The following is a 55,809-nucleotide window of genomic DNA, read 5'->3' as shown; positions in this document are numbered from 1 at the left end:
CCCGCATAGGTCACCTCGAAGGCGAACAGCACGTCGTTCTGGACCTTGGCGTCGCCGTCGAGCTTCAGCTCGACCTCGAAGTCGGTGTCGGACAGCTGCGCCGCGTTGACGTTGACCTGAATGTTGATCTGCGGCCCCTGGCCCTCCTTGGGCTGCAGCGAGCGCGGCGCGTTCGGGTTCTCGAAGGAGAGATCCTTCGTGTACTGCGCCAGGGCGTTGATCATCGGCATATCGCCCTGCGGCATGCCGCCGCCGTTGCCGTTCGCTGCCGGTGAATCGGCCATGCGGGTCATCCTTCTCGATCGGCCGGCGGGGCCGGCGCGCGTTGTCACAGCGGGAGCCGCTGGATTGCGCCGCGGAACCGTCCCGAACGGGAGGGCCGCTAACACGCGCGCCCTGCGTGGACAAGCGAGCTGGCGCGACGCTGGCGGCGGGCACCGCGGCGACCCATATCGCGTGCGACACGGAGCCGGCTTCGCGTGCGGTTACAACCGGCTCGCCCCCGGCGCGTTGGTCGGATATGAGTCGCAAGGACGATGCGCGCCTTGACGGCGCCGCACCGCGCATGACCTGAGCAAGGGGCACAGGGTCTCGTCGCGGCCACCATCGGATCGATGATGCAGGATAGTTTCGACGTTACGACGATCATCTTCCTCGCGCTCGCAGTCTTCGTGATCTGGCGTCTGCGCTCGGTGCTCGGCCAGAAGACCGGCGCGGAACGCTCGCCGTTCAAGCCGATCGACCGCAGCCGCACCGAGCCCCAGGCGCGCAGCGAGGGCGACAACGTCGTGCGCCTGCCCGGGGCCGACCGGGTTCAAGCGGCCGCGCCGCCCGCCCCGGCGTCGCGGGACTGGCGCGGGATCGCCGAGCCCGGATCCGAGGTCGCCCGCGGGCTCGAAGCCTGCGTCCAGGCGGAGCCCGGCTTCGAGCCGCGCGCCTTCCTGGAGGGCGCGAAATCGGCCTACGAGGCGATCATGATCGCGTTTGCCAAGGGCGACCGGAAGACCCTGCGCGGGCTCCTCTCCAAGGAGGTCGGCGAGGCGTTCGAGCGGGCGATCACCGAGCGCGAGCGCAACAAGCAGACTCTGGAAACCACCTTCGTCTCCATCGACAAGGCCGAGATCGTCGCGGTCGATGTGCGCAACCGCGTGGCGCAGGTCACCGTGCGCTTCCTGTCGAACCTCATCACCGCCACCCGCAACGCGGAGAGCAAGGTGGTGGACGGCAGCGCCGAGACCGTGGTCGAGGTGCCCGATGTCTGGACCTTCGCGCGCACCCTGGGCTCGCGCGACCCGAACTGGCAGCTCGTGGCCACCGAGGCCGGCGCCTGACGTTCGTGACACCCTTGCCGTGCCGCTCCCGCGCGCCTGGTCCGGTTCTGCCCCGGCCGCCCTCCTCGCATTCCTCCTGACCGGCGCGTCGGCCCTTTCACCGGAGACGGTCGGCGGCGCGGCCCTGATCCCCGTCGCCTTCGCGGCCGTGCCGGGTTTCCCCGGTCGGGACCCGAACGCGGCCCTGGACGCGTTCCGCCGGGTCTGCGCCGCCCCGGCCCCCGCCCCGCCGCAGGCCGCGGGGGTCGCGGGCGATCCGGCCGCCCTGGAAGGGGCCTGCGCGGCCGCCGCGGGGGACGTGCCCGACGCCGCCGCGTTCTTCCGGGCGCATTTCGACGCCTTCCGGGTCGAGCGGCCGGATGCGGGGCGGACCGGCTTCCTGACCGGCTATTTCGAGCCCGAACTGACGGGCTCCCTCGAACCGGGGCCGGACTTCACGACGCCGGTTCTCGCCCGCCCCGACGATCTCGTCTCCCTCGGCCCCGGTGAGACCCGTCCGGGCCTCGATCCCATCCTGCGCGCCGCCCGTGCGACCGCGGAGGGGTTCGCGCCCTATCCCGACCGCGCGGCCATCGAGGACGGGGCGCTGGGCAACCATGCCCGGCCGATCCTGTGGCTGCGCGACGCGGTCGATCTGCTGGTCCTCCAAGTCCAGGGCTCCGGCCGCGTCCGGCTGCCCGACGGGTCAGCGGTGCGGGTGCTCTACGACGGGCGCAACGGGCGGCCCTATACGGCGGTGGCCAAGCTGATCGTCCAGGCGGGGCACCTGCCCCTCGAAGGCCTGACCCTCGCCCGCTGGACCGGGTGGCTGCGCGACCATCCCGAGGCGGCCAAGCCGCTGATCCGGGGGAACGCCGCCTACATCTTCTTCCGCCTCGCCGCCGTGGCGGATCCGGCCCTCGGTCCGCCGGGGGCGGCGAACGCCCCGCTGAGCCCGGGCCGCAGCCTCGCGGTCGATGCCGCCCTGTGGCGCTACGGGCTGCCGTTCTGGCTGGCCGGCCCGCTCCCGGGCGGAGCGCCCGACGAGGCCGGGCGCCTGGTGATCGCCGCCGATACGGGATCGGCGATCGTCGGCCCGGCCCGGGGTGATCTCTTCCTCGGAACCGGCGCGCCGGCCGGCGTGGCGGCGGGAAACCTCCGCGATGCGGTCGGCTTCGTGGTCCTCCTGCCGAAGCCCGCCGCTTCGGCCGGGGGGGGCCTATGAGGCCGCCGCGCCGCGGGCGCCGCCTCACCGCCGGGGAGGCCCGGCTCTGGGACGCGATCGCCCAGCTGGTGACGCCGCTGCCGAGCCGGGCGGCCCCGCCGCCCGAGGCCGCCCCCAACTCGACGGCGCCCGCCGCGACCATGCCGCCGCTCACGGACCCGATCCTGACGCCGGGCGCGCCGCCGGTCACCAAGAGGCCGCGCCCGAAGCGTCCGCCGAAGCCGGCCGTGGAGCCGCCCCACGCGCCGACCGCCGCACCCTATCAGGCCCCGCCGCAGCGCCACGGGCCGAGCCCGGGCCTGGACCGGACCGCCAAGGTCGGCCTGCGCCGCGGCCGTCTGGGGATCGACGCGCGGATCGACCTGCACGGGATGGTGCAGGCGCAGGCCCATGCCGCGCTCACGGGCTTCCTGCTCCGGGCCCGGGCCGCCGGGCATGCCTACGTGCTGGTCGTGACCGGCAAGGGCGGTCCGGATTATTCCGAGGCTTTTGCCGAGCGCGGCGTGCTCCGACGCAGCGTGCCGCACTGGCTCCGGGGACCGGAGCTGCGCGGGATCGTCCTCGGTTTCGAGGAGGCCAGCCGCCACCATGGCGGGGGCGGGGCACTCTACGTCCGGCTGCGGCGGCGCTGAGGAGCCGCTGCGCGGCAAACCGCACCGGGCCCGCGCGGTTGCGGCCCGGCCCGATCCCGCCGATATCCAAAGCTGGCGCATCTGGCGCCCTGCCTGCACACAGCCGCGAGACAGATGCCGGAGCTTCCCGAGGTCGAGACGGTGCGGCGGGGCCTGGCGCCGGCCCTGGTCGGTGCCCGGTTCAGCCGGGTCACCCTGCGCCGGGCGAACCTGCGCTTCCCGTTCCCGGAGCGCTTCGCCGCCCGGCTGGAGGGCCGTACCGTGACCGGCCTCGCGCGCCGGGCGAAGTACCTCACCGCGGCCCTCGATTCCGGCGAGACGCTGATCATGCATCTCGGCATGAGCGGCCGGTTCGACGTGGCGCTGGCGGACGGCAGCAACCTCTCGCCCGGGGATTTCTACCTCGAGGGCGCGCTGGGCACCCCCAAGCACGACCACGTGGTCATGGCGATGAATACCGGCGCCACGGTGACCTACAACGACGCCCGCCGCTTCGGATTCATGGATCTGGTCCCGAGCGCCGATCTCGCCGCCTGCCGCCACTTCGCCCGGATGGGGATCGAGCCCCTCGACGGGCAGCTTTCGGGCGCGGTGATCGCGGGGCTCTTCCGCCACAGGATCGCGCCGCTGAAGGCCGCGCTCCTGGACCAGCGCCTCATCGCGGGGCTCGGCAACATCTACGTCTGCGAGGCCCTGCACCGGGCGCGCCTGCATCCGGAGGCGCCGGCCGGGAGCCTCGCCCGGCCCGATGGCCGGCCGACGCCCAAGGCCAACGCCCTGGCCAAGGCGATCGTGCAGGTGCTGGAGGAGGCCGTGAAGGCCGGCGGCTCGACCCTGCGCGACTACGCCCATACGGACGGGAGCGCCGGCGCCTTCCAGCACGCCTTCCGGGTCTACGACCGGGTCGGCCTGGCCTGCAGCCGGCCGGGCTGCGGCGGCGCGGTCACTCGGATCGTCCAGGCCAACCGCTCGACCTTCTTCTGCGCCGCCTGCCAGCCCCTCGGCTGACCGCGACGATCCGCGCATCCCGGCGGGGCCGGACGGCATTTTCGCCACAAACCCGGCTAGGGTCGCAGCCCTCGACGTGCGCACCCGGCTGCGGGCAGCCGATCCCGGCCCGCGGCGCGTGGCGGGTCGCACGGCCCCAGACAGGATCCCGATGTTCTTCCGCCGCCCAAAGACGCCCGCGCCCGAGGTCATCACGCGGGATCCGACGGACGAGCCCGCCCTGCCGCAGCGGCTCTCGCCGCGCTCGCCCGGCGAGGCGATCAAGCCGACCGTCGCGCCCCCGCCCCCGGAGCGTCCCGAGCGCGAGCGGAGCGGCTTCATCGGCATCATCAGCGGTGCGCTGACCTTCGCGGTGATCATCGCCATCGCGGCGATGATCGGAATCACCCTGTTCCAGCGGCAGGTGCGCGAGCCGGGACCGCTCGCGGCCGACAAGGTCGTGGTGATCCCGACCCACAGCGGCACGGGCGAGATCGCCGACACGCTGAAGCGCGAGGGCGTGATCGATCATACCGGCCTGTTCGAATTCGCCGCCCGCTTCGGCGGCCGTCCGGCGTTGCGGGCCGGCGAGTACGTGTTCAAGGCCCATACCAGCATCGCCGAGACGCTCGACACGATCGCCACCGGCCGGCAGGTCCAGCACGCGATCACCTTCCCGGAGGGCCTGACCTCCGAGCAGATTGTGGGCCGGCTCAACGACAACGACGTGCTCACCGGCGAGATTAACGAGATCCCCGCGGAGGGCACGCTCCTGCCCGACACCTACAAGTTCGAGCGCGGCGCCACCCGCCAGCAGATCGTCAACCTGATGAAGGCCAAGCAGCGCGAGGTCCTGAACCAGATCTGGCTCCGGCGCAGCGCCGACGTGCCGGTGCGGACCCCGGCCGAGATGGTCACCCTCGCCTCCATCGTCGAGAAGGAGACCGGTCGCGCCGACGAGCGGCCGCGGGTGGCCGGCGTCTTCATCAACCGCCTGAACAAGCGGATGAAGCTGCAATCCGACCCGACGATCGTCTACGGGCTCGTGGGCGGCCGGGGCACCCTCGGCCGCGGGATCCTGCGCTCCGAGATCGACCGGCCGACGCCCTACAACACCTACGTGATCGAGGGGCTGCCGCCGGGCCCGATCGCCAATCCCGGCAAGGCCGCCCTGGAGGCGGTCGCCAACCCGTCCCGGACCAAGGACCTCTACTTCGTGGCGGACGGGACCGGCGGCCACGCCTTCGCCGATTCCCTGGAGGCGCATCAGCGCAACGTCGCCCGCTGGCGGGCGGTGGAGAAGGGCCGTCAGGCGCCGCCGGACGCGGTCGACAAGGTCGAGCCGGGCCCCGATCCGGCGACCCCGGGGCGCGCCTCGGCCTACGCGCCGGGCGGCGTCCCCGCGGGCGCGGACGGCACCAACACGAACGCGGCCTTCGCCCTCGACACCGGCGCGCCGGCCGGCACGCGGGCCTTCGATGCCTCCGAGGGCACGCGCCTCGATCCGCTGAAGAACCGCAGCTACGACCTGGGCTCGCCCAAGACCGTGCCGTCCCTGGCCGATCCGGCGGCCCCCGCCCCGCGCAAGCGGCGGTAAGCGGCAGCGGCCGAGCTTCGCCCGGGTTGTCGGACGGCAGCAGTTGCCGACGCCGACCGTTGCGTTGTTCGGCCGGGTCAGTCGAGCTATGTTCGCGGAATCGAGATTCTGTTAATCGACACGGCGGGGCGATGGCCAGGATCACCACAGATCCTCCGGTTGGGAAACCCGATCGAAGGACCGGGATCGTGCCCCGAACCAGTATGCCCGAAACCCGACTCGCGACGCGGCATCGGACGCAGAAGGGGCCCACCGCCTTGGTGGCGCGCGAGGCGGATCCGGGCCTCGCTCAGATGGTCGATAACCTGCGCGCCCATCTTGTGCAGGCTGGCCTCGATCAGGGCGAGATGCAGCAAGTCAGCGCCCGCCTCCCGGCTAACCTCGTTCGGCAAGCCAAGAAGCGGACCGGTCTGAGTTCCAACACGGATCTCCTGACCGTCGCGCTCGCCAATCTGGCCGCTGAAGACGGCTTCGCGGATGCGTTCGAGGCCGCGCACGGTAAACTCGATTCCGAGCTCGATATCGGTTTCTGAGGCGTGTTCCCGATCTCACGGACGACGTCGAAACTCAGTCTCCGTCGCGACCTGAAGGGAATTCGGCCGCGTTCCGTCCAGGATCTTCCGTTCATCGGCGTGGCTTCACCATCGGGGGGCCCGCTGATGCTCGATACCGGCGTCTACATTCACGGCCTGACAGGAAAGACGCCCGCCACCCTGCGGTCGCTGCTGAGAACGCGGACAGTCCATCACAGCGTGGTCGCCATTCAGGAAAGCCTGCATGCCATCGACGTTCTTGATCCCATACATCCCCATACCGCTAAGAACGTCGCAGCAATCCGCGCGCTGCTAGACAATATTCCCCAGCACCGTCTCTACGCACCCGATCGGGACGTGCTGATAGACGCGGCGATCATCGCGGGCATCCTTTGCCGGCTTCGGGCCTACGCGCGCGATCAACGCATGAAGGCACTGCACGACTGCACGCTCTTGTTACACGCTGCCAAAACCGGTTGCACGCTCCTCACCGCCAACGTCGTGGACTTCGACCTGCTTCAACAGCTGAAGCCTGAAAGCCGCATTCTTTTCTACGAAGCGACCGGACGGTGAGGCTGTCGGCGCGACCATCCGATCATACGCCGATGCACAGCCAGGCATGATCGGCTCCCAGGCCTCGCCCGCCCCGGACCGCCCCATCACCGCTTCCCACCGAGGCGATCCGTGCTACAGGCCCCGATCTTCTTGAGGACGGGGGGTCGGCATGGCCCAGATCGCGAGCATGACCGGCTTCGCCCGGTCGGCCGGCACGACAGGATCGGTCCAGTGGGCCTGGGAGGTCCGCAGCGTCAACGGGCGTGGCCTCGACGTGCGCGTCCGGGTGCCGGCGGCCCAGGACGGGGCCGGTGAGATCGCCCGCGCGGCCCTTCAGAAGGCCCTCGCCCGGGGCCAGTGCCAGCTGACCCTGACGGTGACGAAGCCGGAGACATCGACGCGGGTCCGGATCAACGAGACCCTGCTGGCGAGCCTCGCCCAGGCCGTCGCGCGGGTGCCGATCCCCGCGGGCGTGGCCCCCGCCACCCTGGACGGGCTGCTCGGCGTGCGCGGCGTCGTCGAGATCGAGGACGAGGCACCGGAGACCGGGGCGCTGGCCCAGGACCTCGCCGCGGGTGCGGTCCGGCTGGTGGCGGATCTCGTCGCGGCCCGCCGCGCCGAGGGGCGCCAGCTGGAGCAGGTCGTCACCGCCCAGGTCGACCGGATCGCGGCGCTGGCCCAGGCCGCGGAGGACAACCCGGCCCGGCAGCCCGCGGCGGTGCGCGCCCGGCTGGAGGCGGCCGTGGCGGCGCTCGGCGGCAGCGGCCTCGATCCGGACCGGCTCCATCAGGAAGCGATGCTGCTCGCCGGCAAGGCGGATGTGCGCGAGGAACTCGACCGGCTCCGCGCCCACATCGCCGGCGCCCGCGAACTCCTGGCGGCCGGCGGCGCCATCGGCCGCCGCCTCGATTTCCTGGCCCAGGAATTCGGCCGCGAGGCCAACACCCTGGGCGCCAAGGCCAACGACATCAGCCTGTCGCGGATCGGCCTCGATCTGAAGGCCGTGGTCGAGCAGTTCCGCGAGCAGGTCCAGAATATCGAATGACGCGTCGAGACGGGAAGCTACGGATGCGCAACGCCGCGGAGCCACGCCGATGACCCAACCGGTGGGAAGCGCCCCGGAAACCATCGCCCGGCGCGGGTTGATCCTGATCCTGTCCTCGCCCTCCGGGGCGGGGAAGACCACCCTGACGCGGGCGATCGCGCAGGATCCCGCCTGGGCGCTCGACCTGTCGATCTCGGTCACCACCCGGGCCCGCCGCCCCTCCGAGATCGACGGGCGGCACTACCACTTCATCGACCGCGAGGCCTTCGAGGACCTGCGCAGCCGCGACGACCTGCTCGAATGGGCCGAGGTCCACGGCAACTATTACGGGACGCCCCGCCGGCCGGTGGAGAAGGTGCTCGGGGCCGGCCGCGACATGATCTTCGACATCGACTACCAGGGCACCCGGCAGGTGCGCGCCAAGCTCGCCGAGGACGTGGTGACGGTCTTCATCCTGCCGCCCAGCCTGGCGGAGCTCCGCCAGCGCCTGGAGCGCCGGGCCGAGGATTCGGCCGACACGATCGAGAAGCGCCTCGCCAACGCCCGCACCGAGATCCAACGCTGGGTCGAGTACGATTACGTCATCGTCAACGACGACCTGCAGAACGCCTTCCGGGCCCTCCAGGGGATCCTGGCGGCCGAGCGGCTGCGGCGCGAGCGCCGGACCGGCCTCGCAACCTTCGTGGATGGGCTGCTGGCCGAGACGCCGTAGGGTCCGCCGGCGCTCGATCGCTCATCGTCCCCCGCCCAAGGGCATCAGGCTCTTGGGATCGATCTCCGGCATCTTCGCCATCTGGTCGAAGGGCACGACCGCCATCACGAGGCCGTCCGGCATCTTGATGAGGTTGAATCGCTTGCCGGTGGCCTTGTCGGTCGCCATCGCGACCATGAGCTGCATCGGCTCGAACGGCGTGACGACGAAGTCATGCCCCCAGGCGCCGACGAGGCTCGACAGGGACGCCGTGGCCACGCCCGTGCCGGCGAGGAGCGCGACAGCGGGCAGAAGTGCGCGCATCATGATGGATCTCTCCCGGTTCGACCGGGGGGACTTCGCCGTCCTGGGCGGGGCGGTTACCGGGACCGGATCACCGTCGCCTGCCGCGTAACGGGGGGCCGACGGCGAACGAAGGGCGGCAGGGCGGAGGGAGATTGCGATGACGCCGTCTGCGGTCCGACTGGAGCGGCGACCTGCGGTGCCCGCGATCAGGATACGGCCGCGATGAGCGTGGGACGGGTGACCGCGCCGGGCGCGCGGCGGCGCCCGGTGCGTCGGGCAGCCTTCAGGCTCCTTCGCGGGGTCTCGTACACGGTGCGCATCACCGCCCGGATGGCCGGCGCGCTCGTCCTCTCGGCGCTCGGGATCCTGTTCCTGAACTACGTCGTGCTCTCGACCGACAAGGCGCACGCCTATCGCAACCTCGACCCGAGCCTCGCCGAATGCCGCGACGGGCTCGCGAAGGGCTGGACGATCCTGGCCGATACCGGGCGCGAGACCCTGCGGGCGACGATGCCGTCCGACGGGGACGGCTGGGTCGATGCCAGCAACGACGAGGACGCGGTGATCGCGGCGGATGCGGGTTGGGCCACGCGGCTGCGCTGCGCCCTGCAGCGCCACGTCGTCCGGGCCCGCGATCCCGGCGGGCGGGACCTCGCCTACCACCTCGGCTTCATCGAGTTCCAGGAAGACGGCGAACCCTACGCGCTGGTCTCGCGCGAGGGGGCGAGCGACACGGCCATCGACAGCGCGATGCTGCGCCACGCCATGGACAACGAGATGCGCGCCAAGGGCGTGCCGGCCACGATGGTCAAGCCGGTCATCACCCAGCTCGACGCCCTGAAGACGCATCTCTCGACCGGTTCGCACTACGTGATCGCCTTCGTTCACGGCTGGCGGCACGACGCGCGGATCGGCGACGGCAACGTGGCGGACCTGCGCCTTTACGCGGCCCACGCCGCCCGTTTCCTCGCGCAGCGCTGCCCGAGCGACCCGAGCGTCTGCGACATGGACGTGACGGCGATCTATATCGGCTGGCGCGGGGCGCGGGTCGACGAGCGCGGCCTGCGGCTCCGGTTCGGCGACGCGATCGGCGGCTTCTTCGGCAACCTGTCGGCCGGCGCCACCCTGTTCGACCGGAAGCCCGTGAGCGAGGCGATCGCGCCCGCGGCGATCTCGGCGCTCCGCACGATCGAGACCACGCTCAGTGCGCCGGGCGCGCACAACAAGCTGATCGTCGCCGGACACAGCCTCGGCGGCAACATGCTCGCGAGCGGGCTCAAGGACGACCTGGTCAAGGCGGTGCGCCGCCATCGGTTCGGCGACACGCTCCCGCCGGTGCTCGGCAATCTCGTGGTCCTGATCAACCCGGCCTCCGAGGCGAGCAAGTGGACCGCGATCCAGCGCGAGGTCTGGATGAAGCTCGCCGACCATGCCGACGCGCATACGCCGGCCTCCGAAGTCGTGCGCGACGACGGGTACTTCCCGGCCGACCAGCGGCCGGTCCTGATGTCGGTGACCGCGGCTCTCGCCTTCCCGGCCGGCGGGCTGAGGCCCGGGGATTGCGCGTGGATCGGCCTCGATGCCGAGGATCGCTTCGCCGCGGCCCGTCGAAAGATCCGGAGCCGGCTCGCCGCCACCGACAGCATGTTCGATGCGGGCGTCGACTACGATTGGGCGACGCACGACCTGTTTCCGACCTTCAAGTTCGATTTCCGGCCGGCCGCCGGCTTCCTCGACCGAGTGGCGGCGCGGTTCGAGGGCCGTCAGCCCCGCGGCGAGAGCTGCACCCCGCCGCCGCCCGTCGACCTGCTGGCGGGATTGCTGACGCTGCCGCTCCGCACCCTGTCGCTGCTGGCCGCGACCTTCCCGTTCCAGAACAGCGCCCGGGAGGATTCGCACACCATCGGCAACCTCGACCCGCCGCGGCCGGCGGCCGGCGTGCTCGCCGATGCCCAGCCGTCGGCCGCCCCCTTCGGCACGACCCACGAGTTGCTCGGGCTCGATGCTCCAGGCCTCGAACGGCACCACCCCTACGCGACGCTGGCCGACGCCGCCATCGACTGCCCGCGCTCCGATCACTGGCTGACCCGGGCCCGGCTGGCGCGTGCCGACCGGCGCGGCAACTTCTGGGACAGCACCGACCTCGTGCCCGGCGGGTCCGGGGAGAACGGACCGGCCGCCCGCTTCCTGCACGGCCTGCAACTGACCGGCCTCGCACCGATCACCCGCCCCAACGACCCGTTCTGGAACGTCCGGGCTTTCGACAACGCCCTCTCGCGCCACGACGGCTACCGGCTGTCGTCGTTCATCTGCGCCCTGAATCAGCTCGTCATGGACGACATCACCGATGCACCGTCGTCGATGAGCGATCACCGGGATACGCAGATCCCGTAGGGCTTCCGTTGAACGGCCGGATTTCCAGCCTGGGCCCCGAAGCGGACGGCCGCCTTGGGGGACGGTGCGCCGAGAGCAGATCCCGGATTCACCATACGATATCCACACATCGCTGGCCGGGACGCTCTCTCCCCCCCTGGCGATCCTGGGCTTGCCCGGGATCGTTCGAGCTTGCGGGGAGAAGCCGGAGGATGGCGTGGTGCCTTCTACACCACCCCCACCCCTGGCCCCGCCCCGCAAGGGGGAGGGGAAAAGCGCTCCGTTGTCATGATGTTGGTGTCAGGACGCCATGGCGCATCGGGGCGCGGGTGGGATCATCGCAACGCCGTTGACCATTTGCCGGAAACCGCCGTCCGGACCCTCCCCTACCGCCGGATCAGCACGACGCCGCCGATCAGCAGCCCGATCCCGGCGAGGCGCGGCAGGTCGATGGGCCGCTGCGCGAGGCCGAGCAGGCCGACGTGGTCGAACACCACCGAGGCGAGCATCTGGCCCGTCACCAGAAGGGCGAAGAAGGTCGCGGCCCCGAGCTTCGGGACGAGCAGGATGGCGAGCCCGATGAACAGGGCGCCGAACAGGCCGCCGCTCCAGGTCCACCACGGGATGCGCCCCGCCGCGCTCGCCGCCGGCAGGGGGTCGCGCAGGGCGGCGGCCAGGAGCGTCATGCAGGCGAGGCCGACGAAGTAGCTGGCAAACCCCGCCCAGGCCGTCGAGGCGAGCCCCGCGCGCAGGTTCGCATTCAGGATCTGCTGCACCACGAGGCCGGCGCCCGCCAGCACGGCGAGGAGGGCGGAGAGCGCGAGGACGAGGACGAGCATGGGCGGGCCTGTTGTCGGAGTGAAACCGGGCTGTGATTGACAGCGCCTCCGCGTCATGCCGTCAAATGCCGCCTTTTCCTGACTCCATGCAGGATCGGCATGATCAACCCGGCCCATCTCGATCTGTTTCGCGCCGTGATCCGCCATGGCGGCATGACGCGGGCCGCGGAGGCGCTGGGCGTCGGGCAGCCGCATGTCAGCCGCGCCATCGCGCAGTTGGAGGCCGATCTCGGTTTCCCGCTCTTCGTCCGCGGCCACGGCAGCGCGGTCCCGACCCAGGAGGGCGAGGCCTTCGCCCACGAGGTCGCGCAGACCTTCGCCGGCCTCGACCATCTGCGCCACGCCGCCCGCCGGATCCGGGACCGGGGCACCGGCGTCCTGCGCGTGGCCTGCCAGCCGTCCCTGGCCGCCCGGCTCCTGCCCCGGGCGCTCCGGCGGCTCGATGCGGAATGCCCGGGCCTGCGGGTCTCGGTCCATGTGCCGAGCCCCGACACGATCTGGTCCTGGGCAGCGTCGGGCCAGTGCGACCTCGGCCTGGCGCGGCCGCGATCCGGCTATACGGGGGTGACCGCGGAGCCGTTCCTGACCGTGGCGGCCGTCTGCGCGCTGCCGCGGCGCCATCCCCTCGCCCGCAGGCGGGTCGTCACCGCGGCGGATCTCGCCGAAATCCCGCTGATCTCGGCGGGATCGAGCCCCGTCCAGGCGGCCACGGAGGCGGCCTTCGCGGAGGCCGGCGTGAGCCCGCGCTTCGTCCTCATGGCGGAATACACCGCCGCGCGCTGCGGGCTCGTGGCCGAGGGTCTCGGCGCCGCCCTGGTCGATCCCGTCCCGGCGCGCGACCTGACCGGTCTGGCGATCGTCCTGCGCCCGTTCCAGCCCGGCATCCCGATCGAGACGCACCTGCTGTACCCGGGCGGGCGGCCGCCGGGCCGCCTCGCCGGGCGGCTGATCGCCCATCTGAGGGCGGAGCGGGACGCGCTGGGCTGAGCCCGCGCGGGTCAGTCCGCTGCCGGCGCGGTGCAGAGCCAGTCCCGCATGGCCGCGAAGGTCGCCACCGCCGCCGCGGTGAGGGTGGCTTCCGCGACGGGATCCGCGGCGAAATCCTCCAGCCGCAGCCGGAAGGCGCCCCACATCGCGCCGGCCCGGGGGCCGTGGGCCCGGTAATAGGCGAGCCCCGTCTCGCCGAAGCCGTGAAGCCCCGCGATGTGCCGGCCGATCAGCTGTCCGCCCAGCGTCGAGCCCTCGAGCACGTAGAGTGCCCCCATCGCCGCCGCAGGACCGTCGAGGATGACGGGCGCGGGCCGCGGCAGCGCCGCGACCGTCGCCGGCGTGAGGCCGAGATGGTCGAGATCCGCGACCAGCAGGGCGAGGCGCCGCCGGGGCCCGAGGAACGGCTCGTCGGAGAGCTGCGCCCCGATCGCCGCCTCCCAGACGGCATGGAAGCCGTGGAGCCGGGCCAGAAGATCGCGGTAGCCCGCGCGGCTCGCGACCCGCGCCCGCCAGTCGAGCCCCGCCTCCAGCGCTTGGTGCGCCGGATCGGTGGCCATGCGCAGGCGGGCATGCAGGCCGTCGCGGTGCGTCGGAGTGACGGCGCTCACGCGGTGATCGTGAAACAGGCGCCGGGCGTGTTGGCGACGTCGAGCCGGGCGTTGATCTGGTCGAGCATCGCCCGGATCAGCTTCATGCCGAGGCCGGTACCCCGGCTGCCGCGGGCCTTGGCGTCGGCCCAGTCGTCGGGCAGGCCGGCGCCGTCGTCGCAGACCCGGAGCTGCACCTCGCCGGGGCCGGAGGCCGAGACGGTGACCTCGACGCGGCCGCCGCCGGCCGGGTTGGCGGCGTATTTGAAGGCGTTGGTGACGAGTTCCGTGGCGATCAGCGAGAGCGCCACAGCCTTGCGGTAGGGCACCATCAGGCCGGGCTCGGCGGTGAGGTCGACGGCGTGGCCCTCCCCGGCCAGCTCGGCCAGATCGTTGCACAGGCTCTCGAGGGTCTGTCCGAGATCGACCTCGTCCACGCGTTCGGCCTGGTAGAGGCTGTCGTGGACCCGCGCGACGCTCATCACCCGGGCCGAGGTGTCGGCGAAGGCCTGCCGGGCTTCGCCGTCGGCGATCTGCCGACGCTGCATCTGCAGGAAGGCCGAGACGATCTGCAGGGAGTTCTTGACCCGGTGGTCGATCTCCCGCGTGAGCAGGTCCTTCTGCTCCAGCAGGCGCTCCTTCTCGGCGAGCAGGCTCGTCAACTCGTCGATCTTGCGGCGCTGGCGCAGCACGACGCCCTCCACCGCCTCCGCCAGGGAGGCGGCGAGCTGGGTCTGCCATTCGGCCCAGGGGGTGGCGAAGCCGGTGCGCTCCTCGACCCAGCGCTCGAAGGAGCGCCGCGGCAGCACCGCCACGGGGCCGCTGCCGGCCAGCACGGGCTTGCGCGGATCGCCGCCCCAGGTGACCGTGCTGGGCACCTCCGGGCGGAACCACAGGAGCAGGGTCTCGCGCGACTGGTCCACGAAGGCGGCGAGCACCCCGCTGGCGCTCTCGCGGTGCGGGGCGGCCTCCGGGTACTCGGCGGTGAAGCAATTGCTGCTGTAGCCGAATTCGCCCTCCGGGATGCGGGCCCGCAGCCAGGCGGCAATCGCCGTCACCCTGTCCGGCGGAGGCGTGCGGCCGATCAGCGTGACCCGCTCCCCCGCGACGATGCCGGCGCCGGTGGCGCTGAACAGGTCGAGCAGCGTGGTGTCCCCGGCGGTCAGCGCCGCCACGAAATCGTCGGAGCGGGTCAGCCCGCGCACGAGCCGGCCCTCGACGTCGAGATGCGCCTGCCGCTCGGCCCAGAGCCTGCGGGATTCGATCTCCTGCACCCGCATGGCGAAGGCGTCCGTCAGCACGGTCGCGGCCGAGCGGGTCTCCGGGGTGACGTAGTGCGGGCGGCGATGGTGGCCGATCATCAGGCCCCAGAGGCGGTCCTCGACCATGATCGAGATCGACATGGAGCCGTTCACGCCGAGATTGCGCTGGTACTCCAGGTGGATCGGCGACAGCGTCCGGTGCTGGGCGAAGGTCAGGTCGATCGGGCCGTTGCCGGCGCCCGGCGCGGCCACCAGCCCCACCGGGACGCTGTCGCGATCGATCACGAAGCGGCTCTTGGCCTTGGTGTAGAGCGCGCGCGCCTGGGCGGGGATGTCGGAGGCCGGGAAGCGCAGGCCGAGCAGGCTGCGCGACCAGTCGACCGCCTTGTCCTCGGCCACCGCCTCGCCGTTCCAATCCGCATCGAAGCGGTAGACCAGCACCGCCTCGAACCCGGTCAGCGCGCGGATCTCCAGGGCCGCGATCCGGGCCGCATCCGCCAGCGTTTCGGCCTCCCGCAGGCGCCCGACCGCGAGTTCGGTATCGACCTGGCTGGCGGTGGCGAAATCGTCGGGCGAATCGGGCTCCTGTTCCAGCTCGACGATCAGCCGTCCGGCATGGGCGTGGGCGACGGCGTAATAGCGCGCGTCGCTGCCCGGGACGGTGAGCCGGGCGCGGACCGAGCGCCCGTCGCTCAGCGTTCCCTCGGCCAACCGGCTCCTGATCCGCTCGACGAAGGCGATCGGCAGCACCTCCGCCAGGGGGCGGCCCGCCAGCGGCGGCTCGGCCGGGTCGACGATCTCGGCGATGTTGGCCGAGTGGGCGAACACCAGGAGGGTGCCGATATCGGCCGCGATCATCACCGCATTGGGCTGGATCGAGCCCGGGATGTGGATCGGCTCGCGCGCGCACAGGCTGGCATCCACCGGCTCGGCCCGGACCCGGTGCCCGATCGCCGCGAGCACCGCCTCCCGGGGGAGGCCGGCGCCCAGAGTTTCCTGTGGATCGATCGTCAGCCACGTGACCGGAGGCCCACCCGCGATCGTCCCGTGGCGCATGTGAACCCGGGCCCGCAGGGGCTGCGGCACGCGGCCGAACACGTAGTCGAAGCGCTCGTCCAGAGCGCCGCGGCGGGCGCCGGCGAGGAAGCGCCCCCGGAAACCCGGGACGTTGGCCCCCGGCATCACGTCGCGGAAGTAGTCGCGTCCGAGCACCGCCTCACGGGCAAGTCCTGAGATCGTGCTCGCGCCCTCGCTGAAGGCCACGACCGCGCCCGCCGCATCCAGACCGATGACCCCCTGATCCAGGCGGTCGATCGCGTCGGGCGCGAGCGCGTCGAGGTCGATATCGCTATCGAGCACCGGACCCGGCATCATCAGGAACCAAACCAGCTCATGCTTCGGGTATGGCGGTGAGATCGGGGAAGCGCAATGCTGGGGATCCCGACACGATCAGCACTTGCTTGTCGACTGAACGATCTTCGACATCGCCGTTTTTAATCCCTCTTCAACTGTAGGATGATAAATCGGTCGCTCGACCGCATCCCGGACCGTGAGTCCGTCCGCGACCGCGTCGGCGAGGCGGTGGGCCAGATGCTCCACGCCGGGCCCGAGCATCTCGCCGCCCAGCAACCGCCCTTCCCGATCGGCCCAGACCCGGATGCCACCCCGGTTGTGTCCCTCGACCCGGGCGCGGCCCTGGTCGGAGAAGTCCATGGCGCCGATGAGGCGATCGCCGGCCTCCGGGGCGTAGGGCGCGCCGATCGCGGCGGCCTGCGGATGGGTGAACACCATGGCGAGGCGCGTCCAGGGCGTGACCGCCTGGACCGGACGCTCCGCGGCCAGGGCGGCGGCGTTGGCCCCGGCAATCCTGCCCTGGCGGCTGGCCTCGTGGAGCACCGGCCGCCAGGCATCGGCGTCCCCCGCGATCAGGATCGGCGCCCCCGGACAGACCAGGGTGCGGTGGTCGAAATCGGGCACGCCGTCCTCGCCGGGGCGCAGGCCCGCGGCGGCGAGATCGAGGTCATCAAGATTCGGTGAGCGTCCCGCGGCGGCCAGCACCCGGCTCGCCCGCGTCACCTGTGCGCGCCCGTGGCGATCGGTCCAGTCGAGGCGCACGCCGTCGTCCTCCGGTACGGCGGCCCGCAACCGGGCACCGAGATGCAAGTCGAGTTCGGCGCCGAAAATCGCGGCGGCCTGGCGGGCGAGATCCGGCTCGCGCAGGCCAGCCACGGTCTTACCGGCGTCGATCACCGTCACGGCGACGCCCAGCCGCGCCATCGCCTGGGCGATCTCGATCCCGACCGCGCCAGCTCCCAGAACGGCCAGGGAGGGCGGCAGATCGGGCATCTCGAACAGGCTGTCGGTGGTCAGGACGCGGGCGCCCAGACCGCGCAACGGGTCCGGCACGATCGGGCTCGACCCCGTGGCGATGATTGCGGCGCGGAACCGGATGCGCGCGTCCTCCCCGACCAGGAGCGTGCCGCCGTCCGCGAACCGGGCGCTGCCGGCGATCCGGCCGTCCTCGGGCAGCGCGTCCACGCCCTCGAGGACGCCGCCGACGAAACGGTCGCGTTCGGCCCGGACGCGCGCCAGCACGGCGGGTCCATCCACCGAGACCCCCGACACCCGGATCCCGAACAGGTCGGTGTTGCGCGCGGCATGGGCGGCGGCCCCGGCCGCGATCAGCAGCTTGGAGGGCATGCACCCGACCCGGGCGCAGGTGGTACCGCCGGGGCCGCGCTCGATCAGGACGGTGCGCGCCCCGGCCGCGGCGGCGGCGCGACGCGCGGCGAGACCGGCCGTCCCGGCCCCGATCACCGCCACGTCGCACGCGAGTTCGCGCATCATTCACCCCGGACCATCCGCCGGGCAAAGCGGCACGGCTCAGGTTCGGTTCCCCCTGCGCGCACGCGTCTCAGACCGGTGGGACCCCGGGGGCCCCGCGCCTCAGGCCCCGCGGCCCGGCGCCGTACCGCCGAGGTGGAACACCCGGTGCGGCACCAGTTCGCCGCGCTCCACGTCGCCGACGGCGACCAGGATCCCCGCACAGGTGGCGAAGGCCTTCCCCTCCACGGGGGCGTCCCGGCCGCGCAGGATCACCGGCTGGCCACGCATCAGGCGCAGGCCGAGGTCGCGGGAGACCGCGACCTCCGGGATCGCGTCGAGGGCGGTCTCCACCGGGCGGAGATGGGCCAGCGCGGCCTCGGGGGTTCCCTCGGAGAGGCTGGCGACCGCGCAGGAATCCGCCTCGGCGAAGGGCCCGACCCGGGTCCGGCGCAGGGCCGCGACGTGGCCGTAGCAGCCGAGCATCCGGCCGAGATCGCGGGCGAGCGCGCGCACGTAGGTGCCTTTGCCGCATTCCGCCTCGATCACCGTGCGCGCGCCGTCATGCTCCATCACGGCCAACCGGTCGATCTGCACCGGCCGGGCGACCAGCTCCACGATCTCGCCTTCCCGGGCGAGGTCGTAGGCGCGCTCACCCTGGATCTTGATGGCCGAGTAGCGCGGCGGGACCTGCTCGATCGCCCCGACGAAGGCCGGCAGGGCGGCTTCGACCGCCGCGCGGTCCGGCCGGGCCTCGCTGGTCGCCACGGGGCGCCCCTCGGCGTCGTCGGTGTCGGTCTCGACACCCCATTGCACGGTGAACCGATAGGCCTTGCGGCCGTCCATCACGAAGGGGACGGTCTTGGTCGCCTCGCCCAGCGCGATCGGCAGGATGCCGGAGGCCAGCGGGTCGAGGGTGCCGGCATGGCCGGCCTTCTTGGCGTTGAAGGCGCGCTTCACCACCGCGACCGCGTGGGTCGAGGTCATGCCGACATGCTTGTCGAGGATCACCCAGCCGGACACGTCCTTGCGCTTCGGCCGGTCGGGACGCGGCCCGCGCTGCGGACGGCGCTCCTCCGGGGCTCGGCGCTCGGCGCCCGGCGCGGGCGCCGCGCGCTCAGCCGGCGGCAAATCTTCCATGGAAACCGTCATGTCCGCGTGTCCCCCGGGGTCGATGCCCCGTCCATGTCCGTCCGGTTCCGGGACTCAATGTCCCGTCCCGGTCTCCGGTTCGTCGTCGGGTGCGGAATCGAGGTCGCGCTGCACGCGCTCGTTCCGCAGCAGCCTGTCGATGCGCGCCGCCTCGTCGAAGGTCTCGTCGCGGCGGAAGCGCAGTTCGGGCGCGAATTTCAGGTTCACCCGCCGCGCCACCTCCTGGCGCAGCACCTTCCGGTGGCGCTCCAGCGCGGCGATCACCGGCGCCTCGTCGAGGCCGCCCAGCGGCATCACGTAGGCGGTGGCGAGCTTCAGGTCCGGCGACATCCGCACCTCCGGCACGGTCACGACATGCGTGCCGAGCACCGGATCCTGGATGTCGCCGCGCTGGAGCACCTCGGCCAGTGCGTGGCGCACGAGTTCGGCCACGCGCTGCTGGCGCTGCGAGGGGCCGGTGGAGGTCGGTTTCTGGGCCATTCTGTCTCGGGCCGGCTTCGCCGGGGCGGCCGGTTCACGTCCTGAAAAAAGAAAAGACGGCCGCGGCAGGTGCCGCGGCCGCCCGGTCCGGATGAGTCCGGGTTCTCAGAGCGTGCGGCGGATCTCCTCGACCCGGTAGCACTCGATCACGTCGCCGGCGCGCATGTTCTCGAAGTTCTCGAAGGCCATGCCACATTCCTGGCCGGAGGTGACCTCCTTCGCGTCGTCCTTGAACCGCTTGAGCGTCTTCAGCTTGCCCTCGTGGATCACGACGCTGTCGCGGATCAGGCGGACATGGGCGCCCCGCTCCACGATGCCGTCCTGGACGCGGCAACCGGCGACCTTGCCGACCTTCGACACCTCGAAGACCTCCTGGATGGTCGCCTCGCCGAGGCGCTCCTCCCGCAGGGTCGGCGGCAACATCCCCGACAGCGTGGCTTTGATGTCGTCCACGAGGTCGTAGATGATGTTGTAGTAGCGGATCTCGACGCCCGCCCGCTCGGCGGCCTCGCGGGCCTCCTTGAGGGCGCGCACGTTGAAGCCGATCACCACGGCCTTCGAAGCCTGCGCCAGGGTGATGTCCGATTCGGTGATGCCGCCGACGCCGGACAGGAGGATGCGAGCCGCGACCTCGTCGTTGCCGAGCTTCTCCAGGGCGCCCGAGATCGCCTCGACCGAGCCCTGCACGTCGCCCTTGATGACGACCGGCAGTTCCTTGCGGCCCGCGCCTTCCTTGAGGTCGCGCATCATGTCGACCAGCGAGCGGTTGGCACCGCCGGTGCGGGCATTCTGCCGCTCGCGCTTCTGACGGGCGCGGTACTCGGTGACCTCGCGGGCCCGCGCTTCGCTCGGCACCACCGTCACCCGATCGCCGGCATCGGGGGTGCCGTTGAAGCCCAGCACCTCCACGGGCACCGAGGGGCCGGCGTATTGGACGTTCTCGCCGAGATCGTCGATCAGGGCGCGCACGCGGCCCCACTCGGCGCCGGCCACGACGATGTCGCCGGTGAACAGGGTGCCGCGCTGGACCAGGATGGTCGCCACCGGGCCGCGCCCACGGTCGAGCTGGGCCTCGATCACCGTGCCCTCGCCGTCGCGCTTCTCGTTGGCGCGCAGGTTCATGATCTCGGCCTGGATCTGGATGCCCTCCAGCAGCTCCGGCAGGCCGTCGCCGGTCTTGGCCGAAACCTCGAATTCCAGGGTCTCGCCGCCCATCGACTCGACCTGGATGTCGTGCTGGAGCAGTTCCGTGCGGACCCGCTGCGGGTTCGCGTCCGGCTTGTCGATCTTGTTGACCGCGATGATCATCGGGACGCCCGCCGCCTTGGCGTGCTGGATCGCCTCGATGGTCTGGGGCATCACGCCGTCATCGGCCGCCACCACGATCACCACGATGTCGGTGACCTTGGCGCCGCGGGCGCGCATCGACGTGAAGGCCGCGTGGCCCGGGGTGTCGATGAAGGTGATCATGTCGCCGGACGGCGACGCGACCTGATAGGCGCCGATGTGCTGGGTGATGCCGCCGGCCTCGCCCTCAACCACGTTGGCCTTGCGGATCGCGTCGAGCAGCGAGGTCTTGCCGTGGTCAACGTGGCCCATGATGGTGACCACCGGCGGACGGGGATCGAGATCCTCCTCCAGATCCGGCTCGTCGGAGGACAGGCCCTCCTCCACGTCGGACTCGGCGACGCGCCGCACCGTGTGGCCGAGCTCCTCGGCGATGAGCTGGGCGGTGTCCGAATCGATCACGTCGGTGATCTTGTGGATCTGGCCCTGCTTCATCAGCATGCGGATCACGTCCACGGCCCGCTCCGACATGCGGTTGGCGAGTTCCTGGATGGTGATCGTCTCGGGGATCGTCACCTCGCGGGACAGCTTCTCCTTCTGCTCCACATGGCCGCGACCGCTCATCCGCTGCTGGCGGCGGCGGAACGAGGCGACCGAACGCGTGCGCTCGTCCTCGCCCGACGTGGCCGTGGCGATGGTCAGGCGACCGCGGTTGCGGTCTCCGCCCGGCGACTTCGGCGTCTTGGGCGGCGTGATGATCTTGAGTGGCATGCCGGGACGGCGGATCACCCGCTTGGTCTCGGACTCGTCCTCGTTGGTCTGAGCGCCGCGGCCGGCCGGGCGCGCGGCGGTGGCGGCACCGGCGGGGCGGGCGGCCGTGGTGGGCGTCGCGCTCTTCTCCGGCTCGGGTGCCGGAGCCGGGCGGGCCATGAAGTTGAGGTCGCGGGGCTTGCGCGTGTCGGCCGTGATCGTCTTGCGCGGCTCACCCGTGGAGGGGCGCGGCGTCAGCGGCGGACGCGGGGCGGCCGCCGGAGCGGCGGACGCCGCCGGGCGGGCGCCCTCAGGCCGGCGCGGCGACGCGGCGGCCGGGCGGGGCGGCGCAGCTGCCGGGGCGGGCTGGGCGGGCGCCTGGGCCGGACGGGGGGCTGCTGCGGCGGCGGGCGGCGCCTCCGGGGCCGGTGCCTCGGCGGCCGGAGCCGGAACTACCGCGGCAGGCGCCGCGGCTGCAGCCTTCGCGGCTTCCTTCGCGGCGTCCTTGGCAGCCTCCTCGGCGGCGCGTGCGGCCTCGGCGGCGGCGGCCTTGCGGGCCTCCTCCTCGCGGCGGCGGGCCTCGGCGGCCTCGCGTTCGCGACGGGCCTGCTCCTCGGCCTCCCGGCGGCGCGCCTCGGCCTTGGCCTCTGCGTTGCGGCGGGCCTCGGCCTCCCGGCGCTGCGCGTCGGCGAGGGCTGCCGCGCGGGCCGCGCTCTCCTGCTCGCTCAGCGTGCGCAGCACGACGCCGGAGGCGGAGCGCTGGGCCGGGCGCGGGGCCGGCGCCGTCGGCGCGGGGGCCGCCGGACGGGGCGCCGGGGCGGGCTCGCGGGCAGGGGCGGCCGGCGCGGCGCCGATGACACGGCGCTTCACCGTCTCGACCACGACCTGCTTGGAGCGGCCATGGGAGAAGCTCTGACGCACCGTTCCCGCCTCGATCGGCCGCTTGAGGGACAGCGGCTTCGGGGAAGTCCTGTTCAGAGTCTTGTCGCCCGGGTTGTTCGTATCGCTCATTCAGCCTGAACCCTGAGGGTTTCCATCGTCCCGTGAACCGACGCCCGGTGGCGCCGGTCAAATCATTCCTGCGTCGTCAACGTGAGGCTTCGTCGATCCCGCCGATTCGGGCTGGATCGGGCTCCCCGGTCGCCGCGGCGGCGCCCTCGAAGGAGCGTAGCCGACGCCAACGCGACAGGCAGCCGGCGGCCCCGGCTCCTGCGACGAGCGCAGCGTGTATCACATGATCCCGACCTAAGGCCATGTCCAATTCATCTTCGGACAGGTCGTCGATGATCGGTATCCTCGACATGGTCTCACCGTGGCGCCGGTGCAAGGCCGCGGCGATCTTGCGCCGCCCGTCCGCGGTGGCCTCGGCAGCATGGATCACCGCGACGGCCCCGGGCTGGCCGCCGATGGCCGCCTCGACCTTCGAGAAGCCCGCGACCAGGCAGCCCGCCTTGTTGGCCAGGGCGATGGCCTGCCGCAGATCCTCGCGCAGCGCGGCAGCGATCCGGTCGGGCAGGTCGGGATCAGTGGGGGCCGGCCCCTTGAACGCCCGTGCGAACAGGTTTTTTCGGACCGCCGTGGCGACGGCCTCGCGCCGGGCGCTGATCCAGGCCCCGCGCCCGGGCAGTTTCGCGCGCAGGTCCGGCACCACGGCGCCGTCCGGGCCGCGCACGAATCGGATCATCGCCTCCGGCGGCTGGGTGACGCGGCTGACGATGCAGGTGCGCGTGGGCGCGCGGCGGCCGGGGCCGGCATCGAGCCCCCCGGCCTCCGGCCCGTCCTCGGGCAGAATCGTCTCGACCGCGACCATCGCGCCTCCGCCGCCTTCTCTCGGCTCAGGCCTCGGCCGGCGCGGGGGCTGCGTCCTCGCCCTCGGCCGCCTCGGCGCCCTCCTCGGCCTCCGGCTCCGGCAGCGCCTCGATCCAGCCGGCCTTGAGGCGGGCGGCCATGATCAGGCCCTCGGCCTCGGTTCGCGACAGGTCGAACCCGTCGAGATAGCCGGCGTGACGCACGGCCTCCGGACCGCGCCCCTCCGTGTAGCCGACGAGATCGTCGGTGGCGCAGCCGGCCAGATCCTCGACGGTCTTCACGTCGTTCTCGCCGAGGGCGACCATCATGGGCGTGGTGATGCCCTCGATCTCGCGCAGCTCGTCCGCGACGCCGAGTTCGGTGCGGCGGGCGTCGTGCGCCTGCTCGATCCGGGCGAGGTGGTCCTGCGCGCGGGCTTGGATCTCGGCCCCCGTCTCCTCGTCGAGCCCCTGGATGCCGGACAGTTCCTGGGTGTCGACATAGGCGATCTCCTCGACGTTGCGGAAACCTTCCGCCGCGAGCAGCTGGCCGACGGTCTCGTCGACGTCGAGCGCCTCCATGAACACCTGGGTCCGCTCGGCGAACTCCTTCTGGCGGCGCTCCGATTCCTCGGCCTCGGTCAGGATGTCGATGTCCCAGCCGGTGAGCTGGGAGGCCAGCCGCACGTTCTGGCCGCGCCGGCCGATGGCCAGCGACAGCTGGTCGTCCGGCACCACCACCTCGATGCGGTCGGCCTCCTCGTCGAGCACCACCTTGACCACCTCGGCCGGCTGGAGGGCGTTGACGATGAAGGTCGCCTCGTCCTCCGACCAGGGGATGATGTCGATTTTTTCTCCCTGCAGCTCACCCACGACAGCCTGCACCCGGGATCCGCGCATGCCCACGCACGCACCGACCGGATCGATGCTCCCATCGCGGGAGATCACAGCGATCTTGGCGCGGGAGCCTGGGTCGCGGGCCACCGCCTTCACCTCGACGATGCCGTCGTAGATCTCGGGGACCTCCTGGCCGAACAGCTTGGCCATGAATTGCGGGTGCGAGCGCGACAGGAAGATCTGCGGCCCGCGCACCTCCGAGCGCACGTCGAACAGGTAGGACCGGATCCGGTCCCCCGGCCGGAAGGTCTCGCGCGGGATCATCTCGTCCCGGCGGACGATGCCCTCGCCGCGGCCCAGATCGACGATGACGTTGCCATACTCGACCCGCTTGACGATGCCGTTGAGGATCTCGCCGATGCGGTCCTTGTACTCGTCGAACTGGCGGGCGCGCTCGGCGTCGCGCACCTTCTGGACGATGACCTGCTTGGCCGATTGCGCGGCGACCCGGCCGAAATCGAAGGGCGGCAGGGTGTCGGAGATCACGTCGCCGACGAGCGCGCCCGGATTGTAGCGGCGGGCCTGGTCGAGGGTGATCTCCCGGGCGTCATTCTCCACCTGGTCGACCACCAGCAGGTGGCGCGACAGGCGGAGCGCGCCGGTCTTGTTGTCGATCTCGGCATGCACGTCCGTCTCGGCGCCGTAGCGGGAGCGGGCCGCCTTGGCGATCGCCTCCTCCATCGCGTCGATCACGATGGAGCGGTCGATCACCTTCTCGCGGGCGACCGCGTCGGCGATCTGGAGGAGTTCGAGCCTGTTGGCGCTGACCACGGCCATCGGTGTCGGTCCTTCTCTTCCGTCAAATCTCTGTGCCGGCCGCGCGGCGGCCGACGCGGAATCTCAGTGCAGCGAGTCGCGGTCCTTGAGCCGGGAGGCTTTGCTCACCACCGGCTTCCGGGGCCCGGTCCGCGCCGGTTTCGTGGGCTTGGCCGCGGGGCTGGCCTTCTTCGGCCCCTTGGGGCGGAAGGCGCCGCGCGCGGGCGATGCCTGCGGCTCCTCGGCCGGCTCGTCGTCCTCGACCTCCTCGGCCTCGTCCCCGGCGGGCGGCCCACCGCGGCGGAGCGACTCGCGGATCAGCTCGTCGGTGAGAACGAGATGGGCGTCGGCGAGGGTCTTGAGCGGCAGGTCGATGCGACTCGGCAGACCTTCCTTCACGTCGGGCAGGTCGATCGGGACGGTAAGCGTCTCCGGATCCGGAACACCCAGAATCCCGCGAAACCGCTTGCGCCCGTCGAGCGGCGGGCTCAGCTCGACCTTGGCCTCGTAGCCAGCCCAGCGGGCGAAGTCCGAGACCCGGACGAGCGGCCGGTCGATGCCGGGCGAGGACACCTCCAGATTGTAGGCGCCGCCCACCGGATCGTCGACGTCGAGGATCGGCGAGATCGCCCGGCTCACCGCCTCGCAATCGTCGATCGAGAAGGTGCCGTCCGGCCGCTCCGCCATGATCTGAACGGTGCAGCCGTTGACGTTGGACATCCGCACCCGGACCAGCCGGAAGCCCAAGCCCGCGAGAGGCCCCTCGATCGCCTGGGCGACGCGCGCGGCAACCCCGGCCTCGCGGACGAGGCGCTTCTCGGACAGATCCGCTTCGATCTCGGACGACATGTGTGGTGGTGCGCAACCTTCGCGGCGTTCTGCGTGGCTCGCCCACGGCGTGCGGCGAAAAAAAAGAGCGGACCCGGTGGGGCCCACTCCCGAACCGCAGCCTCTCGACTGCCATCAGAACTGTTGAGCGATAGATAGCCGCGGTCGGTCGCGAGTGCAAGGTCGATCAGCGCGCGTCGTGACGGCTCGCAAACATCGCGGCGTACGGCAGCCTTCGCAAAACTGCTGTTTCGCACGCGAGCCGCTACACGGCAGGCGCGAACCATATCCATGCGTCGTCGGACCTGCGGCGCCCCTCAAAAGCCGAGTTCGCTATGCGAACCGATGCGGACCAAGTGCAGTTTCGGTCGACTTGGCTCCATGTGCGGTCTTGCCAGCGGCGGATCGGATTTCCGATAGATCAGAACCAGATCAGGTTTGATGTGGCAGTCGCGATGGTTCTTCCAATCGCCGCCGAGCGGATGGTCGACCATGTGGGCAGGAAGCGCACGATCAGCGGCGAGCAGATCGACGGCCTTCATCAGATCCGCCTGCACCGTGGCGCGATAGCGCCCCTTCTGCTCGCGTTTCATGTCCTTCTTGAATTGGCCCGTGATGACGACGTCGCGTCGCGTCGCCTGGTCAGCTGCCGGCGCGGATGGGGCCGATGCCGCCGGCCTGTCGTCATCACTCGGCATCAAGGACGGCGAGGAGGTTCGACGGATCGCCGACTTGGATCACATCGCCGGCGAGGTCTGCCCGCAGCGCTGCGACGGTCTCGTCGTTCGGGACGAGCGGATCGAAGGGCAACCGGCCCTCGGCAACGACCCGTTGCAGCATCAAGCGGAATGCGTCCGATAATGAGAGGCCGACCGCACCGAGCACAGCCTCGGCTTCAAGCTTTACGCCTGGATCGACCTGCGCCCGGACCGACTTGGTCTTGGACGCAGTTCTGAACTTTTCTTTCGTCTGAGCGGCCATTGTCGCCCGTCCTCTTGCCAGACCGACATGTAGCACGGCGCATCCGCGCCACAATGGGTGGCCGGGCGCAACATGCGGCCGAGATCAGCCGCCCCGCGGTACCCGCCCCTCCAGCGGATAGGCCGGATCGTTGTAGCCCGGCGTCGTCGGATGCCCCGCCGCCACGAACCCGTCGACCAGCGCCTCGTCCTCCGGGGTGAAGGCGTAGTCGAGGGCGCCGAGATATTCCTGCCATTGCGCCTCCGTCCGCGGCCCGGCGATGACGCCGGTGACGAGGCGGTTGTTCAGCACCCAGGCGGTGGCGAACTGGCCGGCCGTGATGCCGCGGCCCTCCGCGTGCTCCTTGAGCGTGCGGGCGATGCGCAGGGATTCGGGCCGCCACTCGGTCTGCATCATCCGGGTGTCCTGGCGGCCGGCGCGGGATTCGGCCGGGGGCGGGGCGTCGGGATCGTACTTGCCGGTCAGCACGCCGCGGGCGAGCGGCGAGTACGGGACGACGCCAAGGCCGTAATGGGCGCAGGCCGGCAGGTGCTCGGTCTCGGGCATGCGGTTGAAGGCGTTGTAGTAGGGCTGGCTCACCACCGGCCGGTCGATGCCGGCCTCGTCGCAGAGCCGGCAGATCTCGGCGACCCGCCAGGACCGGGTGTTCGAGACACCGAAATGGCGGATCTTGCCGGCGCGCACCAGATCGGCCATCGCCCGCACGGTCTCGGCGAGCGGCGTGTCGTGATCCTCCTTGTGGAGGTAGTAGATGTCGATGAAATCGGTGCCGAGCCGGCGCAGGCTGTCCTCGGCGGCCTTCATCACGTGGACCCGGGACAGGCCGCGATCGTTGACGCCGGGACCCGTCGGGTTGGCGACCTTGGTGGCCAGGATCCAGGCGTCGCGCTCCGCCTTGATCGCCCGGCCGGTGATCTCCTCCGAGCGCCCGTCCGTGTAGACGTTGGCCGTGTCGATGAAGTTGATGCCTACGTCGCGGGCGCTGCCGACGATGCGGCCCGCGGTGGCCTCGTCGGTGGGGCCGCCGAACATCATCGTGCCGAGGCAGATCGGCGAGACCTTGAGGCCGGAGCGGCCGAGAGTGCGGTACTGCATGGGATCCATCCGGTGTCCGTCGCCCTGCTATCTCGGCACGGGGCGACGGAGGTCAACACACGGCGCGACGGAACGCTGTAACCCGCGCGCCGCCGCGGCGAACCGACCCGCGGCGGCACCGATGGCCGGAGGCGATGGTTCTCGTCGCGGGTGGTCCGGATCGCCGAGTCTCCCCATCCGACGGAACCCTGTCCGAGACCCATGATGGACCGTCTGACCGTTCCCCTTGGAATCCCCCTCCCCTGGCGCGACCGGGCCGGGCGCCTCTCCGGGCTGAAGCTCGCGGTGTTCCTCGCCTGCGTCGCGCCGGCCCTGTACCTCGCGGCCGCCTACCGGCTCGACGCGCTCGGCGCCAAGCCGATCACCGCGCTGATCCACGCCACCGGCGAATGGGCGGTGCGCTTCCTGCTGTTCTCCCTGGCGATCTCGCCGCTGCGCCGGATCGCCGATTGGGGAAAGGTTCTGGTGGTCCGGCGCATGCTCGGCGTCACCGTGATGGCCTATGCGGTGGCGCATCTCACCCTCTACGCCGTCGACCAGAACCTGATCCTCACGAAGGTCGCCTCGGAGATCGCCCTGCGGCTCTACCTGACGATCGGCTTCGTGGCGCTGCTCGGGCTGATCGCCCTGGGGCTGACCTCCACGGACGCGGCGATCCGCAACCTGGGGCCGAACTGGCACCGGCTGCACCGGCTCGTCTACACGATCGCCGTCCTGGCGCTGGTCCACTATTTCCTGCAATCGAAGATCGATGTCAGCGACCCGGTCTTTTCGGCGGGGCTGTTCCTGCTGCTGATGGGCTGGCGGGCGATGCGGCGGTTCAAGTGGCCGGAGCGGCCGTGGTCGCTGTTGCTGCTGGCGATCCTGTCCGGCCTCGCCACCGCGGCGCTCGAAGCCGCCTGGTACGGGCTCGCCAGCGGGGTCCCGGCCAGCCTCGTGCTCGCGGCCAATCTCGACTTCTCCGGTCCGATCCGACCGGCCTGGTGGGTGCTGGCGACCGGGCTGCTGATGCCCGCCATCGCGCTCCTGCGCGGCGCGCGGACCGCCGGCACAACGCCCAGTCCGGCGCCCGGCCGGCAGCGCGCGGGCGAGGCGCGCGGGACGACAGGAAGAGCCGCCGCCTCGGAACCCTTGTCGCCGCCCGCCTGATGCCGCAGAACCCGCCGCCGGCGGACCTCGCCGCAGCGGAGTGACCTGGGCTATGCGCGGCACGCTTCTCCTCATCGCGGGCATGCTCGCCCCGGCCATCGCCCTGGCGGCGCCCGCCAAGCCCGCGCCGGACAAGCCCGCGCCCGACAAGGCAGCCCCGGCGGCGGCCGCCCCGATGGCCGCCGTCTGCAAGCCGCCGGAGCCGCCACCGGCCGCGATGCGCCCGAGCAAGCCCGCGCTACCCGAGAAACCGGCCTGCCTCGACGCCAAGGGCGGCTGTCCCGGCTGGGAAGCCTACAGCTTCAACGACGCGGTCAAGGCCTACAATCTGCAGGCGCAGGCGTTCCGCCCGATCGCCGAGGCCTACGCGCAGAAGCTCAACGCCTACGTGAAGGCGAGTGCGGAATACGCGCAGTGCGAGATCAACGCGATGCAGAACTGACGCGTTCTGCGGCCGGGTGGAAACCGGTTTTCCGGGATCCTGATGCGACTACCGAAGCGCCGCCTGAACGGCGGCCAACGGCGGACGCGGCAGGGGTTCAGCCGGCGCGGCGCAGTCTCCGGCATCGACGGCCGCGATCCCCGCCGCCGCTTCCTGCCGAGGCCGTACAGTGCCCCTCCGTCATGTCATCGGGCGCGCCGGGTTCTGCGCGCTGCTCCTCGCCGTCGGCCCGGCACACGCCGCCGATTTCGACGGCCCGTTTCCGCCGCCACACGTCTATGGCGGCCCGCCCGATGGTTACGAGCGGCGGCCGCCGCCGCCGCCCCCGCCGCCCGAGCCGGGATTTCGCGGACCGCGCTTCTCCGCGGCACCGCCCGAGGCATGCCGCGAGTTCGTCCGGCGCCGGTTCGATCCGGACGGCGCGCCGGTGGTGCGCCGGGTGCAGGTCTGCGACGCGCCGGCCTTCGACCGCGGGCCGCCGCCCCCGCCGCCCGAGGAGGAGCCGCCCCACCGCTGGGGCGGACCCCGCTGGGGGGGACCGCGCTGGTAGGACGGCCCGGCTCAGATGCGGGCCGGCGCCTTCTTCAGGACGGCCGCGAAGGCCTTGAGCTGGCGGTTCAGATCCGCCAGTTCGTTCAGCGCGATGGTCTTGTGGCCGTCGCGGACCGCGCGCTCGATGTCCTCGACCTGCGCGGCGACGATGCGGCGGATGGCGGTGGCAACGTGGTGTCGGTTCATCGGTCTCGAGCGTCTCGTGGAGCGTCCTGGTGGGCCTGAAGGGACGGCCGTGACGCGGCCGTCGACACGATCCGGTGATAGGCCGGTAGGCTTAACCGTTGGTGTCGCTCGCTCGGTCCGGGCGCGCCCGATCACAGGATTCCGCGCCTATGGCGCACGCCACCGGAGCGGATACGGTCCGGCGTGCGCGTGCATGTCAACTGAATGAACGGCTCTAGCGCCGCCCCCGCATCTCGGCGCGCCGCATCGGCATCGCGTCGATGGTCGCGAACAGCCGCGCGGGCGCGATCGGCGTGTCCGAACTGAGCTTGGCGCCCCCGTCCTTCCCGATCAGGACGGCCCGGAAGCCCTCCGCCGGGAGGTCGAGCCGCGCGCGCAGGGCCTGCGCCTCGGCCCCTGCCCCGACGGCCTCCAGCACCACGAGGTCGCGCTCGGCGAGGCCATCGCGGGCCGAGTCCAGGTCCGCGCGCTGTGCCCGCAGCCGCGCATCCGCACCATCGGGCGCCGAGAGGACCAGAACCCGGGCGCGATCCCGATAGCCGTCGAGCGGGCCGGCCGCCGCAGCCGCCGTCAGCATCGCGAGTCCGAGACCGAGCACCGTCCTCAGCATGGGTTTCTCCGCGTTCAGGCGACACGACAACGCGTGAGTCCCCCGGGAGATCGCATCCGCACCTTTGCCGCCGCGGCCCGGAGCCCCAGATCGGGGCTGGAAGCCAGTCACCGGGAATCCACCATGACCGCCATGAACCGCCGCATCGTCCTGGCCTCGCGTCCCCATGGGGAGCCGCGCCCTGAGAATTTCCGCCTCGACGAGGTCCCCGTGCCGCAGCCCGGGCCCGGGCAGGTGCTCCTGCGGACCCGGTGGCTGTCCCTCGACCCCTACATGCGCGGCCGCATGAGCGACGCGAAATCGTACGCGGCCCCCGTGGAGATCGGCGCACCGATCACCGCCGAGACGGTGGGCGAGGTCGTCGCCTCGAACCATCCGGATTTCGCCGTCGGCGAGCTGCTCACGGCCTTCGCGGGCTGGCAGGCGTATTTCGTGACGGACGGCAAGGGGTCGCGCCGGGTCGATCCGGAGGCCGCCCCGCCCTCGACGGCCCTGGGCGTGCTCGGGATGCCGGGCATGACCGCCTATACCGGCCTCCTCAATATCGGCCGTCCGAAATTCGGCGAGACCGTGGTGGTCGCCGCCGCCGCCGGCCCGGTGGGGTCGCTGGTCGGGCAGATCGCCAAGCTCAAGGGGGCCCGGGCGGTCGGGATCGCGGGCGGCCCGGACAAGTGCCGCTACCTCACCGAGGAACTGGGCTTCGACGCCGCGGTGGATCACCGGGGGCCCGACCTCCCGGCGGCCCTGGCCGCCGCCTGTCCGAAGGGGATCGACGTCTATTTCGAGAATGTCGGCGGCGCGGTCTTCGCGGCCGTGATGCCGCTGCTCAATCCCTTCGCGCGGATCCCGGTCTGCGGCCTCGTCTCGGCCTACAACGCCACCGAGGTCCCGCCCGGCCCCGACCGCCTGCCGGCGCTCATGCGCTCGGTCCTGACCAACCGGCTCCATATCCAGGGCTTCATCGTCTGGGACTTCGCCGACCAGGCGGAGACCTTCCGGACGGAGGTCGGCGGCTGGATCCAGGACGGCCGGATCCGCTACCGCGAGGACGTGGTCGAGGGCCTGGAGAACGCCCCCGAAGCCTTCATCGGCCTGCTCAAGGGTCGGAACTTCGGCAAGCTCCTCGTCCACGTATCGTGAGCCCGGCTTGCCGCCTTTTGTGAACAGATGTAGAACAAACAGATTCGGCGAAGATGCGGATATCGGGCACAAGCTCCATCCGCAGGTTGTCGCCTCGGAGGCCCGGGCGCATGGTTCGCGCGACGGCGGGCTGGTGCCCTGTGAGATCGGTACGATCAGGAGAGAGCGATGGCGGGCAGCGTCAACAAGGTGATTCTGGTGGGCAATCTCGGGCGCGACCCCGAGATGCGCCGCCTCGGCTCGGGTGATCCGGTCTGCAACCTGCGGCTGGCGACCTCAGAATCGTGGAAGGACAAGGCGAGCGGCGAGCGCAAGGAGAAGACCGAGTGGCACTCGGTCGTGATCTACAACGACAACCTCGCCCGGGTCGCCGAGCAGTACCTGCGCAAGGGCTCGAAGGTCTACATCGAGGGCCAGCTCCAGACCCGGAAATGGACCGACAATTCCGGCGTTGAGAAGTACACGACCGAGGTGGTGCTCCAGCGCTTCCGCGGCGAGATGACGATCCTCGACGGGCGGGGTGGCGGCGGCGACATCGCCGGTGAGGACGAGGGCGGGGGCCAGATCAGCCGCGGCGGCGAATCCGGCGGTGGCCGGGGTGGCGACCGGGGCGGTGATTTCGGCGGCGGCCGTGCCCAGGGTGGAGACCGGCGTCCGGCGCCGGCGGCCTCTAGTGGCGGCGGCGGCGGTGGCCGCGGCGGCTACGATCTGGACGACGACATCCCGTTCTAGTTTCTAAGGGCTCATCGGACCCGCCGCTCCGCGCGGCGGGTTTCGATTTACAGGGCAGAGGGCGCCCGGATCCACGCCGTCCGTGCGAGCGAAGCGACGGCAGCCAGGTCCAGCCATCGCTCCCTCTCAGTACATCGGCATGCCGCCGGTCACCGGCACCAGGGCACCCGACATGTAGCTGCCCTCGCGGGACGCGAGCAGGACATAGGCCGGCGCCAGTTCCGCGGGTTGGCCGGCGCGCCCGAGGGGCGTCTGCGCGCCGAGCTGCGCGATCTGCTCCGGGTTCTTCACGATCGGCTGGATCGGTGTCCAGATCGGGCCGGGGGCGACGCAGTTCACCCGGATGCCCTTCGGCGCCAGCAGGTTCGACAGGCCGATCGTCAGGCTCGCGATGGCGCCCTTGGTGGCGGCGTAGATCAGCATGGTCGGATCGGCGACCTTGGCCTGGACGCTCGTGCTGTTCACGATCGCAGCGCCCGGCTTCATGTGCGGCACCGCCGCCTGGGCGAGGTGGTACATCGCGAAGACGTTGGCCCGGAAGGAGCCCTCGATGTCGGCGGCCTTCAGGTCGTCGAGCCCCTCGTTCACCACCTGCGCGGCGGCGTTGTTCACGAGGATGTCGAGCCGGCCGAAGGCCGCGACAGTGCGGGCAACGAGGTCCCGGCAGAGGTCCGGGTCGCGGATGTCGCCGGGCAGCAGCAGGCAGCGGCGCCCGGCCTTCTCGACCCAGGCTTTCGTGTCCTCGGCATCCTCCTGCTCGACTTCGAGATAGGAGATCGCCACGTCGGCACCCTCGCGGGCATAGGCGATGGAAACGGCCTTGCCGATGCCGGAATCGCCGCCGGTGATCAGGGCGGCCTGCCCGGCGAGCAAACCCTTGCCGACATAGCTGGTCTCGCCGTGGTCGGGCCGCGGCGTCATCTTGGTGGTCAGACCCGGGCGGGTCTGCTGCTGGTCGCCGGGATAGGGCGGGCGCGGTCCGGCCTCGCGCGGATCCTGAGTCATGGGGGGCGGCTCCTCGGCGGATGTGATCGCCGCCAACGAGGGCCGCGCGGGATGGGGCATCCTGCGCCCGGCCGTCACAGCCGGACACGGCGCGGGCGTCGTCCTAAGACAGTCTCAGAACGCGCGTCCCCGGGTCGGGTGCGGGTTGCCGTACCGGCGGTGCAGGAAGGAGACGACCTTGGGAAGCAGAAGGGCGATCAGGATCTTGCGCATGGGGCCACCTCGCATCACGACGTTGCGAGCGGGCAATGCCCGGCTACGGTCGCAGTTCCGCGCCGCGCCCCGGATCAGAGGTCCAGCGTCAATGTGACCGGCGCGTGGTCGGAGGGACGCTCCCAGCCCCGGGCGTCGCGCAGCACCGCGACCGCGCGGATCGTGCCGGCGAGATCCGGCGACACCCAGGCGTGGTCGAGGCGCCGGCCCTTGTCGGCCGCGGCCCAGTCGGGGGACCGGTAGCTCCACCACGTGTAGATCTTCTCCGGCTCCGGGGTGAGGTGGCGCGCGGTGTCGATCCAGCCCGCCTCCCCGCGCAGGGTCTCCAGCGCCGCCGTCTCCACGGGGGTGTGGCTGACCACGTCGAGGAGTTGCTTGTGCGACCAGACGTCGTGCTCCAGGGGCGCCACGTTGAGGTCGCCCACCAGGATCGCCGGTCCGGAGACGCGCTTGCCGCCCCAGGCGCGCAGCTCGGCCAGGAAGTCGAGCTTGTGGGCGAATTTCGGATTGCGGTCGCGGTCCGGGACGTCGCCCCCGGCCGGCACGTAGAAATCGTGCAGCACGATCCCCGCGGCCGCCCCCGCCTCCGGCCCGAGCACCGCCGAGATGTGGCGGGCGTCCGGACGCTCGCAGAAGCCCATCACGCCGCGGGTGTGCAGGGGGAACCGGGACAGGATCGCGACGCCGTTGTAGCCCTTCTGGCCGGCGAACATCACGTGCTCGTAGCCCGAGCCGCGCAGGGCCTTCAGGGGGAAGGCGTCGTCCGGGCACTTGGTCTCCTGGAGGCAGAGCACGTCCGGCCGGTGCTCGGCGAGGAAGCGCAGCACGAGGTCGATGCGCAGGCGCACCGAGTTGATGTTCCAGGTTGTGACGGTAAACTGCACGGGCGGGGCCGGGGTTGGGATGGCGGGCTTGGAACGGCAATGTGTTCCGATAGCCGATTTCGCGCCCCGCGACAGTCCGATCACCGCCGCCGGCGCGAAATGCCGTGCGCACCCGACCGGCAGGCGCTATGCCCGTCTCTCTGCCCTCTCCGGGGCCCCTCGTCGAGGCCCCGCATGGCCCATGCCCGCTCGCTCCTGTTCGCCGTCTACTGGGCGGCCTGGACGACCCTGTTCCTCGCACCGCTGGCGATCTTCCTCCTCGCCGGGGCCCCGGAACGGCCGATCCGCCGGGCGACGCGCCTCTGGGCGCGCGGCATCCTGGCCGGGCTGCGGCGCATCGTCGGGCTGCGCTACGTCGAGGAGGGCCGCCAGCACCTGCCCGCCGAGCCCTGCCTCATCGTCGCCAACCACCAGTCCACCTGGGAGACCCTGGCCTTCCTGGTCCTGGTTCCGGACGTGGCGATCGTCGCCAAGCGGGAGTTGCTGGCCATCCCGGTGGTCGGCTGGTTCCTGCGGCGCTCACCGATGATCGTCATCGACCGGGCCAACGGCACCCAGGCCCTGCGGACCATGATCGACGGGGGCCGGGAGGCGGTGGCGGCCGGCCGGTCGGTGCTGATCTTCCCCGAGGGCACCCGCGGCGGGATCGAGGATCCGCTGCGCTTCAAGCGCGGTGTCGAATTGCTCTACGGCCGGCTCGGCCTGCCGGTGGTGCCGGTGGCGGTGAATTCCGGCCTGTTCTGGCCGGGGGGCGCGGCGACCCGGGCCGGAACCGTGGTCGTGAGCTACCTCGCCGCCCTCGCCCCGGGCCTGCCGCCCGCGGAGTTCCTGCGCGGCACCGAGGGTGCGATCGACCGGGAGCTGAACCGGTGGCGGCCCGGCGGCGCGGCCGGGCTCAGCGCGACCTGAGGGCAAGCCCCGTCACGGCTGCGCCTGCTGGATCTGCTGCTGCATCGCCTTGTCCTCGGCGCGCCCGTAATTGATGAAGAACAGGCTGCCGTCGACGCTCTTGCCCTTCTGCAGGTTCGAGAGGGTCACCGTGGTGATGTAGCCCTGCGGATCGGTGATCCGCCATTGCGACAGGGTCTTCATCTCGGAATCGAAGAACAGCTGGATCTTCGAGGTGCCGCCGAGCGTGGCCCGATCCTCCAGGCTGATGCGCACGCCGCCGGGGTCGTTGGCCACATCGATGACGGTGAGGTCGCGGGCGAGGTCGATCTTCTCGCGCAGGAGGAATTTCAGCGGCGTCTGGGCGATGAAGTAGAGGTCCTGGGTGTTGAGCTTGCGGTCGCGCACCACCACCGAGGTCCCGTCGGCGACCACCTGCAGGGGCGAGGGCTGCTCGTAGTCGAAGCGCAGGCGGCCGGGCTTGGCCAGCGTCAGCTTGCCGCCGATCCGCCGCCCGTCCGCGCCGGTCTGCATGAAGCTGCCCGTCAGGGTGTCGATCCCGTTGAAATAGGCGTTGGCCTGGGCGAGCAGGGTCGCGGCATCCGCCGGCTCGGCGGGGTCGATCGCCGCGGGGGCGCCGACCGCCGCCACCTTGGGGTCGCGGGCCTTGTGCTCGGCCTTCTCGGTCGGCTTGTCGACGGCCTTGCCGGGCTTGGGAGTGCCGGGCTTCGAGGCCTCCTTCGCCGGGTCCTTCGGCTTGGGCGCGGCCTTCTTGGCGGGCGCGGGCGCCGCCGGAGCGGCCTCCGGCTGCGGGGCGGGCTCGTCCTTGTGGCCGAACAGGCTGTCTATGAAGGCGCCGACCTGCGCCTGAGCCGGGTCGGCGGTCGCGAGCCACAGCCCGGCGGCGATCACGGAGCCGGCTGTGCGGATGCGGCGGCCGATCATCGGCAGAATCTCCTGCGGACCCGCTGGGCGGGTTCCGGCGGCCAAATGAGGGCGGACCATGACGTCGGCAGGCCGCCGCGGACGTTGCGGCACGCCGTCCTCGCGAGCGGGGCGAGGACGGGACGGGTTCGCGGCGGCCGTTAGAACCCCGCCCTGTGGCGAAGATGCGACGCCCGGGCCGCCCCCCCCGGAGGGAACGGCCCGGGCGGAGGGCCTCACTCGTCGTCGTACATCCCGCTGCCCATGCCGCTCGACTGGTGGGCTGCGCCGGCGACCAGGATCTCGCGCTTGCCGGCGTGGTTGGCCGGGCCGACGATCCCCTCGATCTCCATCCGCTCCATGATCGAGGCGGCACGGTTGTAGCCGATCTGCAGGCGGCGCTGGATGTAGCTCGTCGACGCCTTCTGGTCGCGCAGCACGACCTCGATCGCCTGCTTGTAGAGGTCGTCGGATTCGCCGCCGGTCGCCGCCGCGAAGGCGCCGATATCGAAGACGGGGGCCTCCTCCTCGGGCTCGTCGGACCGCTCGGCCTTGTCGGCCGCGGCCTTCGAACCCCGGCCGGACCGGCCGCCCTCCTTGGCAGGCTCCTCGGCAGCGTCGTCCGCCGTGACGGCGTCGAGGTAGCTGGGGCGGCCCTGGCGCTTGAGATGGGCGACCACGGTCTCGACCTCGCTGTCCGAGCAGAACGGCCCGTGCACCCGGGTCGTGCGTCCGCCCCCGGCCATGAACAGCATGTCGCCCTGACCGAGCAGCTGCTCGGCGCCCATCTCGCCCAGGATCGTGCGCGAGTCGATCTTGCTGGTCACCTGGAAGCTGATCCGGGTCGGGAAGTTCGCCTTGATCGTGCCGGTGATCACGTCCACCGACGGGCGCTGTGTCGCCATGATCAGGTGGATGCCGGCCGCCCGGGCCATCTGGGCGAGCCGCTGGATCGCCCCCTCGATGTCCTTGCCGGCCACCATCATCAGGTCGGCCATCTCGTCGACCACGATCACGATGTAGGGCAGCGGCGTCAGGTCCATCGCCTCCTCGACGAACACCGCCTCGCCGGTATGCCGGTCGAAGCCGGTCTGGACCGTGCGGGTAATGGTCTCGCCCTTCTCCCGGGCTTCCTTCATGCGGGCGTTGTAGCCGTCGATGTTGCGCACCGCGATCTTGGCCATTTTCTTGTAGCGCTCCTCCATCTCGCGCACGGCCCATTTGAGGGCGATCACCGCCTTCTTCGGGTCGATGACCACGGGGGAGAGCAGGTGCGGGATGCCGTCGTAGACCGACAGCTCCAGCATCTTCGGATCGACCATGATCAGCCGGCACTCCTCGGGCTTCAGCCGGTAGAGCAGGCTGAGGATCATGGTGTTGATCGCCACCGACTTGCCCGAGCCGGTGGTGCCGGCGACCAGCAGGTGGGGCATGCGCGCGAGGTCGGCGATGATCGGCTCGCCGCCGATGTTCTTGCCGAGGCACAGGGCCAGCTTGTGCTTGCTCTCGGCAAAGTCGGCCGACGAGAGCAGCTCCCGGAGATAGACCGTCTCGCGGGTGTCGTTCGGCAGTTCGATGCCGATGACGTTCCGGCCGGGCACCACGGCGACGCGGGCCGAGACCGCCGACATCGACCGGGCGATGTCGTCCGACAGGCCGATCACGCGGCTGGACTTGGTGCCGGGGGCGGGCTCGAGCTCGTAGAGGGTCACGACCGGGCCTGGCCGCACCGCCAGGATGTCGCCGCGCACGCCGAAATCCTGGACCGTCTGCTGCAGGTTGAGGGCGTTCTGCTCCAGCACGTCGGCATCGACCTCCTCGCTGCCGCCGGGGGCCGGCAGGGCCAGGAGTTCGAGGGAGGGCAGCTCGTAATCGGCGTTCTCGATCGGCGCGATCTCGAGATGGCGGCCGGCCGGGATCAGGTGCGCCCGGGGCGCGACCAGGGGGAGTGTCACCGGTGCGGGGGCCGGCACGGCGGCGACCGCCTCGGCCGGCTCGACCGCCGGAGCGGCCTCGACCGTGTCCTCGGACGGGACCGGCTCAGGCTCCGCCTGGGGCGCCAGCTTGCCCCGGAGCAGGACCGGGCGCGGGATCATCGGGATCACCACCCGCTCGATCTCGGCGCGCTCCGCCACCGGTACGACTGCCATCGGGGCCATGTCGGGCTCGGGCTGGACCGGAGGTGCCGGCGGGACAGGGCTCGGCTGGCCGGCCGCGCGGATCGCCGCCCGGGCCGCCATGGCGCTGAGGACCGGGGCGCGGCGCGGCGCCTCGGACGCGGGTTCGGCGGAAGCCACGGTCGCGGCGCTGCCGGGACCGAAGACCAGCGCCAGGCCGGCGGGCGCCGGCAGGGCTTCGGCGGTCGGCAGGAAGGCGCTGCGGATCGCCGCGGCCGCGTCGGTCCGCTGGCCGCCCTCGGACGCCGCTCCGTTATCCTGCCCGTCGGCGGGACGCGGCGGCTGGTCGAACCGCACGAGCCGGTCGAGGACGTAGACCGGCCGCGGGGGCAGCGCGCACAGGTGCGTGACGTCCGGGAGCATGGGGACGGCGGGCATGGGGACGGCGGGCGTGTCGGGGGCGGTCTCGGGTGCCGGCGCGGCCTCCGTGGCCTCGGCCTCCAGCGCCGTCCAGGCCTCCACGGACGACCAGTCGCCGCCGTCGAACCAGGGCTGGACCTCGGACCAGTCCGGCAGGTCCGACCAGTCGCGGGCCGGAATCTCGACGGGCGCGGCGATCATCTCTTGCGCCGCCTCCAGGACCAACGCGTCGACCACATCCTGGACGACGGCTGCGACCGCCACCGGGGCGATCACGGCCGTCGACGCGGACAGTTCGACCGCGGGCCGGACCGGGCGGCGGTCCGGCGTGCGGAAGAAGCGGACGCCCGGCGGGGCGACGAAGGGCTGACGCCACAGGGGCACCGCCTCCGCGTCCGGGGCATCGGCGGCCGGGACGGCCTCGTCGGCGGCGGGCTCGGGCTCCGCGACGGCGATCCCGGCGCGCTCCGCCCGCTCGCGCTCCGCGCGCTCGGTCTCCAGGGCGAGGGCCGCCGCCTGCGCTTCTGCGCGGGCCCGCTCCAGGGCGACGCGCTCGGCCTCCAGGGCGCGCTGACGGCGCTCCTGCAGCACCGAATCGGGGGTCCGGGTGTAGCGCACGGCCGAGGGCGACGCGGCGGGAGCGGCTGCGGCCACCGGCGCGCCGTCCCGCGCATCGTCGGGCGCGATGGCGGCGGGGCGGCGCGGCTGGCGCACCAGCACGCCCGGCGAGGAGGCACTGCGGTCGATCCGGCTCTCGACGGCCAGCGGCTCCAGCGCGTCGAGGCTCGCCCGGTCGTCGAAGACCTCGGCCGGCCAGAGCTGCTCGGGCGGCGCGGCGCTGCGCGGGCGCGCAGCGCGCTCCGGCATCTCGCGCCCGACCAGGGCGGCCGGCGCGGTCAGCCAGCTCGGCTCCCGGCGTCCGGGGACGCCGTAGGCCGGCCGCGCGGGCAGCCCGGCGGACGCGCCGGACAGGCGGCGGGTGAGGCTCACGCGGAGCGCCATCAGCCGGTGCGCCAGGGCTCCCAGGGAGAGGCCCGAGCGGTCGCCGCCACGCACCGGGCGGGCGGGGTCACGATGGGAGTACGGAGGCCGTCCCGATGCGCGCATGGGTTCTCGAACGATACTCGAAACAGGGATCCGCCGATGCGCGGCGGCTGTCCTGAGTTAGGCCATTCGTCGTTAATGGAGGCTTGCCGCGGGGCCATCCGCCGGAAACCATGCGGGCACGCATTGAAGCGCCTGCGGGTTCCGCCGACAAAACATCGTGGTGGTGCCGACGCCGGTGCGCAGATCGGCGCAGGGCCCCAAACTCTCGCTGTTCTCCGGATGCGCCGGCGCGCGCGGTCTCGCCTCCGACCACGGGGCGGGACCGGGCGACCACATCCATCGCGGCGATCTGCAACCGGACTCCATCGTCACCACGGTCGAGCCGCTGGTCGCGGACTTCCTCAGCGAGCTCCGCCTGCTTGGCCGAGGATCGCCATGAACAAGGGTCCCCTCATTCGGATCGGCGGCTCGGCCCAGGGGATCGGCGCGGCGTTCATCGCGGCTCGGCACCGCGCCGCGGCTGGCGATCGCGCACCCGAGCGGTCCGTTCCCGTCTTCGAGAGCCGGAAGGGCTTCAAGGCGGCATTCTCGGACGCGCGGAAGCGCCGGCACCGTCCATCACAGCGCGCGCCGGCCGCGTCGGACGGCCCGACAGGCGGGTCCACGACGACGGGGCCGCGCCCGCATCGACCGGCGCCATCCGCAGGACCGGGCGGCAGCTCACCTGGGCCGCGTCGGAGGCGACCGTGACGGTCAAATTCAGCCGCTCCAGGACAGGGAGCGTGGTTGGAACGCGGAGAGCCGATCCTGTGGACTGAGGAGGCCATGGCGGGCATCCACGGCGTCTCGGTTGTCTCTGATGTATCCAGCCCCATGGTCGAGCCCCATATAGGTTGGAGAGTCCCCTCCCCCGGACCGGTGCCCGTGCCTCAGCCCCCCTCCCCGCCGCGCGCCGATCCCCGGGCCGATGGACCGGCCCGCTTCCGCTCCCTCTATCGCCACGGCTTCGCCCGGGTCGCGGCCTGTACCGGACGCAGTCATCCGGCCGAGCCCGGGCGCAACGCCGACGCCATCCTCGCCCTGGCGCAGACCTGTCATGATTCCGGTGCAGCGCTCGCGGTCTTCACCGAACTCGGCCTCTCCGCCTACGCGATCGAGGATCTGCTGCTCCAGCAGACCCTGCTGGACGCGGTCGAGGAGGCCGCCGCCCGGGTGATCGCCGAATCGGCATCCCTGCGGCCGCTGCTCCTGGTCGGCGCGCCCCTGCGCTGGCGCCACCGCGTCTACAACTGCGCCCTGGCCATCCAGGGCGGCCGCCTGCTCGGCGTCGTGCCCAAATCCTTCCTGCCGAACTACCGGGAATTTTACGAGAAGCGCCACTTCGCCGCCGGCATCGGCCTCGTGGGCGAGACCATCCGGGTCGCGGATCACGCGGCGCCCTTCGGCACCGACCTGCTGTTCCCGGCCGAGGATCTGCCGGGCCTCGTGGTCGGGGTCGAGATCTGTGAGGACCTGTGGGTCCCGGAACCGCCAGGCATGCGCGCGGCCCTCGCCGGGGCCACCGTGCTGGCGAACCTGTCCGGCAGCCCGATCACGGTCGGCCGGGCCGAGTCCCGGGCGCTCCTGTCGCGGGGCGCCTCCATGCGCGGCGCCTGCGCCTATGTCTACGCCGCCGCGGGCCTCGGCGAATCGACCACCGACCTGTCCTGGGACGGCCAGACCAGCATCGACGAGCTCGGTGCGCGCCTCGCCGAGGGCCAGCGCTTCCCCGAGGGCCCGGTGGCGACGCTCGCCGATATCGACCTCGACCTGATCGCCCAGGAGCGCCTCCAGGCCGGCAGCTTCGACGACGACGCGCGGCGCCACGCCCTCGCCTATCGCCGCGTGCCCTTCCGGCTCGACCCGCCGGAGGCCGATCTGGGGCTGATGCGACGGATCGAGCGCTTCCCGTTCGTCCCCGCCGACCCGACGCGCCTCGCGCAGGATTGCTACGAGGCCTACAACATCCAGGTGGCGGGCCTGGCCCAGCGCCTAGAGGCCACCGGCACCCGCAAGGCCGTGATCGGCGTCTCGGGCGGCCTCGATTCGACCCATGCGCTGATCGTCATCGCCAAGGCCTTCGACCGGCTCGGCTACCCGCGGTCGGACATCCTGGCCTACACGCTGCCGGGCTTCGCCACCTCGAACGCCACCAAGGCCAACGCCCACGCGCTCATGACGGCCCTGGGCTGTACGGCCGCCGAGATCGACATCCGCCCGGCGGCCCGGCAGATGCTCGCCGACATGGGCCATCCATTCGCCAGGGGCGAGGCGGTCTACGACGTGACCTTCGAGAACGTTCAGGCGGGCCTGCGCACCGATTATCTGTTCCGCCTCGCCAACCACGCGGGCGGACTGGTGGTTGGCACCGGCGACCTCTCGGAATTGGCGCTCGGCTGGTGCACCTACGGGGTCGGCGACCAGATGAGCCATTACGCGGTCAATGCCGGCGTGCCCAAGACCCTGATCCAGCACCTGATCCGCTGGGTGATCGGCACCGGCGAGGTCGGCCCCGAGGAGGCACGCACCCTCCAGGCGGTCCTCGACACCGAGATCTCCCCCGAGCTGGTGCCGGTGGACCCGGACGACACCCCGCAGAGCACGGAGGCGACGATCGGCCCCTACGCGCTGCAGGACTTCAACCTGTTCTACACGCTCCGCTACGGGTTCCGGCCCTCGAAGATCGCCTTCCTGGCACTCCACGCCTGGGGCGACCGGGCGCGGGGCTCCTGGGCGCCGGACTTCCCCGAGGCCAAGCGGGTGGCCTACGATCTTCCGGAGATCCGCCGCTGGCTCGGGGTGTTCCTGACCCGCTATTTCGGCTTCAGCCAATTCAAGCGCTCGGCCCTGCCGAACGGCCCGAAGGTCTCCGCCGGCGGCTCCCTGTCGCCCCGGGGCGATTGGCGCGCGCCCTCGGACGGGTCGGCGCGGATCTGGATCGCGGAGCTGGACCGAAACGTCCCCGAAACTTGACCGTCACAAACTCGACCGATTGTGCTATTATAAACACGGTCAAGCCGTTTCTTGGCAGCGCAGGGTTCCGTGCTGCCAATGTTCGGCGTCGAGGGCGGTCAGGCGGAGGACTTCGGATGCGAAGCTACAACCTGTTCCAGCTCAAGGGCGAGGCAAGCCTCTGCTGCGCGGTGCCCGAGGCGAGCACCGTTCCGCCCTTCATCGGCGCCGGCCGATGGACATACGGCGGCAAGCTCTGCGATGGCAGCCGACAACCCCTCGACTTCGACGACCGGGCCGCCGACACGGCGGTGCGCTTCAACGGCTTCTACCTGTTCCAGACGGTGGACCGGCGCTTCGTCGCCTGAGGGAGCCCCCCGCCGCGGGCTTGGGCTAGCGGGGTCACCGATCTCAGTTCGCGCATCGGCAGTTCCGCTTCTCCCCCTCCCCCGCTGTGGGCTGCCGAATTCACATATCGCTGGCCGACACGTTCTCTCCTTTCCCTTGCGGCTACGGGCGACACAGGTTTGAGCTCTCAGCGAGTTCGCCGGTCAGATCGGCGGGGCGTGGGTCCCCTCTCCCGTCCGGGAGAGGGGGGCCTGTCGCGCTGCGTCATGAGCCGCGTGCCTTGAACCTGTGTCGCCTTTAGCCCGTGCGGGGAGGGGTTGGAGATGGGGGTGGCACAGAAGGCACCGCAGCGCCGGATCCTGAGCCACCCCCACCCCTGCCCCCTCCCCGCAAGGGGGAGGGGAAAAGCGCTCTGCTTTCAAGATGTTGGTGTCAGCCTGAGACGTGTGCATCCGGTAGCCCGCAGAAGGGTCAGGGCGTGCCGCTGAGCCGGCGGCCAGTTCCGAGCCATCATGTCCCTGCACGCGCCTCTCTATCGATCTCCGTTCGCGAAATCGGCCGCGAGTCCGGTATCCGGACGAAGGTTCTTTAAGAGGTGGCGTGCAGAGTTCGCGGCATCGTCAGCGTTCCGGAGCCGCCCGCATGTCGGAGCATCGCAGAGAGACGCGCCAGAGGGTGTTCCTCAAGGGCCGCATCGTCTTCAACAACGGGTCGTCGAGCTTCGACTGCCTGGTGCGCGACATGTCCTCGTCCGGCGCCCGTCTCATCATGAGCGACGCCACGACGTTGCCCGAGGCGTTCGACCTGTACATCCCGCAGAAGGACCGGACCTTCCGCGCGACCCTGCGCTGGCGGCGGGAGGACGGGATCGGCGTCACCTTCGAGGAGCCCGCCCGGGCCGCCCCGACGAAGGCATCCGAGATCGCCGCGACCGAGGCCTCCGTGACCATGCTGCTGCGGCGCGTGGGCGAGTTGGAGACCGAGAACGCCGCCCTGCGGCGGCTGCTCGCCAGCATGGCGCAGCCGGGCGATTCGGCGAGCGCGGCCTGAGCGTCACTCCTCCGCGTCACCCGTCCGAATCGAGGGCCGCGCGGATGCGTGCGGCGTGCGCGGCCAGGACCGCGTTGTCGGCCATGCCGCCCTCGTGGCGCGTCAGCGGGACACCCTCGCGCCGCGGGATGACGTGGACGTGCAGGTGGAACACGGTCTGGCCGCCGGCCGGCTCGTTGAACTGAAAGACCGTCAGCCCGTCCGCCTGGAACGCCGCCTTCACCGCCCGGGCGACCCGCTGGACGCTGGCCATCAGGGCCGCGAGCGCCTCGGGCTCGGCATCGAGCAGGCCGCGGGCCGGGGCCTTCGGGATCACCAGGGTGTGGCCCTCGCCCTGGGGCATCACATCCATGAAGGCCAGCGTCTGCGCGTCCTCGTAGACACGGTGGCAGGGGATCTCCCCGCGCAGGATCTTGGCGAAGATGTTGTCGGGGTCGTAGCGGGCGTCGACCATGCTGCCTCCGGGCTTCCTTGGGCGGGCGCAGGTTGCACGGGCCGGCTGGCCGCGTCCACATGGGAACCGGCTGCGGGCCGGAACGCTTGCATCGCCGCAATCGAAGCATCGCGGCGCCCCGGGTTCCGGCAGGCGGGGCTCGCCCGCGCGGATCGGGTCAAGGGGTTTTTCGGATGGCGCACGAGAGTACGGGTGCGATCTACGCGGCGGCGGGGGCGAACCTCGCCATCGCGGCGGCCAAGTTCGTCGGCGGGGCGCTGACCGGCTCGACCGCGATGCTGGCCGAGGGGGTGCATTCGCTGGTCGATACGGCGAACCAAGTGCTGCTGCTCGTGGGCATGAAGCGCTCGGAGAAGCCGGCCGATGACCGCCACCCGTTCGGCTACGGGCGCGAGATCTACTTCTACGCCTTCGTGGTCGCGCTGATGATCTTCCTCGGCGGCGGTGTCTTCGCGGTCTACGAGGGCATCGAGCGGATCCGCCATCCCGCGCCGGACGCGGACGCCGAACTGTTCGGCTTCCGCCTACCCGGGATCTGGGTGAACGTCGCGATTCTGGGCTTCGCCATCGCCGCCGAGGGCACCTCCTTCTTCGTGGCGATGCGCCAGTTCTGGTCCGAGAAGGGCGACCATTCGGCGGTGCGGGCGATCCGGCGCAGCAAGGATCCGACCCTGTTCACGGTGCTGGCCGAGGATACCGCCGCGCTGATCGGACTGCTGATCGCGCTCGCCGGCATCACCCTGAGCCATGTCCTGGAGATGCCGAGCCTCGACGGCTGGGCCTCGGTCGGGATCGGTCTCGTCCTCGTCGGCATGGCCCTGTTCCTGATGATCGAGACCCACGGCCTCCTGATCGGCGAGGCGGCCGACCCCGCGATCATCGCGGCGATCTCCGAACTGGCCCGCGCCGAGCCGGGGGTGCTCCACGTCAACGAGGTGCTCACCCAGCATCTCGGCCCCTCCGACATCCTGGTCAATCTCAGCATCGACATGGCCGACGACCTGAGCGCGGGCGAGGTCGAGAGCCTCGTGACCCGCCTCGACCGGGCGCTGAAGCAGCGCAGCCCAGACGTCACCCGCGTGTTCATCGAGATTCAGCAGCAGGGCGACCACGTCGTTCGGGCTGCGGCCTGACCGGCCGCTCCCGACGAGAAAGCCCCGCTTCCCCACGCTGCTGGGTTCGCCTCCCCGCTCCGCTCGACCTGCGAACCGCCACCCCCTGTACGGGCGGCTTAGACCCTGGTAGGCGACGTCCGCCTTCCTGAGAGCGCCGGTGATGCCGTCGCCGTGCGCCATGTGTACCGTGATCCGGTGCAGCGTTTGCACCATCCGCTCCGCATCCGGTGGCTATCCCGCGCGTTCGCTCGGTCCTCCGGTCTGCGCTGATCCGCTCAATCGGCGCAGTCCGGGACGGGTCGACCGGGTCATTCGATGAGACGGTTCATTCGAGCGATCTCAGACAAAACCTGGACTAGAAATTACATTCCGAATTTTACGGGACAAATTCGATCGAAAGGCTGTGTATAACATCTGCCATATTAGCAAAATTACTATATCGCGCAGCTTTTTTCGTTACAGACCCAAGCTGTACCCGCAACCATTATTAAGATTTTTTTCCCTCGTTCCGCAAAGATCGAGACATTATAATTAATCACTCGCGGCACCTCGCACTAACGCTCGTAAGTAGTATAAGCAAAAATCCGCAAAAAATTTATTCGCATCGACGAATGCTTTCTGCTAAGTTTTATAAACCGTCTATCATGCCAGACAGCCGAGGTGGTGATGCAGGAAAATTGCATTTGCTATGCGGTCGACTCGAACTACTTGTTTCCAGCAACTTTGAGCGCTGTGCAAGTTAGAAACAAGACGCCACAGAGCAGCGCCGATGTCGTTATCGTATGTTTTGATGATTCCAACGACAACACGCGGTTAGCCTCCAGCATCGCCAAGGCGCAGGGGATAGAATTTATTCAGCTGCCACAAGCTGAACTCGAGGGCATGTCGCTCGCCTACGCACGGCTGTTCCTAGATAAAGCGCTGCCCACTCAGTACAAAAAACTTGTTTATGTAGATGGGGATACGCAGGTCACCAGTTCTCTCGGGGACCTGTTCGATCCATCCCTGGCGCAGTACGACTTCATCGCGGCGCGCGATGCCATGACCATGGTCGTCAACGACAACACGCGGATGGGAAAAAGAATAAAGCGCTATTTCAGCGCGCTCGGACTTGATGAAGCGGACCATGAGCGATACTTCAATTCCGGCGTCATCAAGCTTAATAGAAGTCTTATAAGCGATCTACGGTCAGACATTAAAAAATTGATTGATCGCAAGAAGTACGATTTCACGTTCTTTGATCAGGATGCTTTAAATATTATTTTAGCCGGCAACAAAAACAGGATGTCTCTAAAATGGAATTTTCCGACATTTCTCATGAACTATAGTCATTTCCGAGAGATTCCGGCTCATCTGCTGCATTTCTGCTCGAACCCCCGGCCGTGGCATGGCCCTTTCACCCCTTGGGGAGAGGCATACTTTCAGGTATATACCGATTTCGCGAAATCATTCCCGAACACCAATCATAAAACACAGCCCCTGAGCGGGATGAAAAAGGCGAAATATATTCTACAGACGCGATACAAAAGTATTATCGAGCCTTACATGTGGGACAATGCCCACACGAGGCAAAAGCGGACTGAACAAGAAAAAGAGACGATTGTTTAAATAATATAACTCGACGCATCTTTGAGGTGGAAATTTTTGGACCAGCACCGCGGCTGGAAATAGAATGCTATGATATCGCCGACGCCTCATCTTCTGGCAATGGTCGCACGGCGACGAATGGACGGAGCTACACTGGCTGCGACGATGGAGGACACGATTATTGAGTGGGCGGATGTTGGTGTTATTAATAATGTTAACTATTTATTAAATTACAGTCTAGCGATGGCGGCATAGATCCGATTATACATGCCTGCAGAGAGATGCCCGAGGAGGGACGTATGCGTTTAGCGGTTATCGGATCAGGATATGTCGGGCTGGTAACCGGGGTCTGTTTGGCAGACTTCGGCCATTCGGTCGTCTGCGTCGACAAGGATCCAGCAAAGATTGCAGCATTGAATGACGGCCGGATGCCGATCTACGAGCCGGGCCTGAGCGATCTCGTGGCGGAAAACGTGAGCCAGGGGCGGCTGTCATTCGTGACGGAACTCGGCCCGGCGGTCGCGCAGGCCGAGGCGGTCTTCATCGCGGTCGGCACGCCGTCGCGCCGCGGGGACGGCTTCGCCGATATGACCTATGTCCGCGAGGCCGCTCAGGAAATCGCCAGGTCCCTGACGGGATTCACGGTCATCGTGACCAAGTCGACCGTTCCGGTGGGCGAGGGCGACGTGGTCGAGCGGATCGTGCGCGAGATCGCCCCCGAGGCGGATTTCTCGGTCGTCTCGAACCCCGAGTTCCTGCGCGAAGGCGCTGCGATTTCCGACTTCAAGCGGCCCGATCGGATCGTCATCGGCGTGGGCGATGAGCGCGCCGAGGCTGTGATGCGCGAGATCTATCGGCCCTTGTACCTCAATGCGGCACCGATCCTGGTGACGGGCCGGCGGACGGCCGAGCTCACGAAATACGCCGCGAACGCGTTCCTGGCGACCAAGATCACCTTCATCAACGAGATCGCAGAACTGTGCGAGTCCGTCGGTGCGGACGTGCAGGCCGTGGCGCGCGGGATCGGCCTGGACGGCCGGATCGGATCGAAGTTCCTCCACGCGGGTCCGGGCTACGGGGGATCCTGTTTCCCGAAGGATACCCTGGCGCTCGTGAAAACCGCACAGGACAACGGGGTGCCGTTGCGGATCGTCGAGACCGTCGTGGCGGTCAACGACAGCCGCAAGCGGGCGATGGCGCGCAAGGTCATCCGCGCCTGCGGCGGGTCGGTGAGGGGCAAGACGGTGGCCCTGCTCGGCCTCACCTTCAAGCCGGACACCGACGACATGCGCGAGGCACCGTCCCTGGCGATCGCGACCGGCCTGCTCGACGCGGCCTGCCATGTGCGCGCCTACGATCCCGAGGGGATGGAGCAGGCACGCCCGCTGATGCCGGGCGTCGACTTCGCGGACGATGCCTATGCGTGCGCGGAGGGTGCCGACGCGGTGGTGATCGTGACCGAGTGGAACGCGTTCCGGGCCCTCGACCTCGCCCGGTTGCGCGCCATCATGGCGGCGCCGGTCTTGATCGATCTGCGCAATATCTACGAACCGGAGATGGCCCGGCGTCACGGGTTTTCCTACACCAGCATCGGGCGGCAAGGGGACGGTCCGGCCATCGGCGCGTGAGGATACCGAATGTTGACGGCCGCACCCGGACGGGCGCGGAGCGTAGGGTGTCAGGAGGGCTCGAGATTGCGCTACGATGATACGAAGAAGATCCTCGTAACCGGGGGGGCCGGCTTTCTCGGCTCACACCTGTGCGAGCGGTTGCTCGCCGACGGGCATGAAGTTCTGTGTGTCGATAATTTCTACACCGGCACACGGCGCAATATCGCCCATCTGTTGAGCAATCCGCGCTTCGAAATCATGCGTCACGACGTGACGTTTCCGCTCTATGTCGAGATCGACGAGATCTACAATCTCGCTTGCCCCGCTTCGCCGGTGCATTACCAGTTCGATCCGGTTCAGACGACGAAAACGAGCGTCATCGGCGCGATCAACATGCTCGGCCTGGCCAAGCGCCTGCGTATCAAGGTGTTCCAGGCATCGACGTCGGAGGTCTACGGCGACCCGGAAGTGCATCCGCAAGTCGAAGAATACTTCGGCCACGTCAATCCGATCGGCTTCCGATCGTGCTACGACGAGGGCAAGCGCTGCGCGGAAACATTATTCTTCGACTATCATCGTCAACATAATCTGCCGATCAAGATCGTACGCATCTTCAACACCTACGGCCCGCGCATGCACCCGAACGACGGCCGTGTCGTGTCGAACTTGATCATGCAGGCGCTCCGCGGGGACGAAATCACGCTCTATGGCGACGGTGAGCAGACGCGTTCGTTCTGTTACGTGAGCGACCTGATCGAGGGATTTGTTCGCCTGATGGCCAGCGGGCCCGAGATCACCGGACCGATTAACATCGGCAACCCGAACGAGTTCACGATCCGCGAACTGGCCCATTTGGTGATCGAGCTGACCGGCTCGCGCTCGACGATCGCGCATCGCCCGCTCCCGCCTGACGATCCCCGGCAGCGGCGACCCAATATCGAAAAGGCGAAAACCCATCTGGATTGGGAACCCACCGTGCAGCTCCGCGAGGGCCTGGAGCGGACGATCGCGTACTTTCGCTCGACCTTCTAAGAGCCAGTTCGACGGCGCGATGGCGGTCGAGCGCTGGTTTCGGCTGGCGTGTCTCCCCGTCGTCTCCTCCTCCTGGGGTGCCGGAGCGCAGCGGACGCCGCGAAGGGGCCCTCCTTCGAGGCCGGCTTCGCGCTCTCCTCAGGTTGGGGGTGAGGATCGGAGGATCCAGTCAAACAGGCTCAGGGAAGCGCACGATGGTTTCGTGCCGATCCCAGCGATGAAGACATCGGGTATTCGCCGTATCGATGAAACAGACCCGAGCGGCCGCCGCCGCGCCATGGCGCGGGCGAACCGCACTGAGCGGCGTTCATTGCGGTTCGGTATGAGACCCGGTCAGACGCTCCGCCCCACCTGCGCGAGGCTCAGCGCCCAGACCCGTTCCTGAACGGCCTCGTCGCGACTCTCGGCCGACGAGGTCTTCGGCCGGGAATGCGAGAAGTAGCGGCCGGTGACCCCGTCGAGCGCGGGGTCGCTCGCTACGTAGAGCGAGGTCTCGGCCCCCTTCTCGGGCGTGGTCAGGAACGGCCGCATCAGCGACCAGGCGGTGCCGAACAGGCCGCCGGTGTTCTTTGCGAAACCGGTGTTGATCACCCCCGGATGCAGGGCGTTGACGGTGATCCCGTCGGCCCGCAGCCGTCGGGCCAGGGCATAGGTGAACAGCACGTTGCCGAGCTTGGCCTGGGCATAGGCCCGCATGGCGCCGTAGCGCCGGGCGCCCTCGATATCGTCGACGTCGATATGACCGCGATAATGCGCCGCCGAAGCGACGTTGACGATGCGCGGCTTACCCCCGGCCGCCGCCGAGGCCTTCAGCGGCGCGAGCAGTTCAAGCGTCAGCAGCACGTAGCCCAGATGATCCAGCGCCCAGGTCCGCTCGATGCCGTCGACCGTGAGGGTCCGGTGGTCGAAAATGGCGCCGGCGTTGTTCACCAGCACGTCGAGGCGGGGATAGGCGTCGCGCAGCGTCCCGGCGAGGCGCCGGATCTCCCCCTGCGCGGACAAGTCGGCGACATGCGGATCCACCCCCGCACCCGGCACGGCGGCGCGGATCCGCTCGGCACAGGCCCGCGTCTTCCCGGCGTCGCGCCCGACGATGGCGACCCGCGCGCCGAGGCGCGCGAGGCCGAGGGCGGTCTGGTAGCCGATTCCGTTGGTCGCCCCGGTGACGAGGCAGGTCTTGCCGCGCACCGGGCCGGCCTCAGAACACCGCCTGCCCGACCGCGAAGGCGATGACCACGATCACGACGGCGATCAGCAGGAACAGGCCGAACAGGATCCGGGCCAGGGAGCCGGCGCCCGAGGCGATGCCGGTGAAGCCGAGGCCGCCGGCGATCAGCGAGATTACGAAGCAGATGAGGGCCCATTTCAGAAGGGTCATGACGTCACTCCGGGTGGGCCCGGGAGGCGGGCCGGCTTCGCTGCCTCAACCGACGCCAAGCGAGACCGTTCCGCCGATTCCGCACCGGTCCGCTTATATTCTTAACCGGAGCCGCGCGGCCGTCGAACGTCATGCGGTTTTGGCAACCGGCTGGGCCGGTACGTCGGCGCGCTCCAGCATGATCTCCGCCAGGGTGTGATAGAGGCCGCCCCGGCAGACCGCCTTCGAGGCGGCATCTGCCACCAGCGCCGCCACCATCAGCGGGATCACCAGCGCGTGGTTCTGGGTCATCTCGGTGACGATGACGAAACTGGTGATCGGCGCCTGGAGCACCCCGGTCAGGTAGGCCACCATGCCGATCAGCACGAGGGCGCCCACCGGCATGTCCGGCAGGAGCCCGTGGACCGTTCCGCCGAGGCCGGCCCCCACGGCCAGGGACGGCGCGAACAGGCCCCCCGGGATGCCGCTGATCGAGCTGAGCACGGTGGCGGCGAATTTGAGCGGCGCGTAGCTCCAGCCCGACGCCGTGTCGCCGTGAAGGATCGCCCGGGCCTCCTCGTAGCCGGTGCCGTAGGCGGTCCCCCCGGAGGCGAGGCCGCAGAGGGCGACGCACAGGCCGCAGGCGGCCGCGAACACCACCGGCCGCGTCCGGATCAGCCGGCCGGCCCGCCCCGGCAGGCCCCGGGCGAACAGGATCACCACCCGGCTGAACAGGCCGCCCGCCAGCCCCCCGGCGAGGGCAATCAGGGGCACGATCCAGCTGGCCGCGAGGGGCAGCTCGTCCTGGGTGGTGCCGAAATAGGTGTAATTGCCCAGGAGCCACAGGGAGGTCAGGCCCGCCGCCACGATCCCGGCGACGATCAGGCCCGAGGAGCGCGCCTCGTAGGCCCGACCCAGCTCCTCGATGCCGAACACGATGCCGGCGAGCGGGGTGTTGAAGGCCGCCGCGACGCCGGCCGCGCCACCGGCGAGCAGGAGGCCCGGCAGGCGGTCCGGCGTCAGGCGGCCGAAGGCCGCCATGATCGCTGCGCCGACCTGCACGGTCGGCCCCTCGCGGCCGGCCGAGGCCCCGCACAGGAGCCCGAGGAACAGGACGATCACCTTGCCGAAGGCGACCCGGGGGGAGATCAAGGCGTAGCGGAAGCGCGCGTCCCGGGCGTGCCGGGCGGCGATCACCTGCGGGATGCCGGACCCTTGCGAGTTCGGGAACACCGTGCGCGCCAGGAGCGCCGCCAGGGCGAAGCCCGCCGGCGTCAGCACCAGGGCGATCAGCGGCGAGGGCGCGACGAGCCGACGGAAGCCGTCCTGGGCGAGGTCGGCGCCCTTGGCCATCAGCACGGCGGCGAGGCCCACGCAGATGCCGCCCACGAGGAACAGCAGCCGCCCCCGCCACAGCGGGTAGGCCTCCAGCGAGGCCGAACGCAGGCGCAGGATCGAGCGGCGGTAACGGGAGCGCCGCGGACGGGGGGCGTCGATCGTCTGCCGCACCGCGTCCCGCATCTCGGCCATCTCCAAGCCACTCCCCCGCACCGCTGGAGCAAACGCTATACCGCAACCGGTCTGGAATGGCCCGCGGGACGCCCCGCAATCCCCACGTCGCTGGATCCGCTGCGGCGTGCCGCGGAGAACGGGGCCTCGACGGACCGAGCCGCACCGACGCCTTTCGCCGCCGCCGCCCTCGCCCGCACGCACAGGGTATCGTCACGGTCACGAAGCTTGGGCTAAAGCTGCATCCGGGTGGGCGTCGATGGGAGGCGCCCCGGAGTTCGCGGGGAGCCATCTTGGCCGACGACGCCATGCTGCGCCGGCTGCTTGCGGGGATCGCCCGCGGCGAGGCGGACCGGCTCGCCGAACTGTACGATCTCACGAGCCCGAAACTTTACGGGCTGATCCTGCGTATCCAACTCGACCGAGGCTTGGCCGAGGACGTGCTTCAGGACGTCTACATGCGGATCTGGCAGGCAGCGGGCGCCTATCGGCCGGAGGCCGGGCCCCCGCTGCCCTGGCTTGTCACCATCGCGCGTCATCGCGCGATCGACAGCGTGCGTCGGAAGCGCGAGGTGCAGGGGCCGGAACTGGAAAGCGGTGAGGATTGGGTGGCGCGGCTGATCGATCCGCATGACGCGGCCGGCGCGTTCCAGGACCGCGAGGCCCTCGCGGCCTGCCTCGGCCGGCTCGAGCCGCTGCACCGGGATTGCGTGCTGCTGGCCTATTGCGAAGGCCGCTCGCGCGAGGAGCTGGCCCGGCAGTTCGACCGCCCCGTCAACACGATCAAGACCTGGCTGCATCGCGCGCTCGCCGCCTTGAAGGCCTGCCTGGAGACCGTGTCGTGACCGGAACGGGCGCCCCGGACCCCGACGATCCCGATCCTCACGCGCCCGACCTGCGCGCGGCGGAGTACGTCCTCGGGACGCTCGACGCCCCGGAGCGTGACGTCGTGGAGCGCGAGGCGGCCCGGGATCCGGCCGCGGCGGCGCGGATCCGGGCCTGGGAACGGCGCCTGGACCCGCTGACCACCCTGGTCCCTGCTGAGGCGCCGCCGCCGCGTGTGCGCGCCGCATTGCTGCGGGCGCTGCCGGCGTCGGAGCGGGCGGCGCTGCCGCAGATCCTGGCCCTCCGGGCGCAGCTCCGGCGCTGGCGGATCGCCGCCGGGGGCGCCGGGCTGCTGGCCGCCGGGCTCGCCCTGTTCCTGGCCGTCGGACCGACGTTCGAGCCGTCCGACGGACGCTACATCGCCGTGGTCCAAGGGGGCGGCACGCTGCCGGCGCTCATCGTGCGCGTGGACACGCGCACCGGCCTGGCGCAGGTGAGACCGGTCAACGCCGCGACGCCCGCGGATCGCAGCCTGGAACTCTGGTATGTCGGCGCACAGGGGCCGAGGCCGCTCGGCCTCGTCGGCGCCGGGCAGAGCCAGGTGCGGCTGCCGGCGGGAACCGCCCCGGACGGGGTGATCGCGGTCTCGGTGGAGCCCACCGGCGGGTCGCCGACCGGCCAGCCCACGGGACCGGTGGTCTATACCGGCACCCTGCTCGCGGAATGACGCGCCCACGGCGCCTCACCGGACGGGGTTCGAAACGAAACGGCGCCCGCAGCGCACTCAAGGCTGCGGGCGCCGCGCCACGTGGGTCGATCAGGGCATCAGCACGGCGTTGACGACGTGGATGACGCCGTTCGACTGCATCACGTTCGGGATGGTCACGGTGGCCGTGTTGCCCTTCACGTCGGTCACGTAGACCTTCTTGCCCTGGACCGTGATGCCCAGGGGCTCACCCTCGACGGTGTTGATCTGCCCCTGGCCGCCACCCTTCATGGCAAGCGCCATCAGGTCCTTGGCGGTGTAGACGCCCGGGACCACGTGGTAGGTCAGGATCTTGGTGAGGGCCGCCTTGTTCTGCGGCTGCACGAGGCTCTCCACCGTGCCCGGCGGCAGCTTGGCGAAGGCGGCATTGGTGGGGGCGAACACCGTGAACGGGCCCGGACCGTTCAGCGTGTCGACCAGGCCGGCGGCCTTCACGGCGGCGACCAGCGTGGTGTGATCCTTCGAATTGACCGCGTTCTCGACGATGGTCTTCTGGGCGTACATCGGCGCGCCGCCGACCATCGGGTTCTTGGCATAGGCCGCCCCGCTGGCGCCGAGGCCGAGGGCGAGGGTCAGGGCGAGCGCCTTGGCCGTGCGGCCGGTGTTCTTGGTAAGCATCGCGTTTCCTTCCGAGCCCCGATGAATGGGGCAGCGCGCGTCCTTACGGAGCCGCCGGAGGAAAAGTTTCGCCGCGCGGGATCGAATTGACGGAACGGTCGCCTCGGCCGCGACCCATTCAATGTCGGTTGTCGTGCCCGGGGCGAAGGCCACCCGTCACCGGGCTCACCCCTCGGCGTCGCAGAGCGTCTCCACCGCCCGCACATACGCCTTGGCGTCGAACTTCTTCAGAGAGTTCTCGCTCTGATAGCGGACCGTCCCGAAGACCTTGCGTTTCTGCCACGGGCGGTCGTGCAGGCCGTACACCCAGGCGACGTTGGTGAAGGAATTCGCGTCGCGCCCGTCGAGGAAGTAGCGGTTGTTGAGCCGGAGCGTGCGGGCGAACCCCTCCTCGGGCGAGGGCGACCATTCCAGGATCTTCTTGCCCCAGTACATCCGCAGCTGGTTGTGCATGTAGCCGGTCTCGCGCA

54 protein-coding genes (2 of these 54 only partly in view) are annotated in these 55,809 nt (G+C 70.5%); 27 read left to right on the top strand and 27 right to left on the bottom strand.

The features are described 5' to 3' along the window. Nucleotides 1-284, bottom strand: partial view of a protein-export chaperone SecB gene (gene secB, locus AC3IF3_RS14750; protein ID WP_243966634.1) — the 5' portion only. Its footprint begins 217 nt before the window's first position; only the first 284 of its 501 coding nucleotides appear in the window; its start codon is at nucleotides 282-284; its stop codon lies beyond the left edge, outside the window. Between the two features lie 333 nt (nucleotides 285-617). On the opposite strand from secB, the gene AC3IF3_RS14745 reads away from it, so the two are divergent. From AC3IF3_RS14745 to gmk, 9 genes are all read left to right on the top strand, one after another. After that, nucleotides 618-1,331, top strand: a complete 714-nt coding sequence (locus AC3IF3_RS14745; RefSeq protein ID WP_489231303.1) for a Tim44/TimA family putative adaptor protein — start codon at nucleotides 618-620, stop codon at nucleotides 1,329-1,331. 19 nt (nucleotides 1,332-1,350) lie between these two features. Then, nucleotides 1,351-2,535, top strand: a complete 1,185-nt coding sequence (gene mltA / locus AC3IF3_RS14740; RefSeq protein WP_489229353.1) for a murein transglycosylase A — start codon at nucleotides 1,351-1,353, stop codon at nucleotides 2,533-2,535. After that, nucleotides 2,532-3,167, top strand: a complete 636-nt coding sequence (locus AC3IF3_RS14735) for a Smr/MutS family protein (protein WP_489229352.1) — start codon at nucleotides 2,532-2,534, stop codon at nucleotides 3,165-3,167. Before mltA ends, AC3IF3_RS14735 begins: the two co-directional genes overlap by 4 nt. A gap of 114 nt (nucleotides 3,168-3,281) precedes the next feature. After that, the gene (gene mutM, locus AC3IF3_RS14730) at nucleotides 3,282-4,175 is read left to right on the top strand and encodes a bifunctional DNA-formamidopyrimidine glycosylase/DNA-(apurinic or apyrimidinic site) lyase (protein ID WP_243966629.1); all 894 of its coding nucleotides are present in this window, start codon (nucleotides 3,282-3,284) and stop codon (nucleotides 4,173-4,175) included. 151 nt (nucleotides 4,176-4,326) lie between these two features. Beyond that, entirely contained in the window at nucleotides 4,327-5,751 is a 1,425-nt protein-coding gene (gene mltG / locus AC3IF3_RS14725; RefSeq protein ID WP_489229351.1) for an endolytic transglycosylase MltG, read from the top strand. Between the two features lie 260 nt (nucleotides 5,752-6,011). After that, a complete protein-coding gene (locus AC3IF3_RS14720) occupies nucleotides 6,012-6,284 on the top strand; it encodes a hypothetical protein (protein WP_489231302.1) in 273 nt (90 codons plus the stop codon). Between the two features lie 126 nt (nucleotides 6,285-6,410). Continuing rightward, nucleotides 6,411-6,857 (top strand): type II toxin-antitoxin system VapC family toxin, encoded by a 447-nt coding sequence (locus AC3IF3_RS14715; protein WP_489229350.1) that lies wholly within the window; start codon nucleotides 6,411-6,413, stop codon nucleotides 6,855-6,857. Between the two features lie 151 nt (nucleotides 6,858-7,008). After that, nucleotides 7,009-7,884 carry a YicC/YloC family endoribonuclease gene (locus AC3IF3_RS14710; protein ID WP_489229349.1) on the top strand — a complete coding sequence of 292 codons (876 nt, stop codon included), beginning with the start codon at nucleotides 7,009-7,011 and terminating at the stop codon, nucleotides 7,882-7,884. 49 nt (nucleotides 7,885-7,933) lie between these two features. Continuing rightward, a complete protein-coding gene (gmk, locus tag AC3IF3_RS14705; RefSeq protein ID WP_489229348.1) occupies nucleotides 7,934-8,596 on the top strand; it encodes a guanylate kinase in 663 nt (220 codons plus the stop codon). 21 nt (nucleotides 8,597-8,617) lie between these two features. On the opposite strand, the gene AC3IF3_RS14700 is transcribed toward gmk, so the two are convergent. Beyond that, complete coding sequence (locus AC3IF3_RS14700) at nucleotides 8,618-8,902, bottom strand: hypothetical protein (protein ID WP_489216860.1); 285 nt, start codon at nucleotides 8,900-8,902, stop codon at nucleotides 8,618-8,620. Nucleotides 8,903-9,103: 201 nt separating this feature from the next. Here AC3IF3_RS14700 and AC3IF3_RS14695 point away from each other — a divergent pair, with 201 nt between their 5' ends. Beyond that, the gene (locus AC3IF3_RS14695; protein ID WP_489229347.1) at nucleotides 9,104-11,275 is read left to right on the top strand and encodes a hypothetical protein; all 2,172 of its coding nucleotides are present in this window, start codon (nucleotides 9,104-9,106) and stop codon (nucleotides 11,273-11,275) included. 365 nt (nucleotides 11,276-11,640) lie between these two features. On the opposite strand, the gene AC3IF3_RS14690 is transcribed toward AC3IF3_RS14695, so the two are convergent. Continuing rightward, nucleotides 11,641-12,093: a DMT family transporter gene (locus AC3IF3_RS14690; protein WP_489229346.1), complete on the bottom strand. Its 453-nt coding sequence runs from the start codon at nucleotides 12,091-12,093 to the stop codon at nucleotides 11,641-11,643. A 99-nt stretch (nucleotides 12,094-12,192) separates the two neighbouring features. Between AC3IF3_RS14690 and AC3IF3_RS14685 the strand changes: the two genes are divergently transcribed. Beyond that, nucleotides 12,193-13,080: a LysR family transcriptional regulator gene (locus tag AC3IF3_RS14685; protein ID WP_489229345.1), complete on the top strand. Its 888-nt coding sequence runs from the start codon at nucleotides 12,193-12,195 to the stop codon at nucleotides 13,078-13,080. An 11-nt stretch (nucleotides 13,081-13,091) separates the two neighbouring features. On the opposite strand, the gene AC3IF3_RS14680 is transcribed toward AC3IF3_RS14685, so the two are convergent. The 12 genes from AC3IF3_RS14680 to AC3IF3_RS14625 form a co-directional block, all read right to left on the bottom strand. Next, nucleotides 13,092-13,691, bottom strand: coding sequence for a biliverdin-producing heme oxygenase (locus AC3IF3_RS14680; protein WP_489229344.1), 600 nt, complete (start codon nucleotides 13,689-13,691; stop codon nucleotides 13,092-13,094). Beyond that, complete coding sequence (locus AC3IF3_RS14675; protein ID WP_489229343.1) at nucleotides 13,688-16,306, bottom strand: histidine kinase dimerization/phosphoacceptor domain -containing protein; 2,619 nt, start codon at nucleotides 16,304-16,306, stop codon at nucleotides 13,688-13,690. Before AC3IF3_RS14675 ends, AC3IF3_RS14680 begins: the two co-directional genes overlap by 4 nt. Nucleotides 16,307-16,381: 75 nt before the next feature. After that, nucleotides 16,382-17,776 (bottom strand): dihydrolipoyl dehydrogenase, encoded by a 1,395-nt coding sequence (locus tag AC3IF3_RS14670; protein WP_489231301.1) that lies wholly within the window; start codon nucleotides 17,774-17,776, stop codon nucleotides 16,382-16,384. A gap of 102 nt (nucleotides 17,777-17,878) precedes the next feature. Next, a complete protein-coding gene (gene truB / locus AC3IF3_RS14665) occupies nucleotides 17,879-18,907 on the bottom strand; it encodes a tRNA pseudouridine(55) synthase TruB (protein WP_489229342.1) in 1,029 nt (342 codons plus the stop codon). Nucleotides 18,908-18,961: 54 nt separating this feature from the next. Then, nucleotides 18,962-19,387, bottom strand: coding sequence for a 30S ribosome-binding factor RbfA (rbfA, locus tag AC3IF3_RS14660; RefSeq protein ID WP_243973622.1), 426 nt, complete (start codon nucleotides 19,385-19,387; stop codon nucleotides 18,962-18,964). 105 nt (nucleotides 19,388-19,492) lie between these two features. Continuing rightward, on the bottom strand, nucleotides 19,493-22,435 hold the full coding sequence (infB, locus tag AC3IF3_RS14655; RefSeq protein WP_489229341.1) for a translation initiation factor IF-2: 2,943 nt from the start codon (nucleotides 22,433-22,435) through the stop codon (nucleotides 19,493-19,495). A 76-nt stretch (nucleotides 22,436-22,511) separates the two neighbouring features. After that, a complete protein-coding gene (locus AC3IF3_RS14650; protein ID WP_489216844.1) occupies nucleotides 22,512-23,234 on the bottom strand; it encodes an RNA-binding protein in 723 nt (240 codons plus the stop codon). A gap of 25 nt (nucleotides 23,235-23,259) precedes the next feature. Continuing rightward, nucleotides 23,260-24,885, bottom strand: a complete 1,626-nt coding sequence (gene nusA / locus AC3IF3_RS14645; protein WP_489216842.1) for a transcription termination factor NusA — start codon at nucleotides 24,883-24,885, stop codon at nucleotides 23,260-23,262. A gap of 63 nt (nucleotides 24,886-24,948) precedes the next feature. Next, nucleotides 24,949-25,713 (bottom strand): ribosome maturation factor RimP, encoded by a 765-nt coding sequence (gene rimP, locus AC3IF3_RS14640; protein ID WP_489229340.1) that lies wholly within the window; start codon nucleotides 25,711-25,713, stop codon nucleotides 24,949-24,951. Between the two features lie 296 nt (nucleotides 25,714-26,009). Next, nucleotides 26,010-26,309, bottom strand: a complete 300-nt coding sequence (locus AC3IF3_RS14635; RefSeq protein ID WP_489231300.1) for a type II toxin-antitoxin system YafQ family toxin — start codon at nucleotides 26,307-26,309, stop codon at nucleotides 26,010-26,012. Between the two features lie 70 nt (nucleotides 26,310-26,379). Then, nucleotides 26,380-26,673, bottom strand: a complete 294-nt coding sequence (locus AC3IF3_RS14630; protein ID WP_489229339.1) for a type II toxin-antitoxin system RelB/DinJ family antitoxin — start codon at nucleotides 26,671-26,673, stop codon at nucleotides 26,380-26,382. A gap of 84 nt (nucleotides 26,674-26,757) precedes the next feature. After that, on the bottom strand, nucleotides 26,758-27,768 hold the full coding sequence (locus tag AC3IF3_RS14625) for an aldo/keto reductase (protein ID WP_243973628.1): 1,011 nt from the start codon (nucleotides 27,766-27,768) through the stop codon (nucleotides 26,758-26,760). Between the two features lie 201 nt (nucleotides 27,769-27,969). Between AC3IF3_RS14625 and msrQ the strand changes: the two genes are divergently transcribed. The 3 genes from msrQ (at nucleotide 27,970) to AC3IF3_RS14610 (ending at nucleotide 29,909) form a co-directional block, all read left to right on the top strand. Continuing rightward, on the top strand, nucleotides 27,970-28,917 hold the full coding sequence (gene msrQ / locus AC3IF3_RS14620; protein ID WP_489229338.1) for a protein-methionine-sulfoxide reductase heme-binding subunit MsrQ: 948 nt from the start codon (nucleotides 27,970-27,972) through the stop codon (nucleotides 28,915-28,917). Nucleotides 28,918-28,969: 52 nt separating this feature from the next. Further along, nucleotides 28,970-29,359, top strand: a complete 390-nt coding sequence (locus AC3IF3_RS14615; RefSeq protein WP_489229337.1) for a hypothetical protein — start codon at nucleotides 28,970-28,972, stop codon at nucleotides 29,357-29,359. Between the two features lie 169 nt (nucleotides 29,360-29,528). Further along, nucleotides 29,529-29,909 carry a hypothetical protein gene (locus tag AC3IF3_RS14610; protein WP_489229336.1) on the top strand — a complete coding sequence of 127 codons (381 nt, stop codon included), beginning with the start codon at nucleotides 29,529-29,531 and terminating at the stop codon, nucleotides 29,907-29,909. 11 nt (nucleotides 29,910-29,920) lie between these two features. Here AC3IF3_RS14610 and AC3IF3_RS14605 read toward each other — a convergent pair whose 3' ends face one another. Then, a complete protein-coding gene (locus AC3IF3_RS14605) occupies nucleotides 29,921-30,097 on the bottom strand; it encodes a hypothetical protein (RefSeq protein ID WP_243973632.1) in 177 nt (58 codons plus the stop codon). A 214-nt stretch (nucleotides 30,098-30,311) separates the two neighbouring features. After that, entirely contained in the window at nucleotides 30,312-30,707 is a 396-nt protein-coding gene (locus AC3IF3_RS14600) for a DUF4174 domain-containing protein (protein WP_489229335.1), read from the bottom strand. A gap of 123 nt (nucleotides 30,708-30,830) precedes the next feature. Between AC3IF3_RS14600 and AC3IF3_RS14595 the strand changes: the two genes are divergently transcribed. Both AC3IF3_RS14595 and ssb read left to right on the top strand, forming a co-directional pair. Then, nucleotides 30,831-31,847 carry an NADP-dependent oxidoreductase gene (locus tag AC3IF3_RS14595; protein WP_243973634.1) on the top strand — a complete coding sequence of 339 codons (1,017 nt, stop codon included), beginning with the start codon at nucleotides 30,831-30,833 and terminating at the stop codon, nucleotides 31,845-31,847. 168 nt (nucleotides 31,848-32,015) lie between these two features. Beyond that, entirely contained in the window at nucleotides 32,016-32,579 is a 564-nt protein-coding gene (gene ssb / locus AC3IF3_RS14590) for a single-stranded DNA-binding protein (RefSeq protein ID WP_243973635.1), read from the top strand. 126 nt (nucleotides 32,580-32,705) lie between these two features. On the opposite strand, the gene AC3IF3_RS14585 is transcribed toward ssb, so the two are convergent. Both AC3IF3_RS14585 and xth read right to left on the bottom strand, forming a co-directional pair. Next, nucleotides 32,706-33,584, bottom strand: coding sequence for an SDR family oxidoreductase (locus tag AC3IF3_RS14585; protein ID WP_489229334.1), 879 nt, complete (start codon nucleotides 33,582-33,584; stop codon nucleotides 32,706-32,708). A gap of 287 nt (nucleotides 33,585-33,871) precedes the next feature. Beyond that, nucleotides 33,872-34,681, bottom strand: a complete 810-nt coding sequence (xth, locus tag AC3IF3_RS14580; RefSeq protein ID WP_489229333.1) for an exodeoxyribonuclease III — start codon at nucleotides 34,679-34,681, stop codon at nucleotides 33,872-33,874. A 174-nt stretch (nucleotides 34,682-34,855) separates the two neighbouring features. On the opposite strand from xth, the gene AC3IF3_RS14575 reads away from it, so the two are divergent. After that, nucleotides 34,856-35,590, top strand: a complete 735-nt coding sequence (locus tag AC3IF3_RS14575) for a lysophospholipid acyltransferase family protein (RefSeq protein WP_243973638.1) — start codon at nucleotides 34,856-34,858, stop codon at nucleotides 35,588-35,590. A 12-nt stretch (nucleotides 35,591-35,602) separates the two neighbouring features. On the opposite strand, the gene AC3IF3_RS14570 is transcribed toward AC3IF3_RS14575, so the two are convergent. Both AC3IF3_RS14570 and AC3IF3_RS14565 read right to left on the bottom strand, forming a co-directional pair. Then, the gene (locus AC3IF3_RS14570; RefSeq protein ID WP_489229332.1) at nucleotides 35,603-36,514 is read right to left on the bottom strand and encodes a LolA family protein; all 912 of its coding nucleotides are present in this window, start codon (nucleotides 36,512-36,514) and stop codon (nucleotides 35,603-35,605) included. Between the two features lie 215 nt (nucleotides 36,515-36,729). Next, nucleotides 36,730-40,137, bottom strand: coding sequence for a DNA translocase FtsK (locus tag AC3IF3_RS14565; protein ID WP_489229331.1), 3,408 nt, complete (start codon nucleotides 40,135-40,137; stop codon nucleotides 36,730-36,732). Nucleotides 40,138-40,294: 157 nt separating this feature from the next. Between AC3IF3_RS14565 and AC3IF3_RS14560 the strand changes: the two genes are divergently transcribed. From AC3IF3_RS14560 to AC3IF3_RS14545, 4 genes are all read left to right on the top strand, one after another. Next, complete coding sequence (locus AC3IF3_RS14560) at nucleotides 40,295-40,516, top strand: hypothetical protein (protein WP_489229330.1); 222 nt, start codon at nucleotides 40,295-40,297, stop codon at nucleotides 40,514-40,516. A gap of 434 nt (nucleotides 40,517-40,950) precedes the next feature. Further along, a complete protein-coding gene (locus tag AC3IF3_RS14555; RefSeq protein WP_489229329.1) occupies nucleotides 40,951-43,089 on the top strand; it encodes an NAD(+) synthase in 2,139 nt (712 codons plus the stop codon). Between the two features lie 116 nt (nucleotides 43,090-43,205). Next, on the top strand, nucleotides 43,206-43,436 hold the full coding sequence (locus AC3IF3_RS14550) for a hypothetical protein (RefSeq protein WP_243970273.1): 231 nt from the start codon (nucleotides 43,206-43,208) through the stop codon (nucleotides 43,434-43,436). 622 nt (nucleotides 43,437-44,058) lie between these two features. Then, a complete protein-coding gene (locus tag AC3IF3_RS14545; protein ID WP_243965159.1) occupies nucleotides 44,059-44,466 on the top strand; it encodes a PilZ domain-containing protein in 408 nt (135 codons plus the stop codon). 16 nt (nucleotides 44,467-44,482) lie between these two features. Here AC3IF3_RS14545 and AC3IF3_RS14540 read toward each other — a convergent pair whose 3' ends face one another. Next, nucleotides 44,483-44,920, bottom strand: a complete 438-nt coding sequence (locus AC3IF3_RS14540) for an HIT family protein (protein WP_243965160.1) — start codon at nucleotides 44,918-44,920, stop codon at nucleotides 44,483-44,485. Between the two features lie 173 nt (nucleotides 44,921-45,093). On the opposite strand from AC3IF3_RS14540, the gene AC3IF3_RS14535 reads away from it, so the two are divergent. The 4 genes from AC3IF3_RS14535 (at nucleotide 45,094) to AC3IF3_RS14520 (ending at nucleotide 50,264) form a co-directional block, all read left to right on the top strand. Continuing rightward, nucleotides 45,094-46,053 (top strand): cation diffusion facilitator family transporter, encoded by a 960-nt coding sequence (locus tag AC3IF3_RS14535; protein WP_489229328.1) that lies wholly within the window; start codon nucleotides 45,094-45,096, stop codon nucleotides 46,051-46,053. 648 nt (nucleotides 46,054-46,701) lie between these two features. Then, nucleotides 46,702-47,643 carry a glycosyltransferase family 8 protein gene (locus AC3IF3_RS14530; RefSeq protein WP_243965185.1) on the top strand — a complete coding sequence of 314 codons (942 nt, stop codon included), beginning with the start codon at nucleotides 46,702-46,704 and terminating at the stop codon, nucleotides 47,641-47,643. A gap of 278 nt (nucleotides 47,644-47,921) precedes the next feature. Beyond that, a complete protein-coding gene (locus tag AC3IF3_RS14525; protein WP_243965163.1) occupies nucleotides 47,922-49,250 on the top strand; it encodes a UDP-glucose dehydrogenase family protein in 1,329 nt (442 codons plus the stop codon). Nucleotides 49,251-49,316: 66 nt separating this feature from the next. Beyond that, nucleotides 49,317-50,264: a UDP-glucuronic acid decarboxylase family protein gene (locus AC3IF3_RS14520; protein WP_243965165.1), complete on the top strand. Its 948-nt coding sequence runs from the start codon at nucleotides 49,317-49,319 to the stop codon at nucleotides 50,262-50,264. Between the two features lie 333 nt (nucleotides 50,265-50,597). Here AC3IF3_RS14520 and AC3IF3_RS14515 read toward each other — a convergent pair whose 3' ends face one another. The 3 genes from AC3IF3_RS14515 to AC3IF3_RS14505 form a co-directional block, all read right to left on the bottom strand. Further along, nucleotides 50,598-51,452, bottom strand: coding sequence for an SDR family oxidoreductase (locus AC3IF3_RS14515; RefSeq protein WP_489229327.1), 855 nt, complete (start codon nucleotides 51,450-51,452; stop codon nucleotides 50,598-50,600). A 10-nt stretch (nucleotides 51,453-51,462) separates the two neighbouring features. Further along, nucleotides 51,463-51,642 (bottom strand): DUF1328 domain-containing protein, encoded by a 180-nt coding sequence (locus AC3IF3_RS14510; RefSeq protein ID WP_243965167.1) that lies wholly within the window; start codon nucleotides 51,640-51,642, stop codon nucleotides 51,463-51,465. Between the two features lie 129 nt (nucleotides 51,643-51,771). Beyond that, complete coding sequence (locus tag AC3IF3_RS14505) at nucleotides 51,772-53,151, bottom strand: chloride channel protein (RefSeq protein WP_489229326.1); 1,380 nt, start codon at nucleotides 53,149-53,151, stop codon at nucleotides 51,772-51,774. Nucleotides 53,152-53,423: 272 nt separating this feature from the next. Here AC3IF3_RS14505 and AC3IF3_RS14500 point away from each other — a divergent pair, with 272 nt between their 5' ends. Next, nucleotides 53,424-53,975, top strand: a complete 552-nt coding sequence (locus AC3IF3_RS14500) for an RNA polymerase sigma factor (RefSeq protein ID WP_489229325.1) — start codon at nucleotides 53,424-53,426, stop codon at nucleotides 53,973-53,975. Next, nucleotides 53,972-54,682, top strand: coding sequence for an anti-sigma factor (locus AC3IF3_RS14495; RefSeq protein ID WP_489229324.1), 711 nt, complete (start codon nucleotides 53,972-53,974; stop codon nucleotides 54,680-54,682). Before AC3IF3_RS14500 ends, AC3IF3_RS14495 begins: the two co-directional genes overlap by 4 nt. A 90-nt stretch (nucleotides 54,683-54,772) precedes the next feature. Here AC3IF3_RS14495 and AC3IF3_RS14490 read toward each other — a convergent pair whose 3' ends face one another. Then, nucleotides 54,773-55,339, bottom strand: coding sequence for a fasciclin domain-containing protein (locus AC3IF3_RS14490; RefSeq protein WP_243965174.1), 567 nt, complete (start codon nucleotides 55,337-55,339; stop codon nucleotides 54,773-54,775). 165 nt (nucleotides 55,340-55,504) lie between these two features. Then, nucleotides 55,505-55,809 carry the final stretch of a deoxyribodipyrimidine photo-lyase gene (locus AC3IF3_RS14485; protein WP_489229323.1) on the bottom strand. 1,084 nt of this gene lie beyond the right edge of the window, so 305 of the gene's 1,389 nt are visible here — the last part of the coding sequence; its start codon lies off the right edge, out of view — the gene reads right to left on this strand; it ends in the stop codon at nucleotides 55,505-55,507.

This window comes from Methylobacterium sp. J-118, assembly GCF_057836565.1.
This window is presented reverse-complemented; position numbering and strand designations above follow the sequence as displayed.

Excerpts from the sequence above, each read along its gene's own strand:
- AC3IF3_RS14745 (WP_489231303.1), top strand. The coding sequence starts at position 618 with ATGCAGGATAGTTTCGACGTTACGACGATCATCTTCCTCGCGCTCGCA.
- AC3IF3_RS14735 (WP_489229352.1), top strand. The coding sequence starts at position 2,532 with ATGAGGCCGCCGCGCCGCGGGCGCCGCCTCACCGCCGGGGAGGCCCGG.
- mutM (WP_243966629.1), top strand. The coding sequence starts at position 3,282 with ATGCCGGAGCTTCCCGAGGTCGAGACGGTGCGGCGGGGCCTGGCGCCG.
- mltG (WP_489229351.1), top strand. The coding sequence starts at position 4,327 with ATGTTCTTCCGCCGCCCAAAGACGCCCGCGCCCGAGGTCATCACGCGG.
- AC3IF3_RS14715 (WP_489229350.1), top strand. The coding sequence starts at position 6,411 with ATGCTCGATACCGGCGTCTACATTCACGGCCTGACAGGAAAGACGCCC.
- AC3IF3_RS14710 (WP_489229349.1), top strand. The coding sequence starts at position 7,009 with ATGGCCCAGATCGCGAGCATGACCGGCTTCGCCCGGTCGGCCGGCACG.
- gmk (WP_489229348.1), top strand. The coding sequence starts at position 7,934 with ATGACCCAACCGGTGGGAAGCGCCCCGGAAACCATCGCCCGGCGCGGG.
- AC3IF3_RS14700 (WP_489216860.1), bottom strand. The coding sequence starts at position 8,902 with ATGATGCGCGCACTTCTGCCCGCTGTCGCGCTCCTCGCCGGCACGGGC.
- AC3IF3_RS14695 (WP_489229347.1), top strand. The coding sequence starts at position 9,104 with ATGAGCGTGGGACGGGTGACCGCGCCGGGCGCGCGGCGGCGCCCGGTG.
- AC3IF3_RS14690 (WP_489229346.1), bottom strand. The coding sequence starts at position 12,093 with ATGCTCGTCCTCGTCCTCGCGCTCTCCGCCCTCCTCGCCGTGCTGGCG.
- AC3IF3_RS14685 (WP_489229345.1), top strand. The coding sequence starts at position 12,193 with ATGATCAACCCGGCCCATCTCGATCTGTTTCGCGCCGTGATCCGCCAT.
- AC3IF3_RS14675 (WP_489229343.1), bottom strand. The coding sequence starts at position 16,306 with ATGATGCCGGGTCCGGTGCTCGATAGCGATATCGACCTCGACGCGCTC.
- AC3IF3_RS14670 (WP_489231301.1), bottom strand. The coding sequence starts at position 17,776 with ATGCGCGAACTCGCGTGCGACGTGGCGGTGATCGGGGCCGGGACGGCC.
- truB (WP_489229342.1), bottom strand. The coding sequence starts at position 18,907 with ATGACGGTTTCCATGGAAGATTTGCCGCCGGCTGAGCGCGCGGCGCCC.
- rbfA (WP_243973622.1), bottom strand. The coding sequence starts at position 19,387 with ATGGCCCAGAAACCGACCTCCACCGGCCCCTCGCAGCGCCAGCAGCGC.
- infB (WP_489229341.1), bottom strand. The coding sequence starts at position 22,435 with ATGAGCGATACGAACAACCCGGGCGACAAGACTCTGAACAGGACTTCC.
- AC3IF3_RS14650 (WP_489216844.1), bottom strand. The coding sequence starts at position 23,234 with ATGGTCGCGGTCGAGACGATTCTGCCCGAGGACGGGCCGGAGGCCGGG.
- nusA (WP_489216842.1), bottom strand. The coding sequence starts at position 24,885 with ATGGCCGTGGTCAGCGCCAACAGGCTCGAACTCCTCCAGATCGCCGAC.
- rimP (WP_489229340.1), bottom strand. The coding sequence starts at position 25,713 with ATGTCGTCCGAGATCGAAGCGGATCTGTCCGAGAAGCGCCTCGTCCGC.
- AC3IF3_RS14630 (WP_489229339.1), bottom strand. The coding sequence starts at position 26,673 with ATGGCCGCTCAGACGAAAGAAAAGTTCAGAACTGCGTCCAAGACCAAG.
- AC3IF3_RS14625 (WP_243973628.1), bottom strand. The coding sequence starts at position 27,768 with ATGCAGTACCGCACTCTCGGCCGCTCCGGCCTCAAGGTCTCGCCGATC.
- msrQ (WP_489229338.1), top strand. The coding sequence starts at position 27,970 with ATGATGGACCGTCTGACCGTTCCCCTTGGAATCCCCCTCCCCTGGCGC.
- AC3IF3_RS14615 (WP_489229337.1), top strand. The coding sequence starts at position 28,970 with ATGCGCGGCACGCTTCTCCTCATCGCGGGCATGCTCGCCCCGGCCATC.
- AC3IF3_RS14605 (WP_243973632.1), bottom strand. The coding sequence starts at position 30,097 with ATGAACCGACACCACGTTGCCACCGCCATCCGCCGCATCGTCGCCGCG.
- AC3IF3_RS14600 (WP_489229335.1), bottom strand. The coding sequence starts at position 30,707 with ATGCTGAGGACGGTGCTCGGTCTCGGACTCGCGATGCTGACGGCGGCT.
- AC3IF3_RS14595 (WP_243973634.1), top strand. The coding sequence starts at position 30,831 with ATGACCGCCATGAACCGCCGCATCGTCCTGGCCTCGCGTCCCCATGGG.
- ssb (WP_243973635.1), top strand. The coding sequence starts at position 32,016 with ATGGCGGGCAGCGTCAACAAGGTGATTCTGGTGGGCAATCTCGGGCGC.
- AC3IF3_RS14585 (WP_489229334.1), bottom strand. The coding sequence starts at position 33,584 with ATGACTCAGGATCCGCGCGAGGCCGGACCGCGCCCGCCCTATCCCGGC.
- AC3IF3_RS14575 (WP_243973638.1), top strand. The coding sequence starts at position 34,856 with ATGGCCCATGCCCGCTCGCTCCTGTTCGCCGTCTACTGGGCGGCCTGG.
- AC3IF3_RS14570 (WP_489229332.1), bottom strand. The coding sequence starts at position 36,514 with ATGATCGGCCGCCGCATCCGCACAGCCGGCTCCGTGATCGCCGCCGGG.
- AC3IF3_RS14565 (WP_489229331.1), bottom strand. The coding sequence starts at position 40,137 with ATGCGCGCATCGGGACGGCCTCCGTACTCCCATCGTGACCCCGCCCGC.
- AC3IF3_RS14555 (WP_489229329.1), top strand. The coding sequence starts at position 40,951 with ATGGTCGAGCCCCATATAGGTTGGAGAGTCCCCTCCCCCGGACCGGTG.
- AC3IF3_RS14550 (WP_243970273.1), top strand. The coding sequence starts at position 43,206 with ATGCGAAGCTACAACCTGTTCCAGCTCAAGGGCGAGGCAAGCCTCTGC.
- AC3IF3_RS14545 (WP_243965159.1), top strand. The coding sequence starts at position 44,059 with ATGTCGGAGCATCGCAGAGAGACGCGCCAGAGGGTGTTCCTCAAGGGC.
- AC3IF3_RS14540 (WP_243965160.1), bottom strand. The coding sequence starts at position 44,920 with ATGGTCGACGCCCGCTACGACCCCGACAACATCTTCGCCAAGATCCTG.
- AC3IF3_RS14535 (WP_489229328.1), top strand. The coding sequence starts at position 45,094 with ATGGCGCACGAGAGTACGGGTGCGATCTACGCGGCGGCGGGGGCGAAC.
- AC3IF3_RS14530 (WP_243965185.1), top strand. The coding sequence starts at position 46,702 with ATGCAGGAAAATTGCATTTGCTATGCGGTCGACTCGAACTACTTGTTT.
- AC3IF3_RS14525 (WP_243965163.1), top strand. The coding sequence starts at position 47,922 with ATGCGTTTAGCGGTTATCGGATCAGGATATGTCGGGCTGGTAACCGGG.
- AC3IF3_RS14510 (WP_243965167.1), bottom strand. The coding sequence starts at position 51,642 with ATGACCCTTCTGAAATGGGCCCTCATCTGCTTCGTAATCTCGCTGATC.
- AC3IF3_RS14505 (WP_489229326.1), bottom strand. The coding sequence starts at position 53,151 with ATGGCCGAGATGCGGGACGCGGTGCGGCAGACGATCGACGCCCCCCGT.
- AC3IF3_RS14490 (WP_243965174.1), bottom strand. The coding sequence starts at position 55,339 with ATGCTTACCAAGAACACCGGCCGCACGGCCAAGGCGCTCGCCCTGACC.